This is a genomic window from Streptomyces sp. NPDC057287, from assembly GCF_042667905.1.
Taxonomy (GTDB): Bacteria; Actinomycetota; Actinomycetes; order Streptomycetales; family Streptomycetaceae; genus Streptomyces.
Genome location: NZ_JBHUYV010000002.1, coordinates 57,672 through 115,342, shown reverse-complemented (window position 1 = coordinate 115,342; position 57,671 = coordinate 57,672). Strand labels below are relative to the sequence as shown.

Here is a 57,671-nt window from a genome sequence, read left to right as displayed (position 1 = left end):
CTGGACACCTCTCCCCGCTCTCCCCGCGTACCCGCATCGGCACGGACGGCCGCCTGCCGGCGGGCAGGCGGCAGGCGGCAGGCGGCAGGCGGCAAGGACTCGTCCCTCCCCCGCCCTTCCCTCGTGCGACACGTGTGCCGTACAGGCCCGGGTGTCCGCATCCCGCTCGTCCGCGGCCCTCGTCTCGCCCGCCCCGACGGCGCCGGTGCGCACCGCTCTCCCGTCCGCATGACGTTCCGGGCGGGCCGGTCGGGGACACCGGTTCCCGCAGAACCTCCCCGGCCGGGCCCGGTGTTCCCTACGCTTGTCGTCCGTGGCTGACGACCGGAAGGACGCACCCGGCGACGACGTGCCGTCCTGGCTGACCGACCTGGTTCGCGGGACGTACGGTGACCTCCCGGCGGAGCTGGAGCGGTACGCGGGCCCGGTGCCCGCACGTGCGCGCGGCTCCGCCGTCCTGGTGCTCTTCGGCACCGGCGCACGGGGCGCGGACCTGCTCTTCCTGCGGCGTTCCGGCGCCCTGCGGAACTACCCCGGCCAGGTGTGCTTCCCCGGTGGCTCCTGCGCTCCAGGTGACGGCGGTCCCGTGCACACCGCGCTGCGCGAGACGTGCGAGGAGACGGGGCTGGACCCTTCGGAGGTCCGGATCGCGGGCGCGCTCGCCCCGCTGAACCTCGCCCACAGCGGCTTCTCGGTCGTTCCCGTACTCGGCTGGTGGGGGGCGGGCGGCCGGATCGCAGGGGACGGCGAGGAGATCGTGTCCGTCCACCGGGCGCCTCTCGCGGACCTCTCCGACCCGGGGGCGCGGCTGCTCGTCCGGTTGCCGGACGGCCATCTCAGCCCCGGGTTCCAGGCCCGGGACGTGTTCGTGTGGGGGTTCACCGCCGCCCTCACCGCGTGGCTGCTGCGGCTCGGCGGCTGGGAACGCCCCTGGGACACCGACCGGATCGAGGATCTGGCCGACACCCGGCGCCGCTACGGAGGTGGCCCGCTCCCCTGAGCCGGAATCGCGGCGGCGCCGCTCTCGCCGCCGGCGGCCCCCCCGGCCCGCCGGAGTGCCCGCTCCCGCTGCCCCGTACGGAACCCGTCTACCGGCCCCGAGGACGAGTGCAGCAGCGTCAGGTACGCGGACGTCTCCACCGCCACGGCCTCCTCGACGGTCCGGCCGAGGCCGCCCATCACCGCCGACTTCAGATGCCGCAGGCAGTCGCCCGGGACATCGGCCAGGGTGCGGGCGAACGAGGCGGTCTCCTCACGGAGCCGGTCACGCGGCACCGCGCGCAGCGCCAGTCCCGTGTCGACGGCCTCGGCGGCCGACAGCCAACGGCCGGTCATCAGCAGCTCCATCGCGGGCTGCAGCCCCATCTTCCGGACCGTGCGGTGGGTGGCACCGGCACCCGGCATGTGACCGTACGGCGTGTGCACGTCGCCGATCCGGGCCTCCTCGGCGATCAGCACGAAGTCGCAGGCCACCACCATCTCGAAGCCGCTCGCGCGAGCCTTGGCCTGCACCATGGCGATCGTGGGCACCGGCATGCGCTCCAGCGCGAAGACGACCCGGTTCAGCCGCTCCAGGTAGGCGGCGAACAGGTCGGAATCGGTCTCCTCGCCGTCCAGGACCTCGGTGAGGAAGCCGAGGTCGCTGCCGATGCAGAAGGCCCGGTCGCCGGCGCCGGTGAGGACGAGCACCCGGGTGGAACCGTCGTCGGCGACGCGGTCGAAGGCGTCCAGCAGTTCGTGGTGCATCTGCTCGGTGGTGGCGTTGAGCCTCTCGGGGCGGTTGAGCGTGACCCAGGCGATCCCGTCGGCGCGTTCCAGCAGAATCGTCCCGTACGCAGGGTCCTTCGCATCCGCCGTCACCGGGCGAGCTCCGCCGCGAGCGGGAACCCGGTCATCGCCTCACCGCGCGCGGACACGTCGGCCCGGACGAAGACGAGGGCGTAGGCGCGGCGGGGGCCGTCGGTGAGGTTCGGCCCGGAACCGTGCAGGGTGTTGGCGTGGTGGACCAGCGCGCTGCCCGCGGGCACCGGGTACTCCACGGGTTCCTGCTCGCTGCACGCCTCGACCAGGACGGCTCCCTCCTCCGGCCGGGTGTGTTCCACCCGGCCCCACCGGTGGCTCCCGAGGACGTACTGGACGCAGCCGTTCTCCGGCGTGGCGTCGTCCAGCGCCATCCACACCGTGACCGCCTCGGGCGGGGTGAGGTGCCAGTAGCGGTTGTCCTGGTGCAGGACGAGACGGCTGCGTTCGCCCTTGCCCGCCGGCTTGTAGAAGGAGTGGTCGCGGAACAGGCGCACGGGTCCGCCGAGCAGTCCCTCCACCCGCCGGTACAGGTCGGGGCGGCGGACCTGGGCCTCGCAGGCCGGATCGGACTGCCACAGGTTCACCTTCTGCAGCAGTGCCAGGTCCAGCGGTCTGCCCCTGCGCTCCGACAGGTCGCGCACGCCTTCGGCCGGCCGGCCGTCGTCGAAGAAGGCCCGCTCCACGCTCCCCCGGAGTTCCACGACCTGCCCGGGGGTCAGCACGTGGTCCCAGCGGACCACTCCGTCGCGGCGGAAGACCTCGCGCTCACCGGCTGCCGGATCCGTCGTGGTCGTCGGCTCCACCGCGCCGGAGGGCAAGTGGGAAGCAGTCATGACACTCCTCGGGCAGGGAGGGGCCCGGACAGTCGCGGTGCGTCGGGTGGGCCGGCCTGGCCGGCCCGGGGCCCTTCCGTCGGACACCGCACGATGCTGCCACAGGGCCGGCCCAGGTCCCATAAGCCGAGGCGCCATCGAGGTGATGCGCCCACGGCATGACTCCCGGGGGCCGGACCGACTCATGCCCCCGGCGGCTTCCGGTGACCCGCGATTGGCATTGGACGCCGCTCCGACGTGCGGTGTCCCCTGTACTGCGGCTTGCAGATCCCCATGTGACCCCCGTCCGTGCGAGCCGTTCCGGAACCGCTCCCGCCTCCTCACAGGCGGCAGGCAAGGCATCACCATGTTCGCCACCCCACGGAGCCGGGTGCACAGGCTGTGCGGGGAGTCGGTCGGTGCCCCGGGACTGTCCACGCGCAGGAGGCCAGACACGCATGCAGGTTCTACTCGTGAACGCTCGCCGGTCGTCGTACTCCGGGGAGTCGATCTCCGCACCACAACTGGGGCTGCTCTCCTTGGCCGCGACCCTCCGGGAGGGCACCTTCCACGAAACCAAGGGGACCGACGTCCGGTTCGTCGACGACCAGTTGTTCGTCCTGCAGCGGCCGTTGGCCACACCCAACGAGTTCCTTCGCGGCCATCAGCCGGACATCGTGGGCATCCAGGTCCTCACCTCCAGTCTGAAGAACGGCATCAAGCTCGGTGCGGAGAGCCGCCGCCACCATCCGAACGCGCTCGTCGTCTACGGCGGTGTCGGCGCCACCCCGCTGGCACGCAAGCTCGTCGAGGACGGCTCGGCGGACGTGGTGGTCAAGGGCGAAGGAGAGGTCACCTTCTCCCACCTGGTCCACGAGTACGGCAACAACGGCCGCAAGAACCTGCGCAAGGTCCGCGGCATCGTCTTCCGCGACGACGACGGCACCGTGGTCGAGACACCCGCCGCGCCGCAGGTGATGCGCCTCGACAAACTGCCCAAGCCTGCCCGGGACCTGGCGGACATGCAGCTGTACAACCAGATCTCCCGGGGCCGGTCGGGCAACCTCGTCACCAGTCGCGGCTGTTCGTACGCCTGCGCCTACTGCTACTCCAAGCACCAGTGGGGGGTCGGCCAGCGCCGGCACAGTGCGGACCGGGTGATCGAGGAGATCCGCGAGCTGGTCGAGGTCCACGGATTCGACCGGATCCGCATCGAGGACGACGACTTCGTCGAGGACGTCCCACGTATGCAGGAGCTGTGCCGGAGCATCGAGAAGTCCGGTCTGCAGGGCAAGTTCGAGTGGGAGGCCAAGGCTCGTCCGGACCTCATCGACGACGACATGGCGCGCATGCTGCGCGACTCCGGCTGCTTCCGGCTCCTGGTCGGTGTCGAGACCCTCGACTGGTCGCTGCTCAAGCGGCTCGGCCGGCCGGTCAAGGTCGACGTGACCGAGCGCGCGCTGAGCTCGCTGAGCAAGGCGGGGATCGGTGTGCAGGCCACCCTGATCCTCGGTATCCCGGGCGAGACCGACGAGGCGATGCGCTCGACCATCACCTGGCTGCAGGCGCGGCTCGGTGACAACCGGCACGACATCGTCTCGCCCTGCTTCTTCGTGCCCTTCCACCACGAGGTGGAGAAGGACATGGCCAAGAGGGTCGACTTCACCCTGGAGACCGACGACAGCGACTGCTTCACCGGCCACATCCCGGTGACCTCCAGCGATGCCGCGTCCATCGACGAGCTGTGGAAGCTGTACGACGACATGACCCCGACGCGTCGCGACGGCAAGTACAAGCGCATCGCGTACCTGGCCGACCTGAGCACCGTCCAGACCAGGCTCGGTCTGCTCGACGGTGGCGCACCGCAGACGAAGGAGCCGGCGGCGCTGGTTCCGGAGGTCCAGTGAGTGCGCCGACGGCGGCTCCGGGCACGGAGGTCCTGGACGTCCCGGCCTACGACGGCGCGCGGGCGGTCATGTCGCACCGCCCGGACGTCGTCCACGACGGTGAGGGCAGGCCGTTGGCCCGGCTCGGCTCCGCCGGACGTCTCACGCAGTTCCGGATGGCCGAGGAGGCCGGCCGGGCCGCCCGCCGGATGCGCTCCATCGACGACGCGGACTGGTTCGGGCTGCTGAGCCGCGCCGCCGGCCGCGTCACCTCCCGGCTGGACTCCGGGGAGCTCGACGTGTGGCTGCGCGCCCTGTCCGCGGTGAGCGGCCTGCCCCGCCGGCGGGCCGCCCGCGGGCTGCGCACGGCCGCCCAGGATCTCGCCCGCATGGAGGAGATCCTGGCCGCGCAGTCCCCCGACGGGACGGTGGCGGCGTACCGGACCGGCGGCAGCGGCCTGGGCTGGAGCTGGCGGCCTGCGGGCCGGTCGGTGCTGGTGCGTCAGCCCGGCAACTTCCCGACCATCAACATCGAGTGGCTCCAGGCCCTGGCCACGCGTCGTCCGGTGCTGCTGAGCACCGCGGCCGCGGACCCCTTCACACCGGTCCTCCTCACCGAGGAGCTGTACGCGGCCGGACTGCCGGAGCACGGTGTGTCCGTGGTGCACGGGGACGCCCCCGCGCTGCGCAGGCTGGCCGACCAGGTGCTGTGGCCGGGCGAGGACGTGCCTGCCGACCTGCCTCCCGGGAAGGTGAAGACGTACCACTTCGGCCGCAGTCGGGCGGTGATCGGTGACCGGCTGCCGGAGGACGCCTGGCAGCGGCTGGCCCGGGAGGCGTTCGCGGGCTGTGGCAGGCTCTGCGTCAACATGAGCTCGCTCGTCGTGCTGGGCGATCCGAAGGCGGCCGCAGAGGCGCTGGCGCACGAGTTCGCGGCGCGTCCGGTGCTGCCGCTGGACGACCCGCGGGCGGCAGTGCCCGCGTTTCCGGACCGGGCGGCGCGGGATTCTCTCGCGCTGCGGATCGAGAGGGAGGTCGCCGCCGGCGCGGTGGACGTCACCGCGGCCGCGACCGGTGTGCCCCTGCGGGTGGAGCTCGACGGCCAGGCGTTCCTGAGGCCCACGGTGCTGCTGGTGGATCCCGGATCGCCGCTGTTCGGAACGGAACTTCCCTTCCCTTTCACGGCGGTGGCGCACGTGCCCCGGTCGAAGGCCGTGGCCGCGTGCGCCGGGTCCCTGATCGTGTCGGTGGTCGGCGAGGCCGACGGGCTGGTGCCGGCGCTCGCCGAGGAACCGGGTGTCGACAAGGTCTTCGCCGGTGACCTGTTCGACCGCGGTTACCACCCGTGCGACCCGCACGAAGGCCATCTCGCCGACTTCCTGTTCAAGAAGAAGGCCGTACTCCCGGGCGCCCGCGCGTGACCGGCCCGGACGGCAACGAAGGAGAGGGACCCGTCATGCGATGTCCGAGCGAGTCGAGGCTCCGCCCGATCACCGACGAGGACGTACGCCGCCTCGTCCGCCTGCACTTCGATCCGCGGCACGGCACGCCGTACTGGCTGGAGCGGGACAGGCGGCAGGGCACCGACGCGCTCGGGAAGGTGCAGTGTCTGGCGGACGCCGCCGCCCTGATCGGGCTGCGTGACGGGTCGGACCAGATGCACTTCGAGGAGGCCGCGCGCCGGACCCCGCTGGAGAACTTCGTGCCGCGCTCGGTGCTCGCCGAGGGCGGCACGCTGTGGGCGGCGCAGACCGGCGGCACAACGGGACCGGCCAAGCACGGCACCTGGGGCAGCCGCTACTGGGACGACATCCTCGCCTTCTCGGACGAGTTCCTGGACCTGCACGGCGTCCCGCGCGGGAAGAACTGGCTGTTCGTCGGGCCGATGGGCCCGCACACGACAGGCCGGCTGGTGGTCGCCTTCGCGGAGCGCCGCGGCGGGATGTGCTTCTCCATCGACCTCGACCCGCGGATCGTGAAGATCTTCGGCGAGGAGGGCATGACCGCCGCCTACGACCGCTATGTGGATCACATCTGGGCCCAGATCGCGGAAGTCGCCCGGTCCCAGGACATCGGCGTCCTGTTCTGCACCTCCCGGCTGCTGGAGATGCTGCCGGAACGGCTCGGCACCGAGGCGCTGGCCGGGGTGGAGGCCATCGTGCACGCCGGCACCACCCTGGAACCGGAGACCCACCGGCAGCTGCGGGAGGACTTCTTCCCCGGCGTCCCGGTGGTCGGCATGTACGGCACGTCGACCACCGGCATCAGCTGGCAGAAGCCCTTCGAGGCGGAGGACGAGCACCGTGTGGTGTACGTGCCGTGCCAGCCGCACGTCGCCCTGGACGTCGTCGACGGGCAGGGCGAGGACGTGCCCTTCGGGGAGGAGGGCCGGGTGCGGGTCTGGCGGCTGACGGACGACGCCCTGCTGCCCGGCTTCTGGGAGCGGGACCGGGCCCGGAGGGTCCGCCCCTACGGGGTCGCGGCCGAACGCTATCCGTGGCCGTGGGTGGGAGATCCGTACAGCCCCGAGTTCACCGAGGGACGCCGCGTCGAGGGGGTCTACTGACATGGCAGGATTCATACTGTCCAGCCGTCCGGACGGCGGCATCGAGGTCGAACTCCTCGGCGAGGGCCGGGCCATGGACGTCATGGTGCGGCGCGACGGCACGGACGTCCTCGTCGTACAGGGTGACAGGCTGACCGGGGAGGACCCGCCTCAGCGGGCGTCGCTCGCCGACCTGGCCGCCTGGACCGAGCGTGCGCACAGCCGCTACTGCGCCGCCCTGGTCCGCGAGGGCCGGGCCACCCTGTGGAGCGACGTCGGCGCGACCTGCCCGCTGCACTGGGCGCGTGCGGGCAGGGCGCTCCTCGTCGGTACGTCGGCCGGTGCGCTGCTCCCGCGTCTGGGCCGCCCCGCGGTCCTGGGTGACGCGGAACGGTCGCTGCTGCCCGGTGGCCGGTTCGCCGGAGTCACGCCGGTTCCCGCCGACAGCGCGGTGACCCTGGTGGTGGACGCGTACGGCGAGGATCCCGTGTCGGTGCACCGGCTGCTCGCCCCTCTCCCGGACCGCCCCTCGGTGACGGACGCGGAGCAGGCGGTGCGCACCGTACGGACGGTGCTGGGCGCGTCCGTCGCGCGGCTGGCCGCGGGTGCGGACGAGATCGCCGTCTCGCTCAGCGGTGGTGTGGACTCCTCCACCGTCGCGGCGCTGGCGGTGCTGGAGGCCGGCTCGTCGGGGGTGCGCACGTACACCGTGGGCACGCCGTTCGGCGACGAGTTCGCCCAGGCGGCCTGGCTGGCGGACCGGCTGGGCACCAAGCACGAGGAGGTGAACTTTGGTCCGGAACAGCTCGCCGGGATGCTGCCCGGCATGATCCGCGCGCTGGAGACCTGGGACCTGCTCACCCTGCAGATCGCCGCACCCGCGTGCTTCCTTCAGGGCCACATCGCCACCGACCGCCGCCAGGTGCTGCTGTCGGGATACGGCGCGGACCTGCTCTTCGCGGGGCTCGGCGGCACCGGAGGCGAGGACGCCGTGGAGGGCGCCGTCGTCGCACAGACCCGGGCGACCGCGCGGAGCAACGAGTTCCACCCCGCGTTCGCCGACGCCCGCCACACCGCCGTGCGCCACCCGTACTGGTCACGGGAGGTGATGGCTGCCGCCCTGGACATCCGCGGACGGCTCAAGGTCCGGGAGGGCGAGGCGAAGTGGGTGCTGCGCAGCGCCGCCGCCGAGGTCCTGCCGGCCGAGGTGGCCTGGCGTCCCAAGCGCGGCATCCACGAGGGCACCGCGATGAGCCAGATGTTCGCCGCCGCGCTGGGCAGCGACGACCCCGCCGTCCAGGCCGGGCGGCTGTACGAGATCGCCACCGAGGTCTTCCGGAGCGGCGGGCCCGGGACCGGGCCGGGCGAGGCGGACCAGGACCGACGTCTGGGAGGCAAGGCATGAGGGTTCTGCTGGTGTGGCCCCGCAACGAACGGGCCCTGCTCAGCGACCGGCTGAGCTGTTGTGAACCGCTGCCGCTCGAATACCTCGGCGGTGCGCTGCGCGGCCATCACGACGTGACGATCCACGACCTGCGGCTGGACGCGCCGCTGGCGGACTACGCGGCGACGCACGAACCGCCGGACCTGGTGGGCGTGGCCATCCCCTACACCACCAGCGTCCGGGTGTCCCGCCAGGTGAGCCATGAGGTCCGCCGGCTGTGGCCGGACGTGCCGATCGTGCTCGGCGGACACCATCCGACGGTCTCGGCCGAGTGGCTCGACGGTTTCGCCGCCGACTGGGTGATCGCGGGCGAGGGCGGCGCGCCGCTGAACCGGCTGGCCGCCGACCTGGAGGCGGGCCGCACCCCGCAGGCGGGGGTGGGGCTCGCGCCGTACGACTCCCGCACCGGGCTGGAGCGGGACCGGCGGCCACGCCCCGCGGCACTCAACGACCTGCCGATGCCGGACCGTTCGCTGCTCTCGCACCACCGGCAGGACTACTTCCACTCGATCTACCGGCCGGTGTCCCTGATCCGGTTCACCGCGGGCTGTCCGTACACCTGCAAGTTCTGTTCGCTGTGGCGGATGACGGACCGGCGCTATCTGGTCAAGGACATCGACCGGGTCCTCGCCGAGATCGCCGACATCGACGGCGACAATCTCTACGTCGTGGACGACGAGGCGTTCATCCAGCCCGCGCGCATGCTCGAACTGGCCGACGCCATCGACAAGGCCGGCTTCCGCAAGCGGTTCCACATGTACATCCGCACCGACACCGCGCTGCGCCGTCCCGACGTCATCGCCCGCTGGGCGGAGATCGGCCTGGACTCGGTACTGGTCGGGGCCGAGTCGATGACCGACGACGAACTGTCCGGCTACCGCAAGGGCACCGACGCCGACCAGACCCGGCGGGCCCTCGATCTCTTCCACACCAACCAGGTGAAGGTACGGGCCAATTTCATCGTCCAGCCCAGCTGGGTCGGCGAGGACTTCGCGCGGCTGGGCAGGACCATCGAGGAGTTGCAGGTGGACATGCCGAGCTTCTCCGTGCTGACCCCGCTGCCCGGCACGGACCTGTACGACGAGAGCCGGGACCAGCACATCAGCGACGATCCCGAACTCTTCGACTGCTACCACTCGCTCTTCCCCACGAAGCTGCCGCTGGAGGACTTCTACCACCGGCTGGCCGACCTGCTGGCGGGAGCGAGCGCCCGCCCCGCCCCGGGTGTCGCCGCGGGGCAGGACCCGTCCGTCTTCTACTACTCCGACGACAGCGCCTTCGACGAGATGCTCAGGGGCATCCGCCTCTCCGGCGTGCCGGGCCGGGCCCTGGAGCCGGAGCGTGTCCCGAGCACCGGATGACACCGGCCTCCTCCCCCGCCCGCCCCCGGCACGCCGGTGCCGTACCGCAGCCGAGCAGACCCGACCACGAGGAGCCGTGACCCGAGCATGTCCGCCGAATCCTCCCGCCGCCGCAAGGTGTACTTCATCGGCCTCAACGCGGTGCCCTTCCTCCCCCTGGTCGCCGGCCTGCTGCGCACGTACGCGGAACAGGACGACCGCGTCGCGGCGTCCTACGACTTCCAGGAGCCGCTGTTCCTCGTCGCCCCGGTGCAGGAGATGGCGGACGGCATCACCGAACCGGACGTCCTCGCCCTGTCCTGCTACGTGTGGAACTTCCGCCGGCAGATGAAGGTGGCGAAGATCCTCAAGGAGCGCTATCCGGACATGCTCGTGGTGGCCGGCGGCCCGCACGTGCCGGACCGGGTGGGCGACTTCTTCACCCAGCACCCCTACGTCGACGTCCTGGCCCACGGCGAGGGTGAGGTGGCCTTCCGGGAACTGCTGTCCGCACGGCTCCGGGACCGCCCCGACTACACCGGCGTGCCCGGCGTGACGGTGAACCGGGGCGACGTCCCGGTCGCCGGCCCGCCCGCCAAGCGTCTGCCACGGCGCATCGAGACCCCGAGTCCCTACCTGAACGGGGTGATGGACGGGGCCGTGGAAACCTGCCGGGAGCGCGGGCTGCGCTTCTACGCGTTGTGGGAGACCAACCGCGGCTGCCCGTACTCCTGCGCCTTCTGCGACTGGGGATCGGCGACGATGAGCGCCCTGCGGATGTTCGAGGAGGACCGCCTCCAGCACGAGATCGAGTGGTTCGCCCGCAACGACGTGGAGGACCTGTTCATCTGCGACGCCAACTTCGGCATCATGCCGCGCGACCTGGAGATCGCGCACGCGCTGGCGGAGGCCCGTACGGAGGCGGGGTCACCCAAGCAGATCCGGGTCAACTTCGCCAAGAACTCCAACGACCGGGTCTTCGACATCAGCAAGGCCTGGCACGACGCGGACCTGCTGATGGGCACCACCCTGTCCATGCAGAGCACCGACATGGACGTCCTGGAGGCGATCGACCGCAAGAACATCGGCCTCGACAACTACCGCAAACTGCAGCAGCGGTACGCCGTCGAGAACATCCATACCTACACCGAGCTGATCCTGGGGCTGCCGCTGGAGACCGCGCGCACCTTCCGCGAGGGCATCGGCTCGCTGCTGGAGGCCGGCAACCACGAGGACCTCCGGGTCTACGAGTTCGGCATCCTGCCCAACGCGCCGATCAACACCCCGGAGAAGTTGGCCGGTTACGGCCTGCGCACGGTCCCCAAACGCCTCTACGTCGAGCGGCCCGGTACCCCCGACGACGAGGCCGAGACGATGGACATGGTCATGGAGACCAGCGCCATGCCCCGCGACGAATGGGTCGAGTCCTTCGCCTTCGTGCAGGCGGTGCAGTTCCTGCACAACGGCTGCTACACCCGCTACCTGTCGGTCTACCTCCGACAGGAACACGGGATCGGCTACACCGCGTTCTACGAGGGGCTGCAGAACCACTTCACCGGGGAGCCCGACAGCTTCATCGGCTCCCTCTACCTGCGGATGCGCAGCCTGTACCAGGACTACATCGACATCCCGACACTGCCGTTGGCCAACCTGGTCGCCAGCCAGCCCGACCTGGCCACCCATCTCGCCCCGTACGGCAGACGACGGGGCTGGACGATCGACAACTGGGGCTGGCTGCGGGTGGCCACCGAGTTCGACCGTTTCCACGCCGAACTGGGCGACTACCTGCGCACCCTGGGGCTCGACCCCGACCAGGACACGCGGCTGCGCGACGTACTGCGCTTCCAGCGTGATGTCATGCTGCGCCCGGACTACGATCCGGAGCACGGCAAGACCGCCGAGTACGACCACGACTGGCCCGGCTACTTCAGCGGCGGCCCGCTGCGCCCGCAGCGGGTGCGGGTGGACTACGTCGATCAGCGGTTCGGGGCGAACGGCCGCTTCCGCCCGGCGCCGGGCGACCTGAAGGCGTTCGCCCTCGCGGCGATCGGCCCGAGTTATCCGGTCTCGCGGATCGGCCACTACCGGCACCGTGTCGAGTCCGCCGAGGTGACGCCCCTGGCGGAGCCCGCGTTCAGCGAGCAGCTGTGACCGTCTGCCCCGACTCCCCGGCCCCCGACGCCGCGCACCACCGCGCGGCACTGGCCGTGCTCGCGGGCGCCTGCGGCCTGTTCGCACTGCTCCAGCTCGGGGTGGCGACCCTGCTTCCCCAGATCCAGGAAGCGTTCGGCGTGTCCGGCGCGGAGGCCTCGTGGGTGGTCTCGGGACACCTGCTCGTCGGCTGTGTCGCCACCCCCGTCGTGAGCCGGCTCGGCGACCTGTACGGCAGGCGCGCGGTGATGCTCTGCGTCCTGGTCGTGGTGGCGGTGGCGTCCGTGGCGTCGGCACTCACCGGGTCGTTCACCGTGCTGCTCGTCGCGCGCCTGGTGCAGGGTGTGGCCGGCGGTCTCTTCCCGCTGTGCGTCGGCCTGCTGCGGGAGGGGTTCCCCCAGAGGTCGCTGTCCGGCCCGTCAGGTCTGCTCTCCGCCTCGTTCGGAACCGGTGGCGGGGTCGGCATCGTGCTGGCGGGCCTGTTCGGCGGCGGCCTCCCGGCCGTGCGCTGGCTGTTCGCGGCGGCCGCCCTCCTCGCCGTGGTGCTGCTGGTGGCAGGTGCCTCGGTGCTGCCCGAGACGCCGCGCCGGCCCGCCACCCGCATCGACGTCCCCGGGCTGGTGCTCCTCGGCACCGTCAGCACCTGCCTGCTGCTGGCACTGACCCGTTACGGTCAGGAGGGCCTCGGCTCGGTGACCGGCGCGGTGCTGCTGGCTGCCGCGGCGGCGGGCTGCGCCCTCCTGCTCCGGGTGGAACGCAGTTCCCCGGAGCCGGTGCTGGACATGCGGCTCATGTCCCGCCGGCCACTTCTCTGCCTGAATCTGGTCAGCCTGCTGACCGGGCTGGTGATGTTCCAGGTCGGCGTGCTCGCCCCCGCGCTGGTGGCGGCTCCCCGCGACACGGGGTACGGCCTGGGCGCGGGAGGTGCCGTCCTGACCCTGGTCATGCTGCCCATGCAGGTGGGGGCGCTGTCCGGCGGACTGCTGTCCGGCTGGCTACGGGAGTCGGGGAGGCTGACCGCCCGCGCGGTGATGGGTGCGAGCACGGCCCTCTTCGCCGCCGGTGCCGTCGTGTTCGCCGTACTTCCCTCCGGCGCCGGTGGGCTGGCTCTCGGCACGGCCCTGAACGGTCTGGCGACCGGCCTGCTGGGCGGGGCCATGGCGGAGCTGCTGGTGCAGGCGTCGCCGAGCGGGGCGACCGCGGTGACGGTCGGCCTCAACGGAGTGCTGCGCAACCTCGGTGGGGCGTTCGGGGTGCAGGTCAGCTCGATGGTGCTGGCGGTCGCGGGCGGGTCCTCCTCGCGTCCTCCGGCCGTCGCGTACCACGCGCTGTTCACCGGTTCGGCCGTTCTGGCCCTCGTCGCGGTGGGTGCGGCCGTTCTCTTCCCCCGTTCACCGGCGCCCCGGCAGGATGTTCCGGTGCTGCCGGGCCAGACCGCCCGTACGATTCGGCCAACCACCTGAAGGCCGGGTTCCGCGGGGTGCCGCCGATCTACCGTGGGCAGGTTCCACGTGGAATCGATGGGCACGCCCCCGTCACGGTGCGCGGGCCCCGGCCGTGGCAGTAAGGAGAGCCGGATGTTCGACCTTCGCCGTTCGGACGTGGTGCTGCTGCAGGCGGTGGCGGACCACGGCAGTCTGCACGCGGTCGAGCGGGACGGCTGGATGACCCAGTCGTCCGCCAGCCGTCGCCTCGTCAAACTCGAACGCCGGCTGCGCACCCCGCTGGTGAGCCGCGGTGCCACGGGTACCGAACCCACCGAGGCCGGGCACGCCCTGCTGCACGTCGGGCGGCGGCTGCTGGCCTCGATCGACTTCGCGATAGCCACCACCCACCACGGTGCCGACGCGGCGAGCCGGCTGCCCGTGGTGGAGTTCGCCGTGGGGACGGAGTGGGCGTACGGCCTCGACGAGCATCTGGCGGGACGGTTCCCGGACATGGTGTTCGACATCGTGCCGGACGACAGCCACCGGATCTGGCAGCGATTCGAACGGTACGCCGCCGACGCGGCGCTCGGCTGGGAGACGGCGCGCCGGCCGATGGCACGGCGCGGCGGCGTGCTCATCCGGACCGTCGTCGAGGAGCCCCAGCAGATCGCTCTGCCTTCCGGACATCCCCTCGCCGAGCGGGGAATCCTGGATCTGCGCGACCTCACCCGCACGGACTGGGTGGCCGTGGTCGGCGGCGACTCCGGTGACGACCAGGGGTGGGCACTCTCCCGGCTCACGCCGGTCCCGTCGGTCAGCTTCACCGTGCGCTCCCAAGGGGCGGCCCTCGACCTGGTGCGCCGTGGGTACGGGATCGCGCTGGTGTCCCCCTCGTCGCTCGGCGGGAGCACCGGGCCGGGGGTGGTGCTTCGCCCGCTGCGGCAGAAGCTCGTCCGAAGGCTGCGGCTCGCCGTCGACCCGCTGGCGATACCGGAGCCTCTCGCCGGGGACCTGTGCGCCTCGCTGCGCCGGAGATACATGCAGCGGACCACGGCACAGGGCGCCGTGCCGGCAGGCTCCCAGCGGGACCCGGATCAGGACAGGGGGGACCAAGCCGCTCCGGCCACCGGCGGGTGCGTGGTGCCCCCGGAACCGGCCACCGGCGGGTGCGTGGTACCCCCGCCGGTCCTGCTGTCCGAGTTGCACTGGTCCTCGCAGGACCGCTGCGGTGGCTTCGAACCCGAGCACCTGCACCTGCTCCGGGTGATCGGCCGGACGGGCAGCCTGAACCGGGCGGCCTCGGCCCTGCTGGTGACCCAGCCCGCGCTGACCCGCCGTATCCACCGGCTCGAAGCGAGCTGCGGCCTGCCGCTGGTGCACAGCACGGCCCGCGGGACCGCGCTGTCGGCCACCGCGCACCGGCTGCTGGCCTGCACGGGCCCGGCCGAGCACCGACTCGACACCCTGGTGAGCCACCTGAGGGACAGCGGTCCCACCGCCGGCCGGCCCCTCGCCGAGACCACCGCCGGGGCGGCCCCCTCTCCGGTCAGTGCCCGGACGGCGCCGCGCTGAGATGCTCCAGGGCGGCCCGGCGTCCGGCCGGAGGCAGCAGGGACGCCAGGGCGAGAGCCGTCTCCCGTGCTGTCCGGTGGTGGACACCGGCCATCCCGAGTGCCTGGGCGGCACGGACGTTGCTTCCGAGGTCGTCCACCATGACGCACTGCTCGGGCCGGCGGTGCAGCAGTCGGGCGGTGTGCCGGAAGATCTCCGGTTCCGGCTTGCGCAGACCCACCTCGCACGAGATCACGACGGTGTCGAACAGTCCGTCCCAGTCCCGCCGGTCGTAGGTGTGTCCCCAGGAGTTGGACAGCAGGGCGATCTTCAGACCCGCGTCGCGCAGGGCACGCAGCAGCCCGACCACGGCCGGATCGTCCGTGAAGGGCGCGAACATCCGTTCCACCAGGCCCTCCGTGGCGGGGTGCGAGCCGTCGGCCCGGCGGACCAGCGCGGCGAGCGTCCCCTCGAACTCGGCCACCGGCAGCTCGCCACGCTCCACCAGGTGGAACTGCCGGGCCGCGGGGCCGGGTTCGGCCGCCGGCCCGAGAAGGCGCCCCAGAGCGGCGCGGAACTCCACGGCGTCCACCCCCTCCTCTGCCGCCCACAGGGCGATCCCCTCGGCGAAGGGCCGGGTGATGACACCGCCCCAGTCGACGACGATTCCCGACACCTCTGCCACGGTCTCCTCCTCGCCTGCGAGCGACGGGCCGGCGGCCCCCTGCTGGTTCCGCTCCAGGGTGCCCGCCCCGCCGGGCGCACGCAGCCCGCTCGGCCCCATCAGTCCTATGCCTTTTGAGGCGTGCGTCGATCCGTCTCCACGGATGCGTTGCCGCCGTCCGAGCGAGCGGCACATAGTCGAGGCAGCAGGCTTACGCGTACCGGAGGGTGACACGGATGCAGCTCGGTCGGCCGGTGGAAGAAATCGTCCGCGAACTGGACGAGCGTGGGTTCGCCCCACTCGACGATCTCGTTCCCGAATCGGTCCTGGAGGTCATGCGCCGTGGCTGTGACGACCTGATCGGGCGGACCCGTCAGATGCGCCACAGCAGCCAGGGCTGGCAGTTGGAGGCCGAGGGTGAGGGCGGTGGCTGGGCGGCCCGCGCCACCGGCCGGGAAGGAATCCCGGGCAAGGTGCGCGTGGTGGGGTACGCCCACGAGCACTCCCCGGAGCTCGCCGAGGTCCCCGAGCTGCTCGGTCTCAACGAGAACGTGGTGGAGCCGCTGCACGGTCTGCCCGGCGACTTCTACAACACCTATCTGTGGGCCAAGCCCTCGGAGGTCGGTTCGGAGAAGCCCTGGCACCAGGACGCGCTCTTCCTCAAGGAGGAGTTCTACGAGACCTACGAGGACGTCTTCACCATCTGGATCGCCGTGGACGACGCCCGCGAGGACAACGGCTGCCTCCGCTTCCTGCCGGGCTCGCACCGGGGCAACGTCCTCCAGGAGCCGAGCGGCATCGACCGTGGGGACCTGTTCGCCTCACCGCGTGAGCCCTCGCTGGACATCGACCGGCTGTGGCCCGACCTGACGCCCGTCACCCTTCCCAGGCGCCCCGGCTCGGCTGTCATCTTCAGGGCTTTCACCGCGCACACCTCCTCCGCCAACACCACCGCCGACCAGCGTCGCGCCGTCAGCTACGTCTACTCGCTGCCGCGCCTCTCCGGAGCCCCGGGAGGCCGGCGGTGACGGCTGCGGTTCCGGGAGAGTCCCTCGGTACGGCCCCGCGGGACGGCCGGACGCTCGATCTCCGCCTGCTCGACCCCGCAGTCCACACGGACACCGTCTGGGAGCTCGCCCGCGCCCGGGACCTGGCGGCCCTGGGGCGGGAGGAGACGACACGGGAATGGATCGCGGGGCGGCTCAGAGCTCCCGGTGCGGACCCCATGCGTGACGCCCGGCTGTGCCTGGGGCCCGGCGGTGCCGTGGTCGGTGCCGCGTGGGTGAGCCGCACCTCGGGTGTGGCCGGCTGGGTGGTCGAGCTGGTGCTGGGACCGCGGGCCACCGAGGCGGACGGGAGAGGGCTGCTCGACTTCGCCGTCACCCGTTGCCTCGAAGGGCTCGGCGGGCCGGACGGTGCGGAGCCGGCGACGCTGTCCTGCTTCACCTCGGAGGGCGAACACACCACCCGTGCGGCGCTGCGGGACCACGGCTTCGGCTCGCCCCGGGGTTACGACCGGATGTCGGTCACACTGGACGGCACCCCCACGCCCGTGCCGGCCGTTCCCGGCGCGGTGGTGCGGCCGCTGCGCGAGGAGGCGGACCTGCGCGCCTTCCACCGTGCGAAGAACCAGGCGTACGCCGCCGAGGAGGCAGGCAAGGAGGAGGACTCCTACGAGGCCTGGTCACGCTGGTACCGGTCCGACCCGGGGGTCGACCCGGAACAGTGCGCGCTGCTCGAACTCGACGGCCGTGTCGCGGGGTTCGTGAACATCACCGACCGGATGCTGGACAGCCGCGGCGTGGCCTACGTGCGGCAGCTCGGCATCGACCCGTCGGTGCGCGGCAGGGGGCTGGGCGCGGTGCTGCTGGGCTGGGCGCTGGGCGAGGCGCGGCGCCGGGGCAGGACGGGAATGGTCCTCACCGTGGATCAGGAGAACGTCCGGGCTCGTGCCCTGTACCGGCGGCTCGGCTGGCGGGTGGAGTCCCGCTGGGACGACGTCCGGCGCATCGTCGTCGCGCCGCGCGGCGGCCATGGCTGAGGAGGCCGCCGGCCGGGTCCCGACCCGTTCACTCCTTGCCGATGATGCGCCGCATACGTGCCTGGGCCTCGCCCGCGCCGAACGCCCTGCGGTGCGACTCCTTGGCCTCGGTCCGTACGCGTTCCAGTCCCTCCACGAAGGGCGCGTTCACCCGGGGACGGGTCCCCTGCACTGCGGCCGGGGTGTACCCGGCGATGGTGCGGGCCAGTTCCACGGCACGGTCCAGGACGCCCTCGGAGGGGCGCACCTCGTGGAGCAGGCCGTCCTTGAGCGCCCGGTCGGCCGGCCAGTCCTCGCAGGTGTAGAGCATCCTCTGCATGACGGAGGTGCCGACGGTGTAGCGCAGCATGAATCCGCCGAAGTTGCAGGCGATGCCGACCCGGAGCTCCGGCATCACCAGGCGGGCGGTGTCGGCGGCCACGCGGTAGTCGCAGCAGAGGGCGATCTGCAGACCGATGCCGATGGCGTAGCCGTCGATGGCGGCCACCACCGGCTTGGAGATGCCCGCGATCGCCGTGTAGAGGTCGGTGATGTCGTCGATCCAGTCGTTCACCTCGTCCCCGCCGGTGAACGCGGAGACCTCGTTGAAGTCACCGCCCACGCCGAAGGAACGGCCGGGACCGCCGTGGAGCACCACGGAGCGGACGGATGCGTCCTGGTCGAGGTCTTGCATCAGCGCGGTCAGTTCCTGCATCCGGGCACGGCTGAACGGATTCTGCTCGTGCGCCCCGGAAAACTCCACAAGAACGACACCGTCTCCGACGTGCGAGCATCCGACGGATTTGTGATTCTTCTGAGAGGACTGGGGCGGAACCGACATCGGCGACCTCTTTCTCGCTCTTTCGGATTACCTTCGGAACCCGATCGCCGACGCACACTAGGTGTCTCGCGCGGGCCGGGTCAATGGCTGTTCCGACCCATGGTCACAGCACTCGGACATTCCTGACGGAAACACCTTGCGGACTCCTCCGTCGGGGAATCGCGAGAGCCGATGGAGAGCAACGGGAGAGGATTCTGAGGAATGGTCGAAAAAGATCGACATGTGCCGCTGACCATTGTGCTGGGCACGGGACGCTGCGGATCTACGATGCTGTCCGACCTGGTGAACGAGGCCCCTGGGGCTCTCAGCCTGAGCGAGTTCTTCGCCTGCCTCGACCCGGGCGTATTCCCCGGCGGCGTGCTGGAGGGACCGGCCTTCTGGGAACTCCTCGGCACCCCGCGCCTCAAGCCGAACGTACTCATGACCCGCGGTGTCACGGTGCCGGAATACCGCTATCCGATCGGCTCGGGTCGATATGCGGCCGGCGCGGTTCCCGCGATCAGTCTGATGACCCTGCCACCACTCACCGCGGACCCTGACGGGCTGTACGACCGAATACGGGCCGAAGTGACCGGCTGGCCTCCGGCACCGGTTTCCCGTCAGTACGCGCGACTCTTCTCCTGGTGGGCATTGTCGTCAGGCCGGAATGTCGTCGTCGAGCGTTCGGGAGCGTCACTGCGTTTTCTTCCTGAGCTGCTCACGCATTTCCCTGCCGCACGGTTCGTCCACATGTACAGGGACGGCCCGGACGCCGCGATGTCGATGAGTCGCCATCCGCTGTTCCGGCTGGGGGTGCTGATCGGCGACATGCGCGCGGTGCTGGGTGTGGACCCGTACCGGAGCCCGGACCCCCGGCACACGGAGCTGCTCCCGGAGCGGCTCCGCCCGTTCGCCCCCGACAGCCTGGACGCCGCGGCACTCGCGGGCACCGACATCCCCCTGGTCCGGTTCGGGGACATGTGGTCGCGAGCCACGGGAGCGCTCCGGCACCTCGCCGGGCTGCCGGCGGAGCGGTTGCTGCATCTCTCCTACGACGACGTCGTGAACGATCCGGAGCCTCAGCTGGCCGCGTTCGGGCACTTCGTGGGCCTCGCGGAGCCGAAGGAGTGGGCGGCGCGGGTCGCGGGGAAGGTCGACGGGAAGCGGGCGGGTGCCGCGGCCCGGCTCTCCGCCCGGCAGGCGGAGGAACTCCGTCTGGCCTGCGCCCCCGGCACCCGCCGTCTCGCCGAACTCGTCGGCGGGACGGCGGGTGCCGCTCCCTGACGGCACTGCGCACGCTCCGGCGGATCGCCCTGGTCAGCCGGAGCTGACGCGCTCGTCGTCGCCCAGCAGTCCGAGGGCCAGAACGGCAGCGTACTGATCCGGATCGAGCCCCTGGCAGTGGCCCAGCGCGTGCTCGATGTCCCGCCGGTGGAGCCGGCGCTGCGCCTCCGCCCACCCGTTCAGCGAACTCCGGGCGGAGCCGGAGGTGACGCCCAGCGCGGTGGCCACCTCGTTCCAGGTGGCGCCCAGTTCGATCGCCTCGCGTATCCGGCCGCCACGCTCCCGTTCGACGTGCCGGTGGACGGACTCGCGGAGAGCGATGGCCGCGAGGGCGTCGCCGCGGCCGGCTTCGTACGGCGGCGAGCCGACGGGCCCCTCGTTGTTCGTCAGACGGTTGTCGTGTTCGTCCAGCTTCTCGATGTGCCAGGCGAGCGGAGTGGTCACGGGGACATCGTCGGGGCGTCGGACCGCCAGGGACTTCCACCGCTCGTACAGGGATGTGCTCATGGTTCCCCTCGCATCGGCCGGGCCTGTCACGGCGGCGGCGGTCACGTAGTGGATCAGGGCTGGTCGGACCACGGCCCGGAGATCGCACGACCGGCCTTACGGCCTTCGTTCCGGGCGCGCGGCACGGGCAGTCCCCCACGCGCATTATCTTCGGATCACGCCGGCCGGACAATGCCACCCGGACGAGCGATCCCCCCCTCGCCTGCGGGCACTTCGGGCCTGCCCGGCGCCGCCGTGACGCACGCTCCCGGCCGGGGAGTCACGTCGTGCGTCCGCCGTGGACAGCGCCGACGGCCGGGCCCCGGCTCGCCGCCCTCCGCCCGGCACCAGCCCCGGGTGCGACTCCCCGGGGCCACAGCGTTCAGCCGGCCAGGGTGCGGCCCCGGCCCCCCGCCGCGCGGTCCGTGGCCGGGGTGGCGCCGGCGTGCGGCCTGGGCGCGGGCCGGGTGCCACCGCGCGCCAGGAAGTCGGACAGGGGCAGTGTGGCGGCACCCACCGTGACCGCGTCCGGGCCCAGGTGCCCCAGGCCGATCGTGGTGCGGGCGACCGCGTGCTCCAGGGCGTACTCCTGGGCGTAGCGGCGGATCTCGGGAAGCAGGTGGGGTCCGATGAGCAGGCCCGCCCAGCCGCCGAGCAGGATGCGTTCGGGCAGGAAGAGGTTGACGAGGTCGGCCAGGGCCGCGCCCAGGCACTCGGCCGTCTCGTCCAGGATCGAGACCGCCACCGGGTCGGGGGCCACGCTGCCGGGCCCCGGGTAGGCGGCTGCGAGCAGCGCGGCGAGCGCGGTCTCGTCGTCGGCGTCCGGGGGCAGCGGGCCGCCCGCCTCCTGCCAGCGCTCCCGCATGGCCTCCGCACCGGCGTACGCCTCCAGGCACCCTATCGAGCCGCAGCGGCACCGGCGGCCCCGGAGCTGCACCGTGGTGTGGCCCCACTCGAGAGCCGCGTTCGAGAGGTCCTCGTCGAGGATGTCCCCCCGGTTCACGCTCGCGCCCACCCCCGAGCCGATCAGGGCGACCGCCGCCGCCCCGGCGCCCCGGCCGCCGCCGAACCACATCTCGGCCTGCCCCAGCGTCTTGGCGCCGTTGTCGATGAAGAACGGCACCTCGGGCGGCACGTCCACGACTTCGCGGAGCAGCCGCTCGAAGGGGACGGCTCCCCAGCCGATGGTCTGACCGTGTACGACGGCGCCCGGGCCTCCCGAGGCCTCTGGGGCGTCGCGTTCGATGATGCCGGGCACACCGATACCGATGCCGAGCAGCATGCCCGGATCGGCACCCGCGTCGCGCAGCACGTCGGCGACCCCCGTACGGACATGGCCCACGATGCGCTCGACGTCGTATCCGTGCTGGGCCAGCAGGCGGTCGGTGCGGGCCAGTTCCGCCAGCGAGAGATCGAACAGCTCGACGCGGACCCTGGTCTCACCGATGTCGATGCCCACGAACAGCCCTCCGGCCGGGGCGATCCGGAGCAGGGTGCGAGGACGGCCGCCGTCGGAGTCGACGACGCCCGCCTCCTCCAGCAGGCCTTCCGAGGCCAGTTCGGCGACCACATTGCTGATGGACCCCGAACTCAGGCCGGTCGCGGGCCCCAGCTCCTGACGGCTCAGCGGGCCGTCGAAATACAACCGTTGCAATACCCGCGCCCGATTGCCCCTTCGCAGGTCACGCACGGTCCGTCTGCTGCGCTCAGCCATGTTGCTCCCTTCGTCCCGGCAACATACCCCGGTCGCGGCACTTGACGCGCACTTTCTTCACCTCTTAAATCACATCTTAAATTAAGAGCGGGAGGGACGTTCGGATCCCGAACGCCGCCCTCCCCGGAAAGGGGCCACCTTTCATGCGTCACCTCAGAGCCGCAGCAGCAGTCACCCTCGCCATATCCGTCGCCGCCGGAGTCACCGGCTGCGGGGGCGGGACCTCGACGGACGGCGGCAGCAACGAAGCGCCGAAGACCCTCACGTACTGGGCGTCCAACCAGGGCCCGAGCATCGAGGCCGACAAGAAGATCCTCACTCCCGAGCTGAAGAAGTTCGAGAAGGAGACCGGGATCAAGGTGAAGCTGGAGGTCGTCCCCTGGGCCGACCTGCTGAACCGGATCCTCGCCGCCACCTCGTCGGGTCAGGGCCCGGACGTGCTGAACATCGGCAACACCTGGTCGGCCTCGCTCCAGGCCACCGGCGCGCTGCTCCCGTGGGACGACAAGAACTTCGAGGCGATCGGCGGCCGTGACCGCTTCATCGACTCGGCGGTCGCCTCGGCGGGCAAGGAGGGCGAGCCCCCGGCCGCGGTGCCGCTCTACTCGCTGTCGTACGCGCTGTACTACAACAAGAAGATGTTCGCCGACGCGGGCATCACCACCCCGCCGGCCACCTGGGACCAGCTCGTCAAGGACGGCAAGAAGCTGTCCAAGGACGGCAAGTGGGCCCTCGGCGCGGAGGGGTCCAACCTCTCCAACAACATCCACCAGACCTTCGTCCTGGGCCAGCAGCACAGCGCGGACTTCTTCGACGAGCAGGGCAAGGCCGACTTCACCTCGGACGGCGCCGTCGCCGCGGTGAAGCAGTACATCGACTTCATGGCCAAGGACAAGATCATCGCTCCTGGCAACGCGGAGTACGCGCAGAACCAGTCGCTGACGGACTTCGCCAAGGGCAGGACGGCCATGGTCCTGTGGCAGGCCGCCGCCACCACCTTCGCCGCCCAGGGCATGAAGCCGGAGGACTGGGGCGTGGCTCCCGTCCCCGTCCCTGCCGGTGCGCCGGGCCAGGGCAAGCAGACCAACTCCATGGTGGCGGGCATCAACATGGCGGTCTTCAAGAACACCAAGAACATCGACGGCGCCAAGAAGTTCGTCAAGTTCATGACGAGCGACGCCGAGCAGAAGATCCTCTGCAAGACCTACGGCTCCATCCCGCCGGTCAAGGCCGCCCAGTCGGACCCCGCCTTCGCCGCACCGGACCTGAAGGTCCTGCGCGACACCCTCGCCACCAGCGCGGCTCCGCTGCCCCAGGTGCCGAACGAGTCGCAGTTCGAGACGGCCGTGGGCACCGCGGTCAAGGAGCTGTTCGCGGATGCCGCGGCCGGCAAGCCCGTGACCACCGAATCAGTCAAGGCGCGCCTCGAAAAGGCCCAGCAGACGATGCAGCAGTGAGGCTCTCTTCATGACCGCCACCGTGACCACGGACCCCGGAGTCGACAAGTCGACCAGGGGTACGAGCCGGGGCAGCGGGGATGCGCGGCGGAGACTGCCGCGCATCCCCGACCGGATCCGCCGCGGCGGACTGCCCTATCTCCTGCTCCTCCCGGCCGTCCTGCTCGAACTCCTCATCCACCTGATTCCGATGATCGTCGGCATCGTGATGAGCTTCCGCCAGCTCACCCAGTTCTTCATCAGCAACTGGGGAGCGGCGCCCTGGACCGGCCTGGACAACTACCGGATCGCCGTCGACGTCGACGCCCCGATCGGTGAGGCCCTGCTCCATTCCTTCTTCGTCACCTGCGTCTTCACGTTCTTCGCCGTGGGCCTCTCCTGGCTGCTCGGGGTCGCCGCGGCGATCATGCTCCAGGAGAACTTCCGGGGCCGGGGCATCCTGCGGGCCGTCTTCCTCGTCCCGTACGCCCTGCCCGTCTACGCGGCGGTCATCACCTGGGCGTTCATGTTCCAGCGGGACAACGGGCTGATCAACCACGTCCTGCACGACCAGCTGGGCCTGACCGACCAGCCGTCCTTCTGGCTGATCGGCGACAACAGCATCTACGCGCTGATCATCGTCTCGGTCTGGAAGGGCTGGCCCTTCGCCTTCCTGATGCTGATGGCCGCGCTCCAGAACATCCCCCGCGAGCTGTACGAAGCCGCCTCGATCGACGGTGCCGGCATCTGGCAGCAGATCCGCAAGATCACGATGCCCTCGCTGCGGCCCGTCAACCAGGTCCTGGTGCTCGTGCTGTTCCTGTGGACGTTCAACGACTTCAACACGCCGTACGTCCTGTTCGGGAAGTCCGCACCCGAGAACGCGGACCTCATCTCGATCCACATCTACCAGTCGTCCTTCGTGACCTGGAACTTCGGCACCGGCTCCGCGATGTCCGTGCTGCTGCTGCTCTTCCTCCTGGTCGTGACGGCCGTCTACCTGTTCTTCACCTCCCGCGGAAGGAAGGGTGCCCGTGCCTAGCAGCGCCCGCTCACGTGCCGCCCGGTCACCCATGGCCGCGCCGCAGTCCTTCCTCTGGACCCGCCGCATCGTCCTGACCCTGCTCGCGGGCTTCGTCCTGCTGCCGGTCTACGTCATGGTCAGCAGTTCCCTGAAGCCGCTCCAGGACGTGTCGGGCAAGTTCCAGTGGATCCCGGACGAGCTGACGATCCAGCCGTACTTCGACATCTGGGAGACGGTCCCGCTCGCCAAGTACTTCGTGAACTCGCTGATCGTGGCGGGTGCGGCGACGGTGTTCTCGGTGATCATCGCGGTGTTCTCGGCCTATGCCGTGAGCCGCTACAACTTCCGCGGCAAGCGGGTCTTCACCGTCACGGTCCTCTCCACGCAGATGTTCCCGGGGATCCTCTTCCTCCTGCCGCTGTTCCTGATCTTCGTCAACATCGGCAACAGCACCGGACTGGCCCTGTACGGCTCGCGGGGCGGACTGATCCTCACCTACCTGACGTTCTCGCTGCCCTTCTCCATCTGGATGCTGATCGGCTACTTCGACTCCATCCCGAGGGATCTCGACGAGGCCGCCATGGTGGACGGCTGCGGTCCGGTGCGTGCCCTGTTCCGCGTCGTCGTGCCGGCCGCGGTCCCCGGGATCGTCGCCGTCTCCGTGTACGCGTTCATGACGGCCTGGGGCGAGGTGATGTTCGCCTCCGTCATGACGAACGACGCCACCCGCACCCTGGCGGTCGGTCTGCAGGGCTACGCCACCCAGAACGACGTGTACTGGAACCAGGTCATGGCCGCCTCGCTCGTCGTCAGCGTGCCGGTCGTCGCGGGATTCCTGCTCCTGCAGCGCTATCTCGTCGCCGGCCTGACCGCGGGAGCCGTCAAGTGACCCACAGGAAAAGGAAGTCAGTGAACGACCTCACCGGCCTCCCGGCCGACTTCACCTGGGGTGTCGCCACGGCCGCGTACCAGATCGAGGGAGCGGTGGCGGAGGACGGCCGCGCCCCCTCGATCTGGGACACCTTCTCCCGCACCCCGGGCGCCGTCGACAACGGTGACACCGGTGACGTGGCCTGCGACCACTACCACCGGGTCCCCGAGGACATCGGCCTGATGAAGCAGCTCGGGGTCGACGCCTACCGCTTCTCGGTCGCCTGGCCCCGCGTCGTGCCCGGCGGCGACGGCCCGGTGAACAAGGCCGGTCTCGACTTCTACGACCGGCTGGTCGACGGCCTCCTGGAGGCCGGCGTCACCCCGTTCGCCACCCTGTACCACTGGGATCTGCCCCAGGCCCTCCAGGAGCGGGGCGGCTGGACCGTCCGTGAGACGGCCGAGCACTTCGCGGCGTACGCCTCCGTCGTCGTCGAGCGTCTCGGCGACCGGGTGAAGGACTGGGCGACGCTCAACGAGCCGCTCTGCTCGGCCTGGATCGGCCATCTGGAGGGAAAGATGGCGCCGGGTCTGACCGACCTCACGGCTGCCGTCCGCGCCTCGTACCACCTGCACCTCGGCCACGGTCTCGCCGTGCAGGCGATCCGGGCCCAGTCCCCGGACGCCCGTGTCGGCATCGTCAACAACCTCAGCCCGATCGAGCCCGCGAGCGGGAGCGAGGCCGACCTCGCCGCCGCCGTACGCGCCGACGGCCACATCAACCGCTGGTGGCTGGACCCCATCCACGGCCGCGGCTACCCGCAGGACATGCTCGACCTGTACGGCGTCGAACTGCCCGTGCGGCCGGGCGACCTGGAGACCATCGCGGCACCGCTGGACTGGCTCGGTCTGAACTACTACTTCCGCCAGATCGTCACGGCGGACGGTCGCGGGCCGGTCCCCCACGCCCGGCAGATCCACCTGCCCGGCGCCCGGCACACCCACATGGACTGGGAGGTCCACTCCGAGGGCCTGGAACAGCTGCTGATGCGCCTCACCGAGGAGTACGGCGCCCAGCGGATCTACGTCACCGAGAACGGCTCGGCCTACCAGGACGTGGTCCTGGCCGACGGCTCGGTGCACGACCCCGAGCGCACCCGCTACCTGGAGGAGCACCTGGCCGCCTGTGCCCGCGCCGTCCGCAGGGGTGCGCCGCTGGCCGGCTACTTCGCCTGGTCGCTCCTGGACAACTTCGAGTGGGCGTACGGCTACGACAAGCGCTTCGGTCTGGTCCACGTCGACTACGCGACCCAGCGCCGCACCGTGAAGAGCAGCGGGCGGCGCTACGCGGAGCTGATCCGCGAACTCTCGGCCGGCAGGCCGCTCGAGACGGCCTGAGCCCCTCCCCTGCCGAACGGCACAGCCCCCGGCCCCGCAGCCCACCTGCCGGGTGTCCGGGGGCTCTGCCGGTTCGGCACACGACCGGTGGGCGATCAGACGCGGGAGGTCCGGCGCTTATGCTCGCCGTATGGAGCAGAGCGAAGTCCTCAAGCGAGTGATCGGCATCCTCACGGAGGCGGGCGAGATGCAGCGCCACGCCGAGGAGGACGACGGCGGAGGCGACCCGGACGCCGGCGGGAACATGGTGACGACACTGCTCAACGAGACGATGCCGCACATCGCCATCCCCTCCGACGCCACCGTCGAGGAGATGGCCGCCCTCGTGGGGCGCGAGGTCGGCGGAGCTGTCGAACAGCTGGTCGGTGCGTTCACTCTGGCCTTCATCGCGCTCGCCCAGATCCACGACTCCGGGCAGGAGGACGTGACCTCTGCCGATGTGCTGCAGGATCTGGCCCTGCGGGCCGAGGAGTTGAGCTCGGGCGACGAGGGCCCTGAGGGATCGGAGGGGCCGGAGGGGTCGGAGGGGCCCCTCTAGCACGGGCGAGGGAGCAGGGTCCGGCTCGCGGCCGGGAACCGCCGGGTGGGACGTGCGCTCGGAGGGCTGTGGGCCGGGTCGTCCGGTGCGGGAAACTGTGGGCGGTGCGCGTCGGCGACGAGACCGATGTGACCGTCACACGATTGGCTCGTTTGCCGGAGTGACGGTTCTCTGCCCACGGCTCGGAAGGCACCACCCCCATGCCGCTCCATCCCTCGCCGCTTCGCATCCTCGGTCACGGCGCACGCCCTGACGTGAAGGAGGCCGAGGCCGCCCTCGTCGAGCACTACCCGCGCCTCGTCCGCCTGGCCTACCTCACTCTGCCGCCGTCCCTCGGCCGGCACCGGCGGGTGCTCGCCGCGCACGCCGCGGTGCAGCGGGCCCTGCACGGCGACGCACACCCGGCACCCGGAACGGGCACGGAAACCGTTCCCGCCCAGCGGTCCGGCGACTCCACGCCTGCGAGCGACGGTCCGCACACGCCCGCGTACGCCGGGGTGCGCCTGCGGGTCGTCCGCATCGCGCTGGCCTACGAGCGGAAGCCCCGGTGGTGGCCGGGGCGGGCGCCCTCCCCGGCCGCGCTGCGCCCGTCGGTACCGGTCGTACGCGGTCTCCGGCTCTTCCCCCGCGCGGGCGGGATGGACGAATTCGCCCTGGACCGCGCCCTGGCGGACGTTCCGGCTCCCGTGCGTGCGGCCCTGGGCCTGCGCCTGCTGGAGTCGCTGTCCGACGACGCCACCCGGGCCCTGCTGACCGGGGCGGGCGTGACCGACCCTGCCGAGTCCCTGCGCGCCGCCGCACACGTCGCCGGGAGCGACCACGACCGGGTCCGGCGCATGCTGGGGTCGGACGAGTTCGATCCGTGCACCGTACAGACTCGCCCCAGCGACCTGCTGCGACGCCGTCACAGGGTGCGGGCGGGCGCGGCCGCCCTGGTGCTCCTCACGGTGGCGGGCGGCGGCCTCGCCCTCTCGGCCGACGCCGGCACCGGCACCGGCGACGCCCTGCCTCCGGTCCCGGTCCTGCGCGGGACCGTCCCGGACGGTGCCCTCGATCCCGCGGCCCTGCTGCGGACCCGGCCGGGACAGTGGGCGGACACGTCGCGCGTGGACTTCAGCGCCTGGCCGCCACGGGGCGGCCGGACCGACGACCGGGAGCTGCTGGAGCGGGCGCTCGGCAGCTGGGCCGGGCCCCCGGCGGACGCCGCCGTCACGACCACCCCCGGCACCGCTGTCGTACCCCCGACCCAGCCCCCGCGGCTGCTGTTCGCGGGCGAACTGGGCGGCGAGGCAGTGGTGCTGTTCCACGACGGAGGGGTACGTGTCGTCCGGTACGCCGAGCCTCTGTCCGGGAAGGGCTCTCCCGCCCTGGACTTCGCCCGGGTCGACGACGCCGACGTCACCACGGCAGCCGCGCTCGTCGTCAGCCGTACCACCGCGTCGGCCCGGTATCTCCTGGCACCCTGGGTGGCGGAGTCGACGACGCGCGACCTGCTCGCCCCCGACACCCCGGCACGCGCCCTGGGCGTGGACGGGGACGGGGTCACGGCTGAGGTGCCCCGCCCGGCGGAGGGAGGCGGATGCCTGTCCTGGCCGGTGATGCAGTTGCGGTCGTCGGAGAAGATCGTGGAGAAGCACTCGTTCCTCGTCACGGACCTCGGTGACCTCGCCCCGGTGCACCTCACGCACACACCCAAGCCCGGAGCCGGTGCTCCGGCCAGGCAGCCGCGCGAGGCGACGGGGCCCGAGGCCCTGACCGGCTGGGCGCGCACTGCCTGTTCGCTGGAGGGCATGCGTCACTCCGGGGTCAGAGCGGTCAACAACTGGCAGTTCGCGGAGCAGCCGCTGCCCGGCACCCGTTCGCGTGCGGACTGGGTGTGCACCAGGGCGGACACGTGGAGCGGGCCCGGCCGGGTCCTCGTCCAGTTCGTCCAGCCGGCCGTGTCCCCCACCGCGCGGGCAGAGGTGGTGTCCGACCGCAGGAACACGGCCCTGTGCAGCCGTTTCGGCCAGCACGTGGTCGCCGGCACCCACTGGAGGTCGCCGGCCGGAGCCTGGTACGTGCTCGCCGCCGGGAGCCGTGCCGTGGAGCGGATCGAGGTGGAGGGCTCCGTAAGCGGAGCGGCCGAGGGCCCGACGCTGGCGGTCCGCGCACCGCGGAGCACACCGTTCCGGGTGAACGCGGAACTGCGGGGCGGCGGGACGATGTCCTCGGCCGGGTGACACGGCCTCACCGGCACGACCGCCTGCCCGCGAGGCCCTGCTTGCTGTGCGCGCACGCACAGGAGGTCCTGTCTCCTGTGCGTGCGCGCACGAGTCCGCGGCGGTCCACGGGGGTCCGTGGTCCGCCGCGGACCTTCCTGTCGCACCGACGGCGGGGAGTGGGACGGTGCGGCGGGTTCTGCGAGCGGTCAGCTCCGGTAGATGCCGAACTCGTGGAGCGAGTAGCCCCAGGGTGTGCCGCGTACGGAGGTGTTCACCCGCACGTAGCGCGCCTCACCCGTGACGTCGATGTCGTCGATGCCGCCGTTGCCCTCGGTGACGGTGTGGACGGTAGTCCAGTCCTGGCCGTCGTCCGAGGTCTGCACGGTGTATCCCTTGGCGTACGCGGTCTCCCAGGCGAGCTGCACATGGTGGAACGCGGTCTTCGCTCCGAGGTCCACCTGGAGCCACTGCTGGTCGGCCCAGTCGCTGGCCCAGCGGGTGTCGAACGACCCGTCGACGGCGTTGCCCGCCAGGCAGGGGCAGCCGGTGCCGTCCGGCTGGTAGGTCGACGCGGTGGCCGGCTTGCCCGCCGCCACGTTCGTGCCGCCGACCTCGGGCGGGACGACCTGGAAGGACTTCGTCTCGATGCCGACGTTGCCCTTGCCGTCCGAGCTCTTCAGGTACACCTTCCACACACCGAGGCGGTCGGGCGCGGTCACCTCGAAGGTGCCGTTGCCCTTGTCCGTGAACCGCGCGTCGTTGAGCTGCCCGCTGTCGTCCACGTACTTGCTGCCGAACAGCACCTGGTGCGTGAGCGGGTCACCGTCGGGGTCGGAGACCGACGCTTTCAGGGTGAACGGCTTGCCCGCCTGGACGGCCGGGGCATTGTCCACGCTCATTCCGGTGATCACCGGCGGTGTGTTGTCGCCCGAGGTGCTCGCCCCGTACGCCTTCTTCACCGCGTAGTACGAGAGTCGCTTCTGACCCGCCGGGAGCAGGTTGAACCAGACGCCGCCGAAGTCGTACTCCGTGCCGTAGTGGAACAGCGTCGCACCCAGCGCCACGCCGGTGTGCCCGGTGACGCACTGCCACGCCCTGCTGTAGCCGTCGGCCTTGGCGACGTCCGTGGGCTCGTCAGGTACCCCGTTGGCGTCGTCGGGTACCTCCCACTCGCCCGCCGGGCCGCCCTCGGTCACGATGTAGGGCTTGTCGAAATCCCCGTCCTCCCAGGTCTTGCGGATGTCGCAGACGGCGCCGTAGGAGTTCACCGCGTAGAGGTCGAGATCGGGTGCGTTCTTCTTGTAATAGGGCCAGGCTCCGGTCCACGCGTCGGTCGAGGTGACCGGGTGGTTGGCGTCGACGGCGTGGATCTTCTTGGTGATGTCGTTCACGAGGGTCGTGTACGCGTTGCGCTGCTGCTCCAGTGCGTCACCGCTGTAGCAGTTCTGCAGTCCGAGCACGGACTCGTTGCCCACGTTCCACATCAGGACACCGGGGTGGTCCTTGTAGGTCTCCACCCACTTGGGGAATTCGGCGAGCATGTCGTTCTTGTATGCGGTGTCCGTCAGGTAGTCGACACACCCGCCGCTCCCGGGGCCACCGCCGGGCTGGAGCCAGAAGCCGGCGACGACCTTGATGCCGTGCTCGGCCGCACTGTCCAGCAGGGGTTTCGTGGTGGCGTCGGTGCCCCAGGTCCGGATCGTGTTGACACCCATCGACTTGACGTCCGGCATGTACTTCCCGGCATCGGCGACCGACGGGCCCCAGGTCAGTCCCTTCACCGTGTAGGGCGAACCGTCGACGGTCAGCTTCCAGGCGCCCTGGGAGCCCTCGACCTTCACCACGCTCCCGGCAGCCTGAGCGGCGGGGACGGGCAGGGCGGCGGCTCCGGCCACGACGAGCGCGGCAACGGCGAGGCGTGCTGTCGTCCGTGTGCGACCGCGGACCGAGTGGGTGGGACGTAGCAGTTTCATGGGGGGATGCAGCTCCTCGTGGGGGAGGTATGGGAGAGCGCTCTCCCACGCGGGCGCGAGACGCCCACGAGGGAGAGACACGGAGGGTCAGGGAAGTTCGTAGTTCTCGTCGAGGGCGGCACCCTCGCCGGGGTTGTTCTGGTCGTAGCCCCGGGCGTCGCACTGAAGACCGCCCACGATGCAGTGGCCGACCATGGCGTTCAGCGTGGGGGCGTCCCAGGCGTTGAAGAAGTCGTAGTGGAAGGAGTGGCCCGTACCGCTGGCCAGCCTCACCTGCGACATGTCGCCGTTGACCGGCCAGGCCATCTTGAACTCGATCATCGGCAGCGCGACGGGATGACTGGCCGGGCAGACGTCCTGGTTGGCCCCCGTCACGACGGGATACGCCATGTGGGCCTTGTGGTCCGGAGTGTCGAGATTCTTTCCGTCCCAGCAACTGGGCGCCTGCATGCGGAGGTTCAGCTGCGTGTCCTGACTGGTCGGGCAGCTCGCCGGGAACTCGTAGTTGTGGTAGCTCTCACCGCACTCGTAACCCTCGACCATGCCCGGGTGGTCACGGAACTCCTCGGCCGTCTGCGTCGGGCTGCCGACGACGAAGCGCAGCCCCTCGGGGAAGGGCCGCACGGTGCGGTAGTCGGTGACACCCGCCTTGTAGTAGATGGTCTGCGGGCCGACCGGGCGGATCTCCCGGTCTCCGTCGTAGAGCGTCGGCATCCAGTACGCGGACAGGTCGCCGGGGGCCTTGCAGGCGGTGCCGCCCGCACCGAGCGAGGCGGTGGTGCTGCTCTCGTTCGTGGTGTCGTTCCCCATGAACGTGTGGTTGTGGGACTTGCCGGTCTGACCGGGGTAGACGATCGGGTCGACCGAGCCGGTGTGGTTGACCGAGCAGTTCGCCTGGAACTCGTGGAAGTACCGGTGGGGCGGGATCTCGGTGGACGGCGTCACCCCGGTGACCGGCGGGTCCGCCGGGATGTAGCCGTCACCGTCGGGGTCGTCACCCGAAGGGACGGGGTCGGCCGCCGCCATGGCGTGGCCCTGCATCTGCTGCTGCGTTCCCTGCATGACGTGTGAGGCCGCGGCCGGCTCACCGGCCGCCGTCGGAGCCGCGCCGGCCGTCGGGGCACCGGCGCGGGTGATCGCGGTGAACCCCATCACGACCAGGGCCAGGGCGGTGGCGACGACAAGCGCGGACACCAGGGAAGTTCTGCTGAATCTTTCGGCCATGAGGGCCTCCATGCCGCTCTGCGTCCGCGCACCTCGGGTGCGCGGTGGGGGGAGAGTGAAGCCGGGCGGTGCGTCGTACGAGTCTGGGAGAGCGCTCTCCCAAACGGTGCCAGTGTTACGCCGCTGCTGAGAACATGTCAATAGTTGATGAACGACGCGCCGCGCGAGGCCAGTTGGGGAGCTGCCTACGGAGACGGGGCCGACACCCGGTCACGTCGCGTTCGGCGATCCGCTGGATGAGCGCCCGGTCCGGGAAGACGCCGCCCGAGGACGGAGGCCCCGGCGACCACGGGAAGGGGCGTGACCGGTGGGCAGGGGCCGCAGGCAGGCAGCCGCCCGGCCCGGGACAGGCGTGCAAGCGTGCCCCGCAGCAAGGGTGGAGGCGGAGGAAGGCGCTCTCCCGCTCGGCGTCTCAGCACACCGGGCTCTCGATGCCACCGAGGACGACATGCCCGCGGGGCGCACAGGGACGTGGTCGATGCCGGCTCCCCCGCGGATCGCCCCAATGCTCCGTGCGTAAGGCCATCAGCGCCCCGAACTCGTGGAGACGCCCATCCGGTCGGCGCGCATCGCCGCGGATCCCAGGTCACTCTCAGAGCGTCGCGCACCGGTCCGACAGGCCCTCCGCCTCGACGCGTCCGTGCACCCGCGCACCTGTGCACCCGGCACCCGGCACCCGGCACCCGGCACCCTCAGAATGGGCTTCGGCCGGGTGAGCGGGCATCACCTCGTGCCGCATCGCGGCGTGCGGAGTGCCACCGACAGCTCGGACAGGTGGCCGTCGGCTGCCCGCTGGGGCGACCCGTCGAATCTCCGTGTGTCGATGGCCTCCGGCGGGCAGCGGCCGACGCCGGGGGGCTGCGCTCCTGCGGGCGGGGACCTCGGGCGGCCGTGCGGGCGCGATCGCGGCCCGCCCGCACGACCGGCCGGAGCGGCCGAGGTCTGCTGCGGCAGGGGGCCACCCTGCTGCCGCAGCAGACCGGTCGCAATTCCGCCGGATCACACGGACACGGCGGGGTCGTCGGTCAGGCCGTGTGGAGGGTCAGCCCGTAGCGGTTGAGGATCTCGTTGATGGGCTGGTGCCACGTCTCGCCGCCGCTGCTGCAGTTGCCCCAGCCGCCGGACGTGACGCCCTGTGCCTGGTCGCCGCTGATGAACGAGCCGCCGGAGTCACCCGGTTCGGCGCACACGCTGGTCTTGGTCATCTGGCGGACGGCGCCCTGGCTGTAGTTCACGGTCTCGTTCTTGGCGAGCACGTTGCCGCAGTGCCAGTGGCTGGTGGAGCCGGAGCGGCAGATCGAGGCGCCGATCGGCGCCTCGTTGGAGCCGCGGACCAGCTGGTCGGAGACGGTGCCCCAGCCCAGGACCACCGGGACGGTCCACCAGCCGCTGCCCACATTCACCCAGGCGTAGTCGTTCTCGGGGAAGGACGAGCCCTGGAACGAGCCGATGGCCGAGCCGTCCCAACCCCTGACCGCTCCGCCGGCCTGGCCGCAGTGGCCGGCCGTGACGAAGCCGCCGTGCACCGAGAAGCCTATGGAACAGCGCACGTTGCCGGTGTAGTACGGGTCGCCGCCGACCGTCCCCGCCGCGAAGGTCTGCGGGACCTCGGCTGTCTGCTCCACCGTCACGGGGCCCGCCTCGCGCGCCTTGGCGACGAAAGCGCGGACATCGTTGTCACCTTGCTCGGAGGCGACGACGTTCACGACAACGCTGTTCGCCCTGGGGTCGACGTGCCAGCTGCTGACGCCGCTGGGCGCGGAGAGTGCGTCCAGCCGCTTCTTGGTGGCGTCGAGCTCCCGCTCGGTGTGGTCGACCACCTGGACCCGCGCGCCGGCCGCGCGGACGTCGCCGGCCTTGGCGCCGTCCGTGACGGCGACCGTGAGCCGGCCGCTCTCCGCGTCGAACCAGGAACCGGCGAACGAGGATCCGGCAGCGCTACGCGCCTTTCCCTGAAGGGACGTTGCCGCCTTCTCCGCGGTGAGCCGTGTCTCGGCCTGGCTCTTCGTCAGTCCGAGGTCCCGCTGCATGGCCGTGATGATGCCTGCGGAAGCCTGGGGTCCGGCGGAGGAGGGGGAGTCCGCCGCGGAGGCCTGGATCGGACCGACGGCCGCCCAGGTGCCCATGATGAGCAGTGCGGAGAGACCCGTCCGCACCATAGTCGTGTGTCTCAAGGGAGTGCCCCTTCTGTTGTTCCAGCATCGTGGGGGTGGAACAGGAAGCATCCGAGAGCCGTCTGAGAGCGCTCTCAGAAGTGCCGCTCCGGACTGTAGTCCAGTTCGACAGGCAGGTCCATGCCAATGACACCCCAGGCAGGTTCACGGGCCGCGCCGCGGGATCAGGGTGCGAGAAGCGGGAGACCGGCAGCCCGCCAGGGCGCCCGGAAGGCGTCCCACCGGCTGCCGCCTCCCTCGGGCGAGGTGTCCCAGATCCGTACGGCCCCACCGGATGAGGCCTGCGGCCAGCCAGGGTCACCGGTCGCGGCGAATTCCGCCCAGGCGTGCGTCATCCGCCCTGCGAGGTCGCGGTCGGCGGCGCTCGGAGGCCCTCCCATGAGGAAGTGGACGTTCTCGTCGTCCACGTTGCCGAAGGCGAACGGGATGTCCGCGCAGTGCCACGCCCTGACCCGCTCCCCACGGCCGTCGCGCTGCCGGACGAAGCGGGAGAGGTAGGTCCTGCCGCCTGCCCGCGCGTGGGACTCCGCCAGCCTGCTGCTGTACTCGCCGAACAGCATGTCCCCGTACAGAGCAAGGTAGAGCTCGTTCACGGAGGCCCCGGGCATCAGGGCCCGGTAGGCGGCCGGGAGGGATCCCGGGAGCCGGTGGTCGGAGGCGAACACGGCGAGCTGCTCCTCGGTCGTGACCTTCGCGCAGCTGCCCACCGCATCGAGCAGCCAGTACTCCTCCGCGGTGTGGCAGACCATCAGGTCCACCTCTCGACCGGCACCCGCTCCGCACGCCGTGAGGGGGTCCAGGGGCAGGCCGGACACGCCGGCCACGGGTCCGTAGATCGCCGGATCGTAGTGGCGCCGCCCCGATCCGGGGTCGCTCCGGTAGTTCTCGGCCACCTGGTCCGAGGCGTCGACGAGCTCTTTGGGGGAGGCGGACACCAATCCGTCGTGCGTGGCGGGAACCCCGGCCGCCGCGGCTACCTCCGCTGTGGTGAGGGCCGCCGATTCCGGGATGGCGCAGGCGTTCACGGCACTGTGCAGGACGGCACGGCGGAACAGGCCGCGCGCGGCCTCCATCGCCATCAGACAGGCCACCGAGGTCGCTCCGGAGGACTGCCCCGCCACGGTGACACGGCCGGGGTCGCCCCCGAAGGCGGCGATCTCGTCCCGCACCCACCGGAGCGCGGCGATCTGGTCGAGCAGCCCCCGGTTGTCCGGACAGGGCTCCGCGCCACCGGTGGACGGAACATGGCCGAATCCCTCGAAGCCCAGGCGGTAGTTGAGCGTGACGACCACGAGGCCCCGGCCGGCCAGGGCAGTGCCGTCGAAGTCCGGCTGGGCCGAGGAGCCGAAGACGAAGGCGCCCCCATGGATCCAGACCAGCACGGGGAGCGCGTCCCCGCTCCCGCCCGGCGTCCAGATGTTGAGGCTGAGGATGTCCTCGTCCGCCGGGGACCAGACCGGCGATCCGGGCAGCTCGGCCGCCTGCGGGGCGACGGGCCCGAACTCGTCGCAGTCCCGGACTCCGTCCCAGGAGGCGGCGGGGCGGGGAGCCCGGAACCTGCCCGCACCGAACGGCGCTGCCGCATAGGGGATTCCGCGGAGCACCACGACTCCCGGGTCCCGCGGCGCCGGCCGCCCCGCGACCGCTCCGGTCCGCGTCGTGAACACTCTCATTCCCACTCCCCCGGTTCCGCCCCCTGCCGGGGCGCCGGTGCCAGCCTCACACCGGCGGGGCGGTCCCGGCCAACACCTGAAGGGCATCGACTCACGCGTCCTCGATGTGAATCAGTCGGGGGATCCACGGCCTGTCGGCCCCGGCCTCCGCCCCGGAGCACGGATGCTTGAGGCACCCTTCCCGACCAGTCGCACAGGAAGCTCGGTGACACGATGACAACCGGTCCGTCCCAGGCGTCCGGCGTACATGTGCCGGACACGAGCCTCGCGGTCGAGGCGACCGAGCTCGTCCGCGACACCACCGACGATCTCGTCTACCACCACTCGCACCGGGTCTATCTCTTCGGCGCCCTTCAGGGCCGCCGACGTGATCTCTCCTTCGATCCGGAGCTCCTGTACATCGGCGCCATGTTCCACGACCTGGGGCTCGGGAAGCGCTTCCGCACGAGTGGCCGGCGCTTCGAGGTGGACAGTGCGGACGAGGCCCGCCGCTTCCTGCAGTCCCGCGGGGTGCCCGAGGACAGCGTGCGGCGGGTGTGGACGGCCATCGCCCTGCACACCACACCGGGCATCCCCGCCTTCATGGAGCCCGAGGTGGCGCTGGTGTCCGCGGGTGTGGAGTACGACGTCCTCGGCATCGGCTACGAGGACTTCTCCGAAGCCGACCGGGCCGCGATCGTGGCGCTCCATCCGCGCCCGGACTTCAAGCGGCGGATCCTCGCGGCGTTCACCGACGGCATCCGCCCGAAGCCGGAAACGGCGTTCGGCAACGTCAAGGCCGATGTGCTCCAGCACTACGTGCCCGGCTTCGAACGCCAGGACTTCGTGCGCAGCGTCCTCGATTCGCCGTGGCCGGAGTGACTGCCGGACGGCCGCGGGCGGTACCCGTAGGAGACACGAGGACGCACTGCGTCGGAGCGGAGTGATCGTCATGACCGTGGGCAGAGCAGAGGTGCTGGCGCGCCTCGATGTGTTCGTCGGTGAGTGGACCCTGGAGCCCAGGTTCCCCGACGGCCGATCGCCTGTGCCCGGCCCCGAGGGGGACGGGGCCGGGGCGCGCACCTGGTTCGAATGGGCCCTGGACGGCCAGGTTCTGGTGCAGCGCACCGAGATCCCCGTGCCCGAGGCGCCGGACGGCCTGATGGTCGTCCGAGCCGACCCGGGGAACGCCACGTACACGCAGCACTACTTCGACTCCCGTGGCGTGGCCCGCCTGTACGCCATGACCTTCGACGGCAGGGTGTGGACGCTCACCCGGGAGTCACCCGACTTCACCCCTCTGGACTTCCGCCAGCGGTTCACCGGCACGTTCAGCGAGGACGGGAACACCATCGCCGGTACCTGGGAGGTCCGTTTCGACGGCGGCGAGTGGGAGCACGACTTCGCCCTGACCTACCGCAGAGCGGGCTGAGTCCGCGCGGCTCGGGTATCGCCGAGTTCCCGTACGGTGGCAACGTCGCTGAAGGGCAGCAGCGCGTCACCGACGATCTGGTAGGGCTCGCTTCCCTTTCCGGCGATCAGGACGATGTCGTCCGGCCCGGCTGCAGACAGGGCGAACTCGATGGCCCTGCGGCGGTCGGTGAGGCGTTCGTACGGGGTGCCGGTCGCCTCGATGCCCGGGACGACCTGGTCCAGGATCGCCTCGGGATCCTCGTTGCGCGGGTTGTCCGAGGTGAGGACGCACAGGTCGGAGTGGGTCCCGGCGATCGTCCCCATCTCGGCCCGCTTGGTGGTGTCCCTGTCGCCACCGCAGCCGAAGACGGTGATGACCTTGGAACGGGCGAAGCCGCGGATCGTGCCGAGCACCTTGTTCAGCGAGTCCGGGGAGTGCGCGTAGTCCACGATCACCGAGGTTCCGCCGGCGGTCGTGACGCGTTCGAACCTGCCCGGGATCTGCGGCATCCGTTCGAGCGCGGCGACCAGCCCCGCGAGGTCGTGCCCGAGGGTGTGGCAGGCCGCGACCGTGGCCAGGGCGTTGGACACGGAGAACCTGCCGGGAGCGGGGATCGCGGCGGGGTACTTGCGGCCGTCGTGGTGCAGGGTGAACCGTGTGCCCGAGGCGTCCACGACCAGGTCGGTGGCCCGGTAGTCGGCCTCGGTGTCGAGGGCGTAGGTGGTCACCGCGCCGGGCATCATCGCCCCGATGCGGGCGCCCACCGGATCGTCGGCGTTGACCACGGCCTGCCGGCACAGCCCCTGGAAGAGCCGGAGTTTGGCGTCCCGGTAGTTGTCCATCGTGCCGTGGTCGTCCAGGTGGTCCTGGCTCAGGTTGGTGAAGACCCCCACGTCGATGAAGGTGCTGTCGACCCGGTGCGTGAGCAGCCCCATGGACGTCGCCTCCAGCACCACGGTGCCCACCCCGCGGTCGCGCATGCACCCCAGCAGGTACTGCAGGTCGGGGGATTCCGGGGTGGTCAGCACCGATCGGGGCATGGGGATCAGCTCGTCGCCGATGCGGCTTCCTGCGGTGCCGATGACCCCGGCACGCGCCCCCTCGGAGATCCTGAGCACGGACTCGACCATGTACGAGACGGAGGTCTTCCCGTTGGTGCCGGTGATCGCCACCATGTCCATCCGCCGCCCCGGCTCGCCGTAGTAGCGGGAGGCGGCGACCGCGGCCATGCTCCGCGTGTCGGGGACCTGCACGACACAGACGTCCCCCGCCGCCGCGGGCAGCACGCAGCCGGCCTCCACGACGACCGCCGCCGCGCCCCGCGCGAGCGCGGGGGCGACCGCGCCGGGCCCGCCCTCCAGGTGGCCGGGCACCGCGATGAAGAGCGATCCCGGCACCACCCGGTCCGCGTCGAAGGCCGTACCGGCAGTGATGAGCGCCCTCTCCGGGTCGCCCTGGAGGATGTGGTGGTTCTGTCCGGCCAGCAGCTCGCTCAGCTTCAAGGTGGGTCCCTTCGAGGGGTGGCTCGAGCCGGGGTGCGGCCGTCGCCGGAACGCCGCGACGGCGGTGCGCCGATGCAGCGGTGGTGAAGTCGGGCGTGTGCGGTGTGGAGCGGTGCGCGCCGTGCTCGCGTGACGTGCGGAAGAGCGGCGGAAAGACGGGACGGGCGCCGCCCCGAGTGGGGACGCCCGCGCTGAAGGCCGCTAGCCGTGTCCGTGAAGGGCGACGCGGCGGCTCGTGGGCGCACAGGGGGCGGCCTGGCGCACGCACTTCCCTGTGACGCCGGTATCACCCATGGGGCGAGTGTACGTCCGTACGGGTGGTCGGGATTCCGCTTCAGGGACGTGCGGCGGTCCTCCCCCTCTGTGAGGCATCGAGCAGGGAGACGGTGAACGGGTGCCGCGGAGTGGTCAGGACCTGTTCCGCGAGGCCCTCCTCGACCACTTCCCCGCCGTCCAGCACGACCACGCGGGTCGCCGGCGCCGCGGTGTCGAGGTCGTGCGTGATCAGCACGACGGCGGGACCGTCCTCGCGGCGGACGAGTGCGGCGAGCAGGTCCAGCAGGGAGCGGCGCGTCACGGGGTCGAGCCCCGAGGTGATCTCGTCGCAGACCAGCACCCGGGGCCGCGCGAGGAGCGCTCTGGCGAGGGCCGCGCGCTGGAGTTCTCCGCCGGAGAGGCGGCCGGGGAGCCCGCGGACGAGGCGGTCGCCGAGTCCGAGGTCCGTCAGCACCCGCCGGGCCTCGGTCGTCGCCTCGCGGTGCCCGGTGCCGTGCAGGCGTACCGCTGTGCGCGCCACCTGGTCGAGGACCGGCCGGTGCTCGTCGAAGGCGGCCCGTGCGTCCTGGAAGACGTACTGCACGGCGGCGAGCTGCTCACGGCTGCGGTTCCGCAGGCTGCGGGGCAGGGCCGTGCCGTCGAGGAGCACCTGCCCCGTGTGGTCCCGGTGGAGGCCGGCGAGACAGCGGCCGAGGGTGGTCTTGCCACTGCCCGAGCGCCCGACGACGGCGAGGCACTCGCCGCGGCGGAGGTCGAGACGGCCCACGTTCAGCACGGGGCCGCGGGTCCCGCCGGTCCGGTGCCGGGCCGTGAGCCCGCGGACCGTCAGCACCTCCGCGCCGATGCGCGCGGCGTCGGCGTACGGCAGGGCCCTCGGTCCGGTGAGGAGCTCCCTGGTCCACGGGTGCGCGGGGGCGTCCAGGATCCGGTGGGCCGTTCCTCGCTCCACCACACGGCCGCCGCGCATCACCAGCACCTCGTCGGCCAGTTCGCGTACGACGTCGAGGTCGTGGCTGAGCAGCAGCACGGCGATGCCGCGCCTCGCGACCGCTGCCAGCTGGTCGACGACACGACGCTTCGTCAGGGCGTCCTGCCCGGTGGTGGGTTCGTCGGCGACGATGACGCGGGCACCGAGGAGCAGCGCCTGCGCCAGCACGACACGCTGCTGCTGGCCGCCGGACAGCTGGTGCGGATAGCGCTCCAGCAGGTGGTCCGCAGCGTCGAGCTGGGCATCGGCGAGGGCGTCGGCGACGCGTCGGCGTGCCGCGGCACGCCGTTCGCCCCGGGGCAGCTCCCGCACCTGTGCCTTCGCCATGTCGCGCAGGAGGGCCCCGGTGCGGCGGGCGGGGTTGAGGACGGCAGCAGGGTGCTGGGGGACGTAGCCGATCCGGGTGCCGTGTGCGGTCACCTCGCCCGTCACCCGGGCTCCTGCGGGGAATTCACCGAGCAGCGCGAGTCCGGTGGTGGTCTTGCCGCTCCCCGACGCGCCCACCAGGGCCGTGACGACGCCGGGGCGGATCCGGAACGAGACCCGGTCGACGAGGGTCCGCCCGTCGACCTCGACGGTCAGTTCCTTGACGCAGGCGAGCACAGGGTTCTCCTTCATCGGGGGCGGCCCTTCCGGTGCGGGCCACGGCTCGCCATGGCGGCGTCGACGAGCAGATTGCTGCCCATGGTCAGTGCCACGATGAGCAGGGCCGGCACGACGACCGCCCAGGGCTGGATCAGCAGTCCGGTGCGGTTGCGGTCCACCATCACGGCCCAGTCGGAGGCGTCCGGGGCGACCCCGATGCCCAGGAAGGCCGCGGTGGCCACCAGGTAGAGCACCCCGGTCAGACGGATCCCCGCATCGGCGGCCAGAGTCCGCAGGATGGACCGCCCGACGTAGCCGACGGCGATGCGCCACCAGCTCTCCCCCTGCATCCGCAGCGCCTCGACGGCGGGCCGGGAGGCCGCTTCCGCCGCTGCGGCGCGCACAATGCGGGCGGCGTCCGGGACGGAGACGAAGGCCACCAGCAGCGCGAGTCCGGCCGGACCGGGCGGAAAGGCGGCGGCGACCAGCAGGATCATGAGCAGCGAGGGAACGGCCAGCAGAACGTCCGGCGGACGCATCAGCACTTCCTCCAGCCATCTCCGGTGGGTGAGCGCGCTGATCAGTCCGAGCGGCAGTGCGACGAGGTACGCGAGAGCCGTGGCCGCCAACGCGACGACCACCACGGGCCGTCCGCCGAGCAGCACCTGTTGTACGACGTCGCGGCCCACGAAGTCGGTGCCGAGCGGGTGTCCGGCGCCGAGGGTGAAGGACGCGGAGCGGGCCGTTGGCTCCCCCGCGAGGAACGGCCCGGCCAGGGCGAGGCCGAGCGGAAGCGTGGCGAGGGCCGCCCCGGGTCCGTACCTGCGGAGCCGCTTCACGCCGCCACCGCCGAGCGCGGCGCGAGCCGGTGGGTGACGAGGTCGGATCCGAGGTTGAGCAGGACGGTGGCGAGACCGAAGACGACCGCCAGCCCCTGCACGACGGGGATGTCGCGGTCGGCCACCGCGTTCATCAGGACGGTGCCGAGTCCGGGGATCACGTAGAGGGCCTCCACGACGATGACGCCGCACAGCAGCCAGTCGACGGTGCGGGCGAGCTGCTGGGTGGCGGGTGCGAGGGCGTTGGGCAGGGCGTGCCCGTAGCGGACGCGTGCGCCCGGGATTCCGTACCGCTCGGCGTGGGCGGTGTAGGGCGCGGCAAGGGCCTCGATCATGCCGGCCCTGACCAGCCGGGCCAGCGAGCAGACGGGCCGGGCGAGCAGGACCAGGACCGGCAGGACGAGCACGGCGGGATGGGCGAGGAGTCCGGTGCCGTAGCCGACGGCGGTCGGCGGGAGCCAGCCGAGCCGCAGGGCGAAGACGCTCACCAGCAGTACACCGAGGGCGAATTCGGGTACGGCGTAGACGCCGAGGGTCGCGGAGCTGATCAGCCGGTCGGTGAGCCGCCCTTCGTGGCGGGCGGCGAGGACTCCCAGCCCCACTCCCGCGGGGACGAGGAGCAGCACGGTGACCGCGGCGAGGAGCAGGGTCGGGCCGAAGCCGTCCGCCAGATATCCGGCCACGGGCCGGCCGGAGGTGAGCGAAGCGCCGAAGTCGCCGTGGAGCAGTCCCCCGGCCCACTCGGCCAGCCGTTCGTGGGCGGGCCGGTCGAGACCCATGGCCTCCCGGACGGCCGCGATGCGCCGCGGGTCGGGCTGGTCACCGGCGAAGGCGACCGCCGCGTCACCCGGAAGCGCCTCGGTGAGCGCGAAGACCAGCAGTACGACGGCCGCCGTCTGCAGGACACCGAGGAGCAGCCGCCGGGCGATCCAGGAACGCAGTCCGTTCACGCCAGCCAGACCTTGTCGAAGCGCGCCCAGTCCAGGGTGTTGGCCGGCGCCTCGCGGGCCACACCCCGCAGGGCTCGCGCAGTGCCGAGGATCCAGTCGCCGAACCCCCAGACGAGGAAGCCGCCTTCGGCGTGCAACCGCCGCTGCATCCGCCCGTAGAGGGCGGCCCGTGCCGTCCGGTCCTTGGTGGACTGGGCCTGCCGGTAGAGCGCGTCGAAGCTCCTGTCCCGCCATCGGGTGGCGTTGGTGGTGGAGTCGGTGAGCAGCCGCTGGGAGATGTGGGACTCGATGGGCATGGCGCCGGACCGGTAGCAGCACAGGGTTCCGGAGTCGAGGATGTCCTTCCAGTAGGAGTCCTTGCTGCCCATCCGTACGTCGACGGTGACTCCGGCACGTGCCGCCTGGTCCCGGAAGATCCCGGCGGCCTCGGTGAAACCGGCGGCGACCGCGGAGGTGTCGAGGGTGACCTTCAGGCCTTCCGCGCCCGCCTGCCGGAGAAGGCGGCGTGCACGGCCGATGTCCTGGGACCGCTGGGGGAGTTCGTCCGCGTAGTACTCGTACCCCTTCCCGAAGAGGTCGTTGCCCGTCTCGCCGGCGCCGGACAGGGCGCCGTCCACCAGCTCCTGGCGGTCGGCGATGAGGAAGAAGGCCTCGCGAACCCGGGGGTCGTCGAAGGGCGGGCGGTCGGTCTTCATGGCGAAGGCCTGCATGGCGCTGTTGCGCAGCCGGACGATCTCGATGGCACCGGTCTTCTCGTGGGCGCGTCCGGTGGCGGGGTTGAGCTCGTGCGCGTACTCGATCTGACCGCCGAGGAGGGCGTTGATCCGGGCGGACTCCTCGTTGGCGACGACGAACTCGAGCTCGTCCAGGTGGGGGGCGCCGTCCCAGTAGGTGTCGTTGCGCCACAGGACGGTGGAGCGCCCGGGAGTGAAGGAGACGAGCCGGAAGGGGCCGGAGCCGACGGGCTCGCGGTCGAAGGCGGTGGCGCCGTCCTGGACGATGCAGGTGCCGAATGCCGCCATCACATTGGGGAATTCGGCCGTCGGCCGCCTGAGCACGAATTCGACGGTCCTCTCCCCCGTGGCGCGGCTCGCCTTTAGGTCGATGGGTTCCAGGGATGCCCGCGCGCGGTGGGCCTTGCCGGGGTCGGCGATGCGGCGGTAGCTGTACAGGACGTCGGCGGCGGTCACCGGCTTCCCGTCGTGGAACTCCGCCTGCCTCAGGGTGACCGTCCAGCGGTCGAGGCCGGCGTTCGGCTCCCACGCCTCGGCGAGACGTGGCACCGCCGCCAGATCGGCGCCGTAGTCGGCGAGTTTGTCGAAGAGCGCTTTGCTCCGGGCGGCGTCCGCGAAGAGGTTCCCCAGGTGGGGATCGAGGGTCTCGCTCGCGCCCCCTCCGGCGAAGGCGGCGCGCAGCCGTCCGCCACGCCGGGGCGCGCCGTCCCCCTTGGAGTCGGCAGATTTGGTGGAGGTGGACGCGGAGCATCCGGCGAGGGCGAGGGCGCCGAGGCCGGCCGCTCCCCCGGCCGCGGCGAGGAATCCGCGCCTGCGCAGGCCGGGGAAGCGTTCGTCTCTGTCTGCTGATGCGGTCATGACTGGTCTCCTGTTGCTCGGGGTGCTGGGTGGCCGGCGGCGGTCACCGCCGGTTCGGTGGAGGGCTTCCCCGGGGTCACGGCAGCCGTTTCGGTGGAGGGCTTCCCGGCGGTCACGGCCGGTTTCGTGCCGGACTTCCTGGCGATCAGGTGCAGCCGGTCGCCGTCCGCGGCCGAGCCGGGCTCGGCGCCCGGATGCCAGGCGGGTTCGGTGCGCGGCCCGGGTCCGTCGTACAGGGCGAGGACGTCGAAGCCGTGGACGGTGAGGAAGTGGCGCAACTCCTGGGGCAGGAGCAGCCGCCACGCCGAGTGCTCCTCGACGGGAGGGCTGCTGTCGTCGGCGGTCCATACGCGTGTACGCCGGAGGAGCTGGGCGGCGCGGTCGAGGCGCAGGACCGTGGTCGAGCGGTACGTGGTGCCGTGCCGGGTGAAGCGGGAGACGGCAGGCGCGGCGGGAGGCTCGTCCCGGCCGAGGAAGTACGCGCCGTTGCGCATCTCCGCGACCAGCAGGCCGCCGGGCGCCAGGGCGCGGCGGCAGGATCTCAGGAATCCGTCGAGCTGCTCGTTCGTGTGGCAGTACAGCAGCGAACTGTCCAGGCAGACCACGGCGTCGAAGACACAGTGACCGAGATCGAACCGGCTGAGATCGGCCTGTACGTACGTCGGTCCCGGGTGGTGCTCACGGGCGTGGGCGAGCATGGTGCCGGACAGATCGGCGGCCGTGACACGTCGTCCGGCGGCCTGGAGACGGGCGGCGTCGCGCCCGGTGCCGCAGCCGAGGTCCAGGACCTCCGGTCCCGCGCCGTACCGCCGCAGGAGGTCTTCCGCCCAACGACCGGCCAGGCGCAGGGGATCGGGAAACCTGGCCTCGTACAGCTCCGGGCGGTCGGTGAGCAGGTTTCCCGTCCGGTGCGTCATGCCGCCACCGTCACGGAGGCGGGGCGGGTCCGGGGAAGGGTGCCGTTGCGGTGCAGCCAGGTCACGCCGGCCGCCGAGGTGAGTCCGGCGGCCAGGCAGCAGGCCCACGGCAGCAGGGCGGCCGGGCTGCCGCCCCCGCCCTGCCGGGCGGCGTCCATGGCCCAGCCGACAGCCACGTTGCCGACGGCAGCCGCGATGCCGGATGCCGCGTAGAAGATCCCGAAGTACGTGCCGGTCAGCGCCGGCCTCCCGAAGCCGGGGACCAGCTCCATGACGAAGGGCTGCGCCGTCATCACTCCCAGGTGGAGCAGGAGGGCACCGGCCAGTACGGGCAGGGCGCGCAGAGTTGCGTCCAGGGCGCCGTCCGGGGGTGCGTCTGTGCCCGCGACGAGCATCGGCGGCGCGAAGGCCAGCCCCATCAGCGCCAGTCCGGCCGCGATCCAGCGCCCCCTGCTTCCCCGCCTCTTCAGCGCGCGCGTGATGCGCAGCTGGAAGGCGATGCCCACGACAGTCCCCAGGAGGAGGACGAGTCCTGCGGCGCCGTCCCAGCCGGTGGCCTGCCGGGCGCCCGCGGGCAGCAGCAGATAGAGCTGGTTCTCCAGGGTGAACATGCCGGTCATGGCCAGGGCGAAGGCGAGGAAGGCGCGGTTGCCGACGGCTTCGCGCCAGTCGGTGGTCACACTGCCCGTGGCCGGCGGCGCTTCCCGGACGGGGAGCGCCAGGGCCTGGGCGACGGTGAGGAGCGCGAAGATCGCGGCGGCGGTGAGCGCGGAGGCCCGGAAGTCGACGAGCAGCAGGGCACTGCCCAGGAGGGGCCCGATGAGGGCGCCCGTGGTCGCGAAGACGTTGAAGAGGGCGAACGCCTCGGCTCTGCGCTCCCCGGCCTCCTGGGCGAGATAGGTGCGGACGGCGGGATTGAACAGGGCGCCGGCCACTCCGCTGAGGACGGAGGCAGCGAGGAGCACGGGCAGTCCGTCGCCGAGGGCGAAGAGGGCGAAGCCGACGGTGCGTATCGCGCAGCCGGTGATGATGACGCCTCGGGGGCCGAGTCGGTCGGCGGCGGATCCGCCGATGAGGAAGAGGCCCTGCTGGCTCAGGTTGCGTACGCCGAGGACGATACCGACGACAGCTGCCGACATTCCCAGGTCGTCACCGAGGTGGGTGGCGAGGTAGGGGATGAGCAGGTAGAACCCGGTGTTGACGCCGAGCTGATTGACCAGCAGCAGGCGTATGGAGAACGGAAGCCGACGGATCTCCTGCCAGGTGGTCATGAGGCCGCGCCCCGGACGTCGGCTTGGGATTCCGCTGCGGCACCGGCACCGGCTGCCGCCTCGGCTCCGGATCGGGGCCGTACGCCGAGCCCCGGTCGCCCGGAGGCCTCGACGAATCCGTCGTCGCCCCCGATGCCGGTCCAGGGGTCCTGCGCGAGCAGCAGATGCCCGTCGAGGTCGGTCCAGCGGGCGCGGTCGGCGATGTGCACCGCGGGAGCGATGCCGAGGGTGCTGGCGGTCAGGCAGCCGAGCATCAGGTCCGTGCCACTGCCCTCGATCAGGGCGGCGATGCGAAGAGCGGCGTGGACACCGCCGCATTTGGCGAGTTTGACGTTGATCCCGTGGACGCGGCCGGCGAGCCGCCGGGCGTCCTCGTAGGTGACGGCGTCCTCGTCCGCGATGACGGGCAGCGGTGAGCGTGCGGCGAGCCTCGCGAGGGCCTCCGGGTCCCCGGGGGCGAGGGGCTGCTCCACGGCCTCGACGCCGAGTTCGGCGAACAGGGGCAGGAGAGCCCGTGCCTGTCCTGCGGACCAGGCGCCGTTGGGATCGAGGAGGAGTCGGGCGGCCGGGGCCGCGGCGCGGACGGCGCGGACCCGGTCCAGGTCGGTGTCCTGGTCACGGTCTCCCACCTTGACCTTGATGACGGAGAACCCGGCCTCGGCCAGCCCGCGGGCCTGCGCGGCTGCCCGGCCCGGGGAGGTGAGGGAGATGGTGCGGGCGGTGGCAGCCCTCGGCGCCACGGGCGATCCGAGGAACCGATGGACGGCGGTGGCGGTGCGCTTGCCGACCAGGTCGAGAAGAGCGGCCTCCACGGCGGCGGTCACGGCGGCCGGGGTGCCGGGCTCGGTGAGTTCGCCGACGCGCAGGGCGTACAGCGCGGTCTCCGGCGCGGCGAAGCGGGCCAGCCCCTCGCCCGCCCGGACGGCGAGGCGTTCGAGGGTGTGGGTGTCGAGCCCGTAGAAGACGCTGGTGACGGCCTCCCCATGGCCGGCGAGCCCTTCGTGTTCGACAGTGAGGCGCACGGCGTCGCGGGCGGTCATGGTCGATCGCGAGATGCGCAGCGGCTCGGCGAGGACGAGCCGCACGGTGTGGTGGGTGAGTCTCACAGCTGCCCCTCCAGGCTCTCCGCCAGTGGATCGGTGACGGTGGTGCACCTGGCCCATCCCCCGGTGTGCGCGGCGCGCGGGTGCGGGACGTCGACGGGGTGCCCGGCCGCGAGACAGGGGTCCACGTGGTGGGCGGTCATGAAGTCGTCGTCGTAGAGGGTGCCGAGATAGCGGTGGGGCCCGTCGGGGAAGACCGTGGCGACGGCGGCCCCGGGGTGGGCGCCGGCGGCCCAGGCGGCGACCCGCGCGACGGCGCCGGTGCTCCAGCCGCCGCTGACGAAGTTGCCGCGGGCGAGGCGCCGGCAGGCGTCTGCGGCCTCGGCCGGGCCGATCCAGTGGACCTCGTCGAAGGCGTCGTAGGCCACGTTGCGCGGATGGATGCTGCTGCCGAGACCGCGCATCAGCCGGGGTGCGGCGGGCTGTCCGAAGATCGTGGACCCGGTGGCGTCGACGGCGATGAGACGCAGTCGGGGCCAGTGCCTGCGCAGCGGTCCGGCGATCCCCGCGCTGTGTCCCCCGGTGCCGACGCTGCAGACGAGGATGTCGAGGTGGTCGAGCTGGGTGGCCAGTTCGGCGGCGAGTGAGGCGTAACCCGTCGTGTTGTCGGGGTTGTTGTACTGGTCGGGCCAGTACGCGCCGGGGGTCCGGGCGAGCAGGTCGTGCAGCCGCTCCAACCGGGCGCCCTGCCACCCGCCTCGGGCGGCGGGGCGGTCCACGAGCTCGAGGCGCGCGCCGTGCGAGCGGAGCAACTGCCGCATGGAGGGTTCGAGTTCGCTGTCGCCGACCAGCACGACGGGGTGTCCGAGGGCCTGTCCGGCGAAGGCCAGTCCTATGCCGAGGGTGCCGGAGGTCGACTCCACCACCGGTGCGCCGGGGAGCAGTTCGCCTCGCTCCTCGGCGCCCAGGAGCATGGAGACGGCCGCCCGCGCCTTCATTCCGCCGACGGCGTGGCCTTCGAGCTTGGCCCAGAAGCCGGGGTGGGGCTGGGGAAGTCCGGTGGTGATCCTGGCCAGCGGGGTGCGGCCCAGGAGGGCGAGGAGCTCTCGGTTGGGGGCGAGAACGGGCAGCGATGCCGTGGTCATGAGGTACCTCCGTGGGCTGCGCGGTATCGGTGGACGGTGCCGGGGCCGCCGTCGAGCCAGAAGAACGGGTACGGTTCCGCGCACACCGCGGCCACTCCGGCGCCCAGGAAGCGGGGCAGGACCGCGCTGCCGGTCTGGGCGAACATGACCAGCGGTTTCCCGTGGTCCAGGGCGCTCCGGCGCAGCGGATCGAAGGTTCCGTTGCCGAGCGTCATTCCGGAGGCCAGCACCGCGTCGCAACGGCCGATCGACCCGAGGGCGTCCGTACCGATGGGCTCTCCCCACTCGGTGGTACCCCCCTTGAAGTCGCAGGGGATTCCGATGAAGGAGCGCGAACGCAGTTCGGCAAGGAGGGAGTTGACGACTCCGACGACCAGGACGCTGCTGCCCGGTGGCACGTCCAGCAGGTCGACGACCGCGGCGGCCCGCGCCTGCGACCGCTCCAGCGAGCTTCCGGCGGGGATTCCCACCGGTTGCGCCCCGTGGGACGGGGAGTGCGGGGTTACGTCCATCAAGTAGGCGTCCAGGGCGGCGACCCGCACCGGCAGCAGCGGGTGGGTGAGCAGTACGGCCACTTCCGCTCCGGCACAGTCCTCGACGGCGCCGGCGGGGAGCGCGCCCGGTTCGACCGCACACGAGCCGACGGCACTGCCGAGGCGGAGGCTGAGGACCTCGTTGCGGTATCCGCCCTGCCGCCCGTCATGCCGTACGGCCTGGGTCGTCGTGAAGGCTACGGCGATACGGCGGGCCCCGGGATCCGGGCCGAGCTCGCCGTGCAGGGCCTGCTCCAGAAGGGCGTCGAGGGAAGCGCGGTCGCACGAGGCCGTCGTCATGAGCGCACCAGCAGCGGTCGCACTCCCGCGAGCAGTGATTCGACACGGTTCCTGGCGCCGAGCCCGGCCGCGTCGCCCACCATGACGTGCCCGAGATAGGCGTTGTTGCTGTCGGCCGCCTCGACCGTGCGGCCCGCTTCGGCGAGCTGGACCTCCAGGACCCCTTCGGCACCCCGCAGACCGTCGGCGCCCTCCACGGACGCGAGCGTGCCCGATGCCCCGGGGACGAGGAATCCGATGGCCGCGCTGCGCAGTCCCGTGTCGCGCCGCCGGAGGTCGGGCTCACGCCCCAGCGCCACGTCGACGCAGGCGGCGGCGAGGTCGATGCCGGTGACATGACGGACCAGTTCGGTGATGCGATTGCCGGCGGGGCGGGGATTGACCTCGACGACGCGGGGACCGTCGGCCGTCAGCTTGATCTCGGTGTGCGCCACGACGTCGTCGAGCCCCAGCGCCGCCCCCGCCCGCAGCGCGGTGCCGGTCGCGGCGTCGAGGTCGTCCGGGGCCAGGGCGGCTGGGAACATGTGGCCGGTCTCGACGAAGGCAGGGGCCCCGCCGATGCTCTTGTCCGTCACCCCGACGATGTGCGCGACGCCTCGGCAGGTCACGGTCTCCACGCTCACCTCGGGGCCGTGCAGGAACTCCTCGAGCAGGATGTGGGCCGTGCGCCGCTGGCCCCTGGCGTTGCGCGGGAAGTCCGCCAGGGCCCTGCAGGCCACAGCCAGCTGTTCCGCGTCGTCGACCCGGCGCACGAGCATGCCCGCGCAGAGGTCCACCGGCTTGACCACCAGGGGATAGCCGATGTCACGGGCGGCCGCCTCGGCCTCCGCCACGTCCGCACACACCGCGAAGCGCGGACCGGGGACGCCCGCGGCGGCGAGGACGCGGCGGGTGGCGTCCTTGCGGCAGGCGTTCTCCATGGCTTCGGCCGAGGGGCCCGGCAGGCCCAGGCGGCCGGCGATTCGGGCGGCGGTCGGCAGGTAGTAGTCACAGGAGGTGACCACGCCGTCGAAGCGCAGCGCGTGGTGCAGCCGCTCGACCTGCGCAAGCAGCTCCTCCACCTCGTTGGTGGGCGCGGTGACGACATTACGGGCGGTGAGCAGCGGGTGCCCCGCACCCTCCGGGGCGGACCGCAGGTAGTGGTGCAGGTCGCGGGTGAGGAAGGTGAAGTGGTGCCCTCCCTCCCCCAGGGCCCTCGGTAGCAGTCTGCTCATCGATCCGACCCAGCTCTCTACCACCAACAGGTGAGCCACGAGCTCCCCCTTCTCACAGTGCCGTTGGGATTGCGGGCAGGCAGAGGCCTCCCCGGTACGGGGGGCCTCCGGGCCCGACCGCTCACACGTTATCGACAATCGTTTTCATTGTCATCTAAAACAGTGTCACCACTGAAGGGAGGCGGCTTCCGTTGCGCCGCTCGCCGGACCGGAGTGGAATTGCAGACAGGGGACCCGGAGGAAGGGGCACGCCATGACCGACAGCGACAGCGACCGGGGGGACGACGTCTACCAGCCGCAGGAGCCGGAGGCCTCCGACCCCGACGACCTGCTGGACCTGGAGGACACCCTGGACACGTCCGGGATCGCCGATGTCCTGGACGAGGGCTACTCCCCGCCGGACCGGCCCTGGGCGGTCGACGACGAGGGCACCACCGCCGCGGAGCAGCACACGGGCGAATCCCTCGACACCCGTCTGACCAGGGAGATTCCCGAGGAAGCGATCCCGGCCGGCGACGGAACGGGCGATCTGGCGGACGGTGACGGGGAGCCCTACGACACGGAGGTCGGGACCGACCGGGCGGGCAGGCTCACACAGGAGGGCGACGGACATGTGCCCTCCACCCTCACCGCCCAGGACGTCGGCATCGACGGTGCGGCGGCGTCCGCCGAGGAGGCGGCGATGCACCTCATTCCGGAGGAGGAGGATCTGTTCGGGGAAGAGCCTGCGCGCTGAAGGCCCGTCCCCGGAACCCCGTCCCCCATCAGCCGCTTCCGGACGCATTCACCCCTCTGTGTATGCGTACGAGCGCATACACGCGTATCATCCCCCCTTCCACGGAAGGGCCCGCGCGTGCCGAGGTCCCCACTGGGGCAGGGCGCACGGCCCGATCGCCCGGGGCCGTGATCGGCGCATGTGGCGTGCCTTTCACAATGCCGTGACGGCGTGGCCCGCACCTACGTCGACCATCACTGCGAGCACGCCTGAACAGGTTCGATGCCCCGCCGGCCCAGGCCCGGACGCCCCAGCGCCGGACGGACCCAACCGCTGCGGCACCCACGCCCGAGGCACCCTCGGCGCCGCAACCGTGGCGGCCGCGGGGGCCGGCCGACATGGCTCACGGTCAAGTACCGGGCTGCCGAGGACATCACGCCCACGCCGGTGAACACATGTGCGCCCGTGGTGCGGAGGAGCCGGGACGGACCGGCCGAAACGCGCCGTCGTGCTGCCCCGTGCCCCCGAAAACGCTTGGACGCCGACCACCCGGTCGCGGAAGACTCGTCTGCCCCGGGCCCCTTGCCGCGGACGCGCGGCGAGCGCCTCCACAGGGGACGGTGCTGCGCCCTTCCGGGCGGGGCCCTCCCACCGCGGCGAGGTCCGGAGCAACTGCCCGCGCAACGACATGAGGTCGGCATGGGATCGCAGCAGTCTCACGACGCCGGGCCCGACAGGGGCCCGGTCAAGCTCGCACTCCGTCACTACCTGCGGGAGCTGTCCCGCCAGCGCGGACTGTCCGTCCCCGCGCTCCTGCTCCCCGCGCTGGGAAACATCGGGATCACGTACATCGCCCCCCTGGTCGTCGCCAAGCTCGTCGGCCGGATCGCCGAGGACGGGGCCCTGACCATCCGCGAGGCCCTCCCGTACGTCGGTGTGTTCGCCGGAGTGCTGCTCCTGGCGGAGACCATGTGGCGTCTGGGACTGCACTGCCTCAACCGCGTCGACGCCCGGGGCATCGAGCACCTTTACGTCACCGGCATGGACGAACTGTTCGCCAAGGACGCCGCGTTCTTCCAGGACAACTTCGCAGGTTCACTGACCAAGCGGGTGCTGAGCTTCGCATCGCGCTTCGAGGAGTTCGTCGACACGCTCACGTTCAACATCGTCGGCAGCCTCGCCCCGCTGCTGTTCGGCACGGTGATCCTCTGGAGCTACGATCCGCTGCTGGTCGCCGGGCTCCTGACGATGATCACGGTGACCGCGTTCTGCGCCGCGCCGCTCATCCGGCGCCGGCAGAAACTGGTCAACCGGCGTGAGGAGGCGATCGCCAGGGTGTCGGGCCACGTCTCGGACGCGCTGATGAACATGGACACCGTCCGTGCGTTCGCCGCCGAGGAGCAAGAGGCCGCCGAGCACCGGTCACGGGTCGCGGAGTCCAGGCGGCTGACACTGCGCTCGTGGGACTACGGCAATCTGCGCATCGACACCCTCGTCGCGCCCCTGTCCGTGCTGACGAACGTGCTCGGCCTGCTCCTCGCCGTTGGGATCGGCGCGGGCGGTGGAAGCGTGGAGGCGATCGTGGTCGCGTTCACGTACTACACCGGCTCGACCCGCATCATGTTCGAGTTCAACCAGATCTACCGCCGCCTGGAGAGCTCGATGACGGAGGCGGCCCAGTTCACCGAGCTGCTCCTCGCCCCGCCCACCGTGCTCGACCCCGTGGCACCGGAGCCGCTCGGCCCTCGGGCCGCGGATGTGCGCTTCGAGCAGGTCACCTTCGCTCACGACGGCGGTGATCCGATCTTCCGGGGGCTCGAACTGGACGTGCCGAGCGGATCGAGGATCGGCCTCGTCGGCCGTTCCGGGGGCGGCAAGACCACCCTCACCCGGCTGCTGCTGCGGATGGCCGACGTCCAGTCCGGCCGCATCCTGATCGGCGGCCAGGACATCAGTCGGCTGCGGCAGTCCGACCTGCGGAGCCTGATCGCCTACGTCCCGCAGGAACCCGCCATGTTCCACCGCACGCTGCGCGAGAACATCCAGTTCGCCCGACCGGACGCCACCGAGGGCGAGATCCGCGCGGCGGCCGACGCGGCACACGTCACGGAGTTCGCCGACCAACTCCCCGCGGGATTCGACACGATGGTCGGGGAGCGTGGCGTCAAGCTCTCCGGAGGGCAACGCCAGCGGGTCGCCCTCGCGCGGGCCATCCTGCGAGACGCGCCGATCCTCCTGCTGGACGAGGCGACCAGCGCGCTGGACTCGGAGAGCGAGACCCTCGTCCAGCAGGCACTGTGGCAGTTGATGGAGGGCCGGACCGCGCTCGTCGTCGCGCACCGCCTGAGTACCGTCGCGGCGATGGACCACCTGATCGTGCTCGACCACGGCCGCATCGTCGAACAGGGCACGCACCACGAACTACTGCTCACCGACGGCTCCTACGCAAAGCTCTGGCACCACCAGTCCGGTGGCTTCCTCGTGGACACGGCCACCGGCCGGCCCGCAGCCGCGGCCGAACCGACGCGATGACCGTGCGGGCCCCCGACGCTCAGCGCCTCGGGGGCCCGCGCCTTTCCGGCGGCAACGGCGCGTCCTCCGCCGAGGTCTCATTGACAATCCGGACGACCGCACCGAGAATCGAGCACATGCACGAGGTCCAGCCCCTTCCCAGCGAGCGCTGTCCCCGCCTCGTCCGCGCGTCACGCGCCGGGTGTTGATCTTCACCCCCCCCTCTCGCCGCTCCCCCGCATCTGATCCGACGTCACCGGCGTCTGCACCATGCCCTGATCCGTCCCGGTCCTGTCCGACCGCCACGACGCGGCCGGTACGCCCCGCCCGCACCGCGACCGAAGCGGTGTCGGCACGCCCCCTCCTCACCACCGGCCCCGGCCTGCCGCGCTCCGGCGCGGGCCGAACTGTGATCGGACAACATGATGAGCTCCAAATTCCTCTGGTACATCCCCAACACCGTCGAGCCGGGTCACCGGGGCGACGACACCCAGGCGGGCTGGGGGTCGGTCGAGTTCTCGACCGACCTCGCCCGGACGGCGGAGGCCCACGGCTGGAGCGGCGCCCTGCTCGGCACCGGCTGGGGACGCCCTGACACCTTCACCGTGGCCACGGCACTGGCCGCCAGGACCACGACGTTCGAGCCCTTGATCGCCGTACGGCCGGGCTACTGGCAGCCGGCCCACCTCGCGAGCGCCGCGGCCACGCTCGACCAGCTGAGTCGCGGACGTGTCCTCTTCAACATCGTCAGCGGACTGGACCACCTGGCCGCATACGGCGACACCCAGGCCGATCCGGCCCAACGGTATGCCCGTACCCAGGAGTTCCTGCACCTCCTGCGGCGCCTGTGGACCGAGGAGAACGTCACCTTCAGGGGCGAGCACTTCCAGGTGACCGATTCCACGGTCTCACCCCGCCCGTACACATCCGGCACGAGGACCCATCCCACGCTCTACTTCGGCGGTGCCTCGCAGGCCGCTGAACGCGTGTCGGCGGCGGAAGCGGACGTCCAGCTCTTCTGGGGCGAGCCGCTCGACGGGATCGCCGAACGCATCGGCCGACTGGAGAAGTTGAGCGAGCAGGTGGACCGCCGGCACGCACCCCTGGAGTTCGGGCTGCGGATCACCACTCTGGTGCGCGACACCACCGAGGAGGCGTGGCAGGCCGCGGAGGAGAAGGTGGCCGCCATGGCCGCCGCCGAAGGAGCCGCCTGGACGGGCAACCGCCGGACGGCCGTCGGGCAACAGCGGCTCCTCGACCTCGCCGCGCGGGGAGAGGTGCTCGACACCTGCCTCTACACGGCACCCGGCAGGTTCGGGGGCGGCGGCGCCGCCACGACCTGGCTGGTCGGCTCCCCCGACGACGTCGCCACGGCGCTGGAGCGCTACCGCTCACTCGGCATCACTCATTTCGTGCTCTCCGACACTCCCTACAAACAGGAGACCAGCCGCATCGGCGATCAGGTGCTCCCCCTGCTCCGCGCACGGTCCGTCTGACGGGCACGGCCCCGCGTCCCGTGACAACCGGCCCCGGTGACCCGTGACGGGTCACACGGCCGGCCGAAGAAGGCCGAGGAAGGCCGAGGAAGGCCGAAGAAGAACGGCATGTTGCATGAGGGCGCACGCCCTGGACGCCGATATGTGCATCTGCCAGGCTTTCCGCCGTGACTGACATGCCGCGCATCCTTCGCGGGGCCCGCACGGCTACCACCGGATCGTCCGCGCGTCCCCGGCGCAGGAGCGGCTCGGGCCGGGCCGCGGTCGCCGATCGGCCGGTGGCTGAGCCGCCGGCCTCTCCGTCCCGACGGTCCGCGCAGCCGCGCCGTCTCCGTACGGACGCCCGCTCAGGCGTGCTGTCCGCGTCCCCGCCCCGGAAAGGGAGCACCCTCGACATGACGACCTACCGGTCCCTCGGCCGCACGGGCGTACAGGTCAGCCCGCTGACGCTCGGCGCCATGAATTTCGGTGCCTGGGCCAACGGCGACCACGACGACGCCGTCAAGATCATCCACCAGGCCCTGGACGCGGGTGTGAACGTCATCGACACCGCGGACGTCTACTCGCGGGGCGAGAACGAGGAGATCGTGGGCAAGGCGCTCGCGGGCCGCCGCGACGACGTGTTCCTCGCGACCAAGTTCCACGGCCGGGTGGACGACAACCCCCAGCACCAGGGCAACTCCCGCCGCTGGATCTTCCAGGCCGTCGAGGGCAGCCTCCGTCGCCTGGGCACCGACCACATCGATCTGTACCAGGCCCACCGCCCCGATCCGTCCACGGACATCGAGGAGACCCTCGGCGCCCTCGACGACCTCGTACGCCAGGGAAAGATCCGCTACTTCGGCACCACCACCTTCGAGCCCCACCAGATCGTCGAGGCGCAGTGGGCCGCGGAGCGCCTCCGTCTGCAACGCCCCGTCACCGAGCAGCCCCCGTACTCCCTCCTGGCCCGGGCTGCCGAGCGCGCCGTACTGCCCGTGGCCGAGCGGCACGGCCTGGGCGTCCTGCCCTGGAGCCCCCTGGCCGGCGGCTGGCTGTCCGGCCGCTACCGCAAGGGGGATCCGGCGCACGCCGAGTCCAGCCGCCTGCGACGCCAGCCCCACCGTCACGATCCCGCCCTCGAGGCGAACCGGCGCAAGCGTGAGGCGGCGGAACAACTGGGAGAGCTGGCCGCGGAGGCGGGCCTGTCCCTGATCCACCTGGCGCTGGCCTTCGTCCTGGAGCATCCGGCCGTGTCCACCGTGATCATCGGACCTCGTACCCAGGAGCACCTGGCGAGCCAACTCGGCGCCGCGGACGTGCGCCTGACGAAGGACGTGCTGGACCGGATCGACGAGATCGTGGCGCCGGGGGTCACGATCAGCCCGGCCGACGAGGGCTACCGGCCCCCGTCCCTGACCGACGCGTCCACCCGTCGCCGCGGGGCGTCCCCCCGCTGACGCGGCCACGGCCCCGGCCTTCAGGGACCGCCAGGACAGAACGGCGGCACCACGGAAGGCCTACACCCGTCCGGAGAACACGGACGACACCCTGACAGGCTCCCGGGCAGCGACCGGCTGCTCACCGTAAGCTCGGAAGCCCGTTCCAGCACGGCGGTCGGTCGAACTGCCGCACACGACGAAACCGGAAGCAGGCAGGGTCACAATGAGCAGCACAGCGCAGATCGGTGTCACAGGGCTCGCCGTCATGGGGCGCAACCTGGCCCGGAACTTCGCACGCAACGGGTACACCGTCGCTCTGCACAACCGGACCGCCGCTCGCACCCACGAGCTCGTCGAACAGTTCGGCGACGAGGGTGATTTCATCGCCACCGAGCGCGCCGAGGATTTCGTGGCATCCCTGGAGAGGCCACGGCGCCTGGTCGTCATGGTCAAGGCCGGGGAGGCGACGGACGCGGTGATCGCGGAGTTCGCGCCCCTCCTGGAGGCCGGCGACATGAT

The 57,671-nt window shown here is 71.6% G+C and carries 46 protein-coding genes (1 of these 46 only partly in view); 25 read left to right on the top strand and 21 right to left on the bottom strand.

What is annotated here, in order from left to right; all coding sequences use genetic code 11:
* The first annotated feature begins 313 nt into the window (after positions 1 to 313).
* Entirely contained in the window at positions 314 to 1,000 is a 687-nt protein-coding gene (locus ACFUNE_RS03780) for an NUDIX hydrolase (RefSeq protein ID WP_383561863.1), read from the top strand.
* Here the strand turns inward: ACFUNE_RS03780 and ACFUNE_RS03775 are convergent.
* Complete coding sequence (locus ACFUNE_RS03775; protein ID WP_383561861.1) at positions 976 to 1,860, bottom strand: enoyl-CoA hydratase/isomerase family protein; 885 nt, start codon at positions 1,858 to 1,860, stop codon at positions 976 to 978. The two genes, ACFUNE_RS03780 and ACFUNE_RS03775, sit on opposite strands and share 25 nt — an antisense overlap.
* Positions 1,857 to 2,636, bottom strand: a complete 780-nt coding sequence (locus tag ACFUNE_RS03770) for a phytanoyl-CoA dioxygenase family protein (RefSeq protein WP_383561860.1) — start codon at positions 2,634 to 2,636, stop codon at positions 1,857 to 1,859. The genes ACFUNE_RS03775 and ACFUNE_RS03770 overlap by 4 nt, the downstream gene beginning before the upstream one ends.
* A gap of 437 nt (positions 2,637 to 3,073) precedes the next feature.
* On the opposite strand from ACFUNE_RS03770, the gene ACFUNE_RS03765 reads away from it, so the two are divergent.
* The 8 genes from ACFUNE_RS03765 to ACFUNE_RS03730 all read left to right on the top strand — a co-directional run bounded on the left by ACFUNE_RS03765 (position 3,074) and on the right by ACFUNE_RS03730 (position 14,980).
* Positions 3,074 to 4,522, top strand: coding sequence for a B12-binding domain-containing radical SAM protein (locus ACFUNE_RS03765; protein ID WP_383561858.1), 1,449 nt, complete (start codon positions 3,074 to 3,076; stop codon positions 4,520 to 4,522).
* Positions 4,519 to 5,922 (top strand): oxidoreductase, encoded by a 1,404-nt coding sequence (locus tag ACFUNE_RS03760; protein WP_383561856.1) that lies wholly within the window; start codon positions 4,519 to 4,521, stop codon positions 5,920 to 5,922. Before ACFUNE_RS03765 ends, ACFUNE_RS03760 begins: the two co-directional genes overlap by 4 nt.
* Before the next feature lie 35 nt (positions 5,923 to 5,957).
* Positions 5,958 to 7,067 (top strand): AMP-binding protein, encoded by a 1,110-nt coding sequence (locus tag ACFUNE_RS03755; protein WP_383561854.1) that lies wholly within the window; start codon positions 5,958 to 5,960, stop codon positions 7,065 to 7,067.
* A gap of 1 nt (position 7,068) precedes the next feature.
* Positions 7,069 to 8,451 (top strand): asparagine synthase-related protein, encoded by a 1,383-nt coding sequence (locus ACFUNE_RS03750; protein ID WP_383561852.1) that lies wholly within the window; start codon positions 7,069 to 7,071, stop codon positions 8,449 to 8,451.
* Entirely contained in the window at positions 8,448 to 9,851 is a 1,404-nt protein-coding gene (locus tag ACFUNE_RS03745) for a B12-binding domain-containing radical SAM protein (RefSeq protein ID WP_383561850.1), read from the top strand. Before ACFUNE_RS03750 ends, ACFUNE_RS03745 begins: the two co-directional genes overlap by 4 nt.
* Positions 9,852 to 9,938: 87 nt before the next feature.
* Complete coding sequence (locus ACFUNE_RS03740; protein ID WP_383561848.1) at positions 9,939 to 11,981, top strand: B12-binding domain-containing radical SAM protein; 2,043 nt, start codon at positions 9,939 to 9,941, stop codon at positions 11,979 to 11,981.
* Positions 11,978 to 13,444, top strand: a complete 1,467-nt coding sequence (locus ACFUNE_RS03735) for an MFS transporter (protein ID WP_383561846.1) — start codon at positions 11,978 to 11,980, stop codon at positions 13,442 to 13,444. Before ACFUNE_RS03740 ends, ACFUNE_RS03735 begins: the two co-directional genes overlap by 4 nt.
* A 114-nt stretch (positions 13,445 to 13,558) precedes the next feature.
* Positions 13,559 to 14,980: a LysR family transcriptional regulator gene (locus ACFUNE_RS03730; RefSeq protein WP_383561844.1), complete on the top strand. Its 1,422-nt coding sequence runs from the start codon at positions 13,559 to 13,561 to the stop codon at positions 14,978 to 14,980.
* Here the strand turns inward: ACFUNE_RS03730 and ACFUNE_RS03725 are convergent.
* Positions 14,955 to 15,743: an HAD family hydrolase gene (locus ACFUNE_RS03725; RefSeq protein ID WP_383561842.1), complete on the bottom strand. Its 789-nt coding sequence runs from the start codon at positions 15,741 to 15,743 to the stop codon at positions 14,955 to 14,957. The genes ACFUNE_RS03730 and ACFUNE_RS03725 overlap by 26 nt on opposite strands.
* A 116-nt stretch (positions 15,744 to 15,859) precedes the next feature.
* Here ACFUNE_RS03725 and ACFUNE_RS03720 point away from each other — a divergent pair, with 116 nt between their 5' ends.
* Entirely contained in the window at positions 15,860 to 16,651 is a 792-nt protein-coding gene (locus ACFUNE_RS03720; RefSeq protein WP_383561840.1) for a phytanoyl-CoA dioxygenase family protein, read from the top strand.
* Positions 16,648 to 17,664, top strand: a complete 1,017-nt coding sequence (locus ACFUNE_RS03715) for a GNAT family N-acetyltransferase (protein WP_383561838.1) — start codon at positions 16,648 to 16,650, stop codon at positions 17,662 to 17,664. The genes ACFUNE_RS03720 and ACFUNE_RS03715 overlap by 4 nt, the downstream gene beginning before the upstream one ends.
* Before the next feature lie 28 nt (positions 17,665 to 17,692).
* Here the strand turns inward: ACFUNE_RS03715 and ACFUNE_RS03710 are convergent, their stop codons facing one another.
* The gene (locus ACFUNE_RS03710) at positions 17,693 to 18,484 is read right to left on the bottom strand and encodes an enoyl-CoA hydratase/isomerase family protein (protein WP_383561836.1); all 792 of its coding nucleotides are present in this window, start codon (positions 18,482 to 18,484) and stop codon (positions 17,693 to 17,695) included.
* Between the two features lie 282 nt (positions 18,485 to 18,766).
* Here ACFUNE_RS03710 and ACFUNE_RS03705 point away from each other — a divergent pair, with 282 nt between their 5' ends.
* Positions 18,767 to 19,747 carry a hypothetical protein gene (locus ACFUNE_RS03705; RefSeq protein WP_383561834.1) on the top strand — a complete coding sequence of 327 codons (981 nt, stop codon included), beginning with the start codon at positions 18,767 to 18,769 and terminating at the stop codon, positions 19,745 to 19,747.
* Positions 19,748 to 19,780: 33 nt separating this feature from the next.
* Here ACFUNE_RS03705 and ACFUNE_RS03700 read toward each other — a convergent pair whose 3' ends face one another.
* Entirely contained in the window at positions 19,781 to 20,254 is a 474-nt protein-coding gene (locus ACFUNE_RS03700; protein WP_383561832.1) for a hypothetical protein, read from the bottom strand.
* Positions 20,255 to 20,615: 361 nt separating this feature from the next.
* Positions 20,616 to 21,947 (bottom strand): ROK family protein, encoded by a 1,332-nt coding sequence (locus tag ACFUNE_RS03695; protein ID WP_383561830.1) that lies wholly within the window; start codon positions 21,945 to 21,947, stop codon positions 20,616 to 20,618.
* Positions 21,948 to 22,090: 143 nt separating this feature from the next.
* Between ACFUNE_RS03695 and ACFUNE_RS03690 the strand changes: the two genes are divergently transcribed.
* From ACFUNE_RS03690 to ACFUNE_RS03665, 6 genes are all read left to right on the top strand, one after another.
* Positions 22,091 to 23,404 carry an ABC transporter substrate-binding protein gene (locus ACFUNE_RS03690; protein WP_383561828.1) on the top strand — a complete coding sequence of 438 codons (1,314 nt, stop codon included), beginning with the start codon at positions 22,091 to 22,093 and terminating at the stop codon, positions 23,402 to 23,404.
* A 10-nt stretch (positions 23,405 to 23,414) separates the two neighbouring features.
* Entirely contained in the window at positions 23,415 to 24,425 is a 1,011-nt protein-coding gene (locus ACFUNE_RS03685) for a carbohydrate ABC transporter permease (RefSeq protein ID WP_383561826.1), read from the top strand.
* Between the two features lie 31 nt (positions 24,426 to 24,456).
* Positions 24,457 to 25,296, top strand: a complete 840-nt coding sequence (locus tag ACFUNE_RS03680; RefSeq protein ID WP_383563007.1) for a carbohydrate ABC transporter permease — start codon at positions 24,457 to 24,459, stop codon at positions 25,294 to 25,296.
* A 20-nt stretch (positions 25,297 to 25,316) separates the two neighbouring features.
* Positions 25,317 to 26,675 (top strand): GH1 family beta-glucosidase, encoded by a 1,359-nt coding sequence (locus ACFUNE_RS03675; RefSeq protein ID WP_383561824.1) that lies wholly within the window; start codon positions 25,317 to 25,319, stop codon positions 26,673 to 26,675.
* Positions 26,676 to 26,805: 130 nt separating this feature from the next.
* Positions 26,806 to 27,213, top strand: coding sequence for a hypothetical protein (locus ACFUNE_RS03670; RefSeq protein ID WP_383561822.1), 408 nt, complete (start codon positions 26,806 to 26,808; stop codon positions 27,211 to 27,213).
* A gap of 200 nt (positions 27,214 to 27,413) precedes the next feature.
* Positions 27,414 to 29,435, top strand: a complete 2,022-nt coding sequence (locus tag ACFUNE_RS03665) for a hypothetical protein (protein WP_383561820.1) — start codon at positions 27,414 to 27,416, stop codon at positions 29,433 to 29,435.
* 188 nt (positions 29,436 to 29,623) lie between these two features.
* On the opposite strand, the gene ACFUNE_RS03660 is transcribed toward ACFUNE_RS03665, so the two are convergent.
* From ACFUNE_RS03660 to ACFUNE_RS03645, 4 genes are all read right to left on the bottom strand, one after another.
* Positions 29,624 to 31,390, bottom strand: a complete 1,767-nt coding sequence (locus tag ACFUNE_RS03660) for a discoidin domain-containing protein (RefSeq protein WP_383561818.1) — start codon at positions 31,388 to 31,390, stop codon at positions 29,624 to 29,626.
* An 87-nt stretch (positions 31,391 to 31,477) separates the two neighbouring features.
* Entirely contained in the window at positions 31,478 to 32,614 is a 1,137-nt protein-coding gene (locus ACFUNE_RS03655) for a DUF1996 domain-containing protein (RefSeq protein ID WP_383561816.1), read from the bottom strand.
* A 1,025-nt stretch (positions 32,615 to 33,639) separates the two neighbouring features.
* A complete protein-coding gene (locus ACFUNE_RS03650; protein ID WP_383563004.1) occupies positions 33,640 to 34,773 on the bottom strand; it encodes a S1 family peptidase in 1,134 nt (377 codons plus the stop codon).
* Between the two features lie 179 nt (positions 34,774 to 34,952).
* Positions 34,953 to 36,461, bottom strand: coding sequence for a carboxylesterase/lipase family protein (locus ACFUNE_RS03645; RefSeq protein WP_383561814.1), 1,509 nt, complete (start codon positions 36,459 to 36,461; stop codon positions 34,953 to 34,955).
* Between the two features lie 213 nt (positions 36,462 to 36,674).
* Between ACFUNE_RS03645 and ACFUNE_RS03640 the strand changes: the two genes are divergently transcribed.
* Together ACFUNE_RS03640 and ACFUNE_RS03635 are read left to right on the top strand one after the other, a co-directional pair.
* Positions 36,675 to 37,322 carry an HD domain-containing protein gene (locus tag ACFUNE_RS03640; RefSeq protein WP_383561812.1) on the top strand — a complete coding sequence of 216 codons (648 nt, stop codon included), beginning with the start codon at positions 36,675 to 36,677 and terminating at the stop codon, positions 37,320 to 37,322.
* Between the two features lie 70 nt (positions 37,323 to 37,392).
* Positions 37,393 to 37,872 (top strand): hypothetical protein, encoded by a 480-nt coding sequence (locus tag ACFUNE_RS03635; protein ID WP_383561810.1) that lies wholly within the window; start codon positions 37,393 to 37,395, stop codon positions 37,870 to 37,872.
* Here ACFUNE_RS03635 and ACFUNE_RS03630 read toward each other — a convergent pair.
* The 11 genes from ACFUNE_RS03630 to ACFUNE_RS03580 form a co-directional block, all read right to left on the bottom strand.
* Positions 37,854 to 39,356, bottom strand: coding sequence for a UDP-N-acetylmuramoyl-L-alanyl-D-glutamate--2,6-diaminopimelate ligase (locus ACFUNE_RS03630; RefSeq protein ID WP_383561808.1), 1,503 nt, complete (start codon positions 39,354 to 39,356; stop codon positions 37,854 to 37,856). The two genes, ACFUNE_RS03635 and ACFUNE_RS03630, sit on opposite strands and share 19 nt — an antisense overlap.
* Positions 39,357 to 39,690: 334 nt before the next feature.
* Positions 39,691 to 41,238 (bottom strand): ABC transporter ATP-binding protein, encoded by a 1,548-nt coding sequence (locus tag ACFUNE_RS03625; RefSeq protein WP_383561806.1) that lies wholly within the window; start codon positions 41,236 to 41,238, stop codon positions 39,691 to 39,693.
* A complete protein-coding gene (locus tag ACFUNE_RS03620) occupies positions 41,235 to 42,044 on the bottom strand; it encodes an ABC transporter permease (protein WP_383561804.1) in 810 nt (269 codons plus the stop codon). The genes ACFUNE_RS03625 and ACFUNE_RS03620 overlap by 4 nt, the downstream gene beginning before the upstream one ends.
* Entirely contained in the window at positions 42,041 to 42,994 is a 954-nt protein-coding gene (locus tag ACFUNE_RS03615) for an ABC transporter permease (RefSeq protein ID WP_383561802.1), read from the bottom strand. Before ACFUNE_RS03615 ends, ACFUNE_RS03620 begins: the two co-directional genes overlap by 4 nt.
* Positions 42,991 to 44,586: an ABC transporter substrate-binding protein gene (locus tag ACFUNE_RS03610; protein WP_383561800.1), complete on the bottom strand. Its 1,596-nt coding sequence runs from the start codon at positions 44,584 to 44,586 to the stop codon at positions 42,991 to 42,993. The genes ACFUNE_RS03615 and ACFUNE_RS03610 overlap by 4 nt, the downstream gene beginning before the upstream one ends.
* Positions 44,583 to 45,503 (bottom strand): class I SAM-dependent DNA methyltransferase, encoded by a 921-nt coding sequence (locus ACFUNE_RS03605; protein ID WP_383561798.1) that lies wholly within the window; start codon positions 45,501 to 45,503, stop codon positions 44,583 to 44,585. Before ACFUNE_RS03605 ends, ACFUNE_RS03610 begins: the two co-directional genes overlap by 4 nt.
* The gene (locus ACFUNE_RS03600; RefSeq protein ID WP_383561796.1) at positions 45,500 to 46,774 is read right to left on the bottom strand and encodes an MFS transporter; all 1,275 of its coding nucleotides are present in this window, start codon (positions 46,772 to 46,774) and stop codon (positions 45,500 to 45,502) included. Before ACFUNE_RS03600 ends, ACFUNE_RS03605 begins: the two co-directional genes overlap by 4 nt.
* On the bottom strand, positions 46,771 to 47,880 hold the full coding sequence (locus tag ACFUNE_RS03595) for an enolase C-terminal domain-like protein (protein ID WP_383561794.1): 1,110 nt from the start codon (positions 47,878 to 47,880) through the stop codon (positions 46,771 to 46,773). Before ACFUNE_RS03595 ends, ACFUNE_RS03600 begins: the two co-directional genes overlap by 4 nt.
* Complete coding sequence (locus ACFUNE_RS03590) at positions 47,877 to 48,962, bottom strand: PLP-dependent cysteine synthase family protein (RefSeq protein WP_383561792.1); 1,086 nt, start codon at positions 48,960 to 48,962, stop codon at positions 47,877 to 47,879. The genes ACFUNE_RS03595 and ACFUNE_RS03590 overlap by 4 nt, the downstream gene beginning before the upstream one ends.
* Positions 48,959 to 49,795, bottom strand: coding sequence for a hypothetical protein (locus ACFUNE_RS03585; protein ID WP_383561790.1), 837 nt, complete (start codon positions 49,793 to 49,795; stop codon positions 48,959 to 48,961). Before ACFUNE_RS03585 ends, ACFUNE_RS03590 begins: the two co-directional genes overlap by 4 nt.
* The gene (locus ACFUNE_RS03580; protein ID WP_383561788.1) at positions 49,792 to 51,048 is read right to left on the bottom strand and encodes an ATP-grasp domain-containing protein; all 1,257 of its coding nucleotides are present in this window, start codon (positions 51,046 to 51,048) and stop codon (positions 49,792 to 49,794) included. The genes ACFUNE_RS03585 and ACFUNE_RS03580 overlap by 4 nt, the downstream gene beginning before the upstream one ends.
* A 214-nt stretch (positions 51,049 to 51,262) precedes the next feature.
* Here ACFUNE_RS03580 and ACFUNE_RS03575 point away from each other — a divergent pair, with 214 nt between their 5' ends.
* The 5 genes from ACFUNE_RS03575 to gndA all read left to right on the top strand — a co-directional run.
* Complete coding sequence (locus ACFUNE_RS03575; RefSeq protein WP_383561786.1) at positions 51,263 to 51,745, top strand: DUF5709 domain-containing protein; 483 nt, start codon at positions 51,263 to 51,265, stop codon at positions 51,743 to 51,745.
* 678 nt (positions 51,746 to 52,423) lie between these two features.
* Positions 52,424 to 54,256, top strand: a complete 1,833-nt coding sequence (locus ACFUNE_RS03570) for an ABC transporter ATP-binding protein (RefSeq protein WP_383561784.1) — start codon at positions 52,424 to 52,426, stop codon at positions 54,254 to 54,256.
* A gap of 401 nt (positions 54,257 to 54,657) precedes the next feature.
* The gene (locus ACFUNE_RS03565) at positions 54,658 to 55,731 is read left to right on the top strand and encodes an LLM class flavin-dependent oxidoreductase (RefSeq protein ID WP_383561782.1); all 1,074 of its coding nucleotides are present in this window, start codon (positions 54,658 to 54,660) and stop codon (positions 55,729 to 55,731) included.
* Positions 55,732 to 56,126: 395 nt separating this feature from the next.
* Positions 56,127 to 57,170 (top strand): aldo/keto reductase, encoded by a 1,044-nt coding sequence (locus tag ACFUNE_RS03560; protein WP_383561780.1) that lies wholly within the window; start codon positions 56,127 to 56,129, stop codon positions 57,168 to 57,170.
* Positions 57,171 to 57,375: 205 nt separating this feature from the next.
* Positions 57,376 to 57,671, top strand: partial view of an NADP-dependent phosphogluconate dehydrogenase gene (gndA, locus tag ACFUNE_RS03555; protein WP_383561778.1) — the 5' end (the start) only. It continues 1,144 nt past the right edge of the window; the window shows 296 of its 1,440 coding nt (coding positions 1-296); its start codon is at positions 57,376 to 57,378; the stop codon falls past the right edge of the window.

Coding starts and splice junctions, on each gene's coding strand:
- ACFUNE_RS03770 (WP_383561860.1), bottom strand. CDS start 2,636: ATGACTGCTTCCCACTTGCCCTCCGGCGCGGTGGAGCCGACGACCACG.
- ACFUNE_RS03765 (WP_383561858.1), top strand. CDS start 3,074: ATGCAGGTTCTACTCGTGAACGCTCGCCGGTCGTCGTACTCCGGGGAG.
- ACFUNE_RS03755 (WP_383561854.1), top strand. CDS start 5,958: ATGCGATGTCCGAGCGAGTCGAGGCTCCGCCCGATCACCGACGAGGAC.
- ACFUNE_RS03750 (WP_383561852.1), top strand. CDS start 7,069: ATGGCAGGATTCATACTGTCCAGCCGTCCGGACGGCGGCATCGAGGTC.
- ACFUNE_RS03745 (WP_383561850.1), top strand. CDS start 8,448: ATGAGGGTTCTGCTGGTGTGGCCCCGCAACGAACGGGCCCTGCTCAGC.
- ACFUNE_RS03740 (WP_383561848.1), top strand. CDS start 9,939: ATGTCCGCCGAATCCTCCCGCCGCCGCAAGGTGTACTTCATCGGCCTC.
- ACFUNE_RS03730 (WP_383561844.1), top strand. CDS start 13,559: ATGTTCGACCTTCGCCGTTCGGACGTGGTGCTGCTGCAGGCGGTGGCG.
- ACFUNE_RS03725 (WP_383561842.1), bottom strand. CDS start 15,743: ATGGGGCCGAGCGGGCTGCGTGCGCCCGGCGGGGCGGGCACCCTGGAG.
- ACFUNE_RS03720 (WP_383561840.1), top strand. CDS start 15,860: ATGCAGCTCGGTCGGCCGGTGGAAGAAATCGTCCGCGAACTGGACGAG.
- ACFUNE_RS03710 (WP_383561836.1), bottom strand. CDS start 18,484: ATGTCGGTTCCGCCCCAGTCCTCTCAGAAGAATCACAAATCCGTCGGA.
- ACFUNE_RS03700 (WP_383561832.1), bottom strand. CDS start 20,254: ATGAGCACATCCCTGTACGAGCGGTGGAAGTCCCTGGCGGTCCGACGC.
- ACFUNE_RS03695 (WP_383561830.1), bottom strand. CDS start 21,947: ATGGCTGAGCGCAGCAGACGGACCGTGCGTGACCTGCGAAGGGGCAAT.
- ACFUNE_RS03690 (WP_383561828.1), top strand. CDS start 22,091: ATGCGTCACCTCAGAGCCGCAGCAGCAGTCACCCTCGCCATATCCGTC.
- ACFUNE_RS03685 (WP_383561826.1), top strand. CDS start 23,415: ATGACCGCCACCGTGACCACGGACCCCGGAGTCGACAAGTCGACCAGG.
- ACFUNE_RS03680 (WP_383563007.1), top strand. CDS start 24,457: ATGGCCGCGCCGCAGTCCTTCCTCTGGACCCGCCGCATCGTCCTGACC.
- ACFUNE_RS03670 (WP_383561822.1), top strand. CDS start 26,806: ATGGAGCAGAGCGAAGTCCTCAAGCGAGTGATCGGCATCCTCACGGAG.
- ACFUNE_RS03665 (WP_383561820.1), top strand. CDS start 27,414: ATGCCGCTCCATCCCTCGCCGCTTCGCATCCTCGGTCACGGCGCACGC.
- ACFUNE_RS03660 (WP_383561818.1), bottom strand. CDS start 31,390: ATGAAACTGCTACGTCCCACCCACTCGGTCCGCGGTCGCACACGGACG.
- ACFUNE_RS03655 (WP_383561816.1), bottom strand. CDS start 32,614: ATGGCCGAAAGATTCAGCAGAACTTCCCTGGTGTCCGCGCTTGTCGTC.
- ACFUNE_RS03650 (WP_383563004.1), bottom strand. CDS start 34,773: ATGGTGCGGACGGGTCTCTCCGCACTGCTCATCATGGGCACCTGGGCG.
- ACFUNE_RS03645 (WP_383561814.1), bottom strand. CDS start 36,461: ATGAGAGTGTTCACGACGCGGACCGGAGCGGTCGCGGGGCGGCCGGCG.
- ACFUNE_RS03640 (WP_383561812.1), top strand. CDS start 36,675: ATGACAACCGGTCCGTCCCAGGCGTCCGGCGTACATGTGCCGGACACG.
- ACFUNE_RS03635 (WP_383561810.1), top strand. CDS start 37,393: ATGACCGTGGGCAGAGCAGAGGTGCTGGCGCGCCTCGATGTGTTCGTC.
- ACFUNE_RS03625 (WP_383561806.1), bottom strand. CDS start 41,238: ATGAAGGAGAACCCTGTGCTCGCCTGCGTCAAGGAACTGACCGTCGAG.
- ACFUNE_RS03610 (WP_383561800.1), bottom strand. CDS start 44,586: ATGACCGCATCAGCAGACAGAGACGAACGCTTCCCCGGCCTGCGCAGG.
- ACFUNE_RS03605 (WP_383561798.1), bottom strand. CDS start 45,503: ATGACGCACCGGACGGGAAACCTGCTCACCGACCGCCCGGAGCTGTAC.
- ACFUNE_RS03600 (WP_383561796.1), bottom strand. CDS start 46,774: ATGACCACCTGGCAGGAGATCCGTCGGCTTCCGTTCTCCATACGCCTG.
- ACFUNE_RS03590 (WP_383561792.1), bottom strand. CDS start 48,962: ATGACCACGGCATCGCTGCCCGTTCTCGCCCCCAACCGAGAGCTCCTC.
- ACFUNE_RS03585 (WP_383561790.1), bottom strand. CDS start 49,795: ATGACGACGGCCTCGTGCGACCGCGCTTCCCTCGACGCCCTTCTGGAG.
- ACFUNE_RS03575 (WP_383561786.1), top strand. CDS start 51,263: ATGACCGACAGCGACAGCGACCGGGGGGACGACGTCTACCAGCCGCAG.
- ACFUNE_RS03570 (WP_383561784.1), top strand. CDS start 52,424: ATGGGATCGCAGCAGTCTCACGACGCCGGGCCCGACAGGGGCCCGGTC.
- ACFUNE_RS03565 (WP_383561782.1), top strand. CDS start 54,658: ATGATGAGCTCCAAATTCCTCTGGTACATCCCCAACACCGTCGAGCCG.
- ACFUNE_RS03560 (WP_383561780.1), top strand. CDS start 56,127: ATGACGACCTACCGGTCCCTCGGCCGCACGGGCGTACAGGTCAGCCCG.